The 57671-nt window shown below is 38.7% G+C and carries 50 protein-coding genes (1 of these 50 running past the window's edge); 20 read left to right on the top strand and 30 right to left on the bottom strand.

From position 1 onward, the window contains the following. The 3 genes from M2408_RS06320 to M2408_RS06310 all read right to left on the bottom strand — a co-directional run. Positions 1 to 682, bottom strand: partial view of a glycosyltransferase family 2 protein gene (locus tag M2408_RS06320; RefSeq protein ID WP_259180281.1) — the 5' portion only. Its footprint begins 128 nt before the window's first position; 682 of the gene's 810 nt are visible here — the first part of the coding sequence; its start codon is at positions 680 to 682; its stop codon lies off the left edge, out of view. A gap of 4 nt (positions 683 to 686) precedes the next feature. Beyond that, complete coding sequence (locus M2408_RS06315) at positions 687 to 1853, bottom strand: glycosyltransferase (protein WP_259180280.1); 1167 nt, start codon at positions 1851 to 1853, stop codon at positions 687 to 689. Between the two features lie 89 nt (positions 1854 to 1942). Continuing rightward, a complete protein-coding gene (locus M2408_RS06310; RefSeq protein WP_259180279.1) occupies positions 1943 to 2764 on the bottom strand; it encodes a glycosyltransferase in 822 nt (273 codons plus the stop codon). A gap of 124 nt (positions 2765 to 2888) precedes the next feature. On the opposite strand from M2408_RS06310, the gene M2408_RS06305 reads away from it, so the two are divergent. Beyond that, positions 2889 to 3890: a glycosyltransferase gene (locus M2408_RS06305; RefSeq protein WP_259180278.1), complete on the top strand. Its 1002-nt coding sequence runs from the start codon at positions 2889 to 2891 to the stop codon at positions 3888 to 3890. A gap of 4 nt (positions 3891 to 3894) precedes the next feature. Then, positions 3895 to 4752, top strand: a complete 858-nt coding sequence (locus M2408_RS06300) for an alpha-1,2-fucosyltransferase (RefSeq protein ID WP_259180277.1) — start codon at positions 3895 to 3897, stop codon at positions 4750 to 4752. Between the two features lie 132 nt (positions 4753 to 4884). Here M2408_RS06300 and M2408_RS06295 read toward each other — a convergent pair whose 3' ends face one another. Further along, positions 4885 to 6318 (bottom strand): MACPF domain-containing protein, encoded by a 1434-nt coding sequence (locus M2408_RS06295; RefSeq protein ID WP_259180276.1) that lies wholly within the window; start codon positions 6316 to 6318, stop codon positions 4885 to 4887. Positions 6319 to 6715: 397 nt separating this feature from the next. On the opposite strand from M2408_RS06295, the gene M2408_RS06290 reads away from it, so the two are divergent. After that, the gene (locus M2408_RS06290) at positions 6716 to 7606 is read left to right on the top strand and encodes a DUF6492 family protein (RefSeq protein ID WP_259180275.1); all 891 of its coding nucleotides are present in this window, start codon (positions 6716 to 6718) and stop codon (positions 7604 to 7606) included. Here M2408_RS06290 and M2408_RS06285 read toward each other — a convergent pair. From M2408_RS06285 to M2408_RS06270, 4 genes are read right to left on the bottom strand one after another with little or no spacing between them, the layout of a single operon-like run. Continuing rightward, positions 7569 to 8657, bottom strand: a complete 1089-nt coding sequence (locus tag M2408_RS06285; RefSeq protein ID WP_259180274.1) for a DegT/DnrJ/EryC1/StrS aminotransferase family protein — start codon at positions 8655 to 8657, stop codon at positions 7569 to 7571. The genes M2408_RS06290 and M2408_RS06285 overlap by 38 nt on opposite strands. Beyond that, entirely contained in the window at positions 8626 to 9024 is a 399-nt protein-coding gene (locus M2408_RS06280) for an FdtA/QdtA family cupin domain-containing protein (RefSeq protein ID WP_259180273.1), read from the bottom strand. Before M2408_RS06280 ends, M2408_RS06285 begins: the two co-directional genes overlap by 32 nt. After that, positions 9003 to 10019 (bottom strand): glycosyl transferase, encoded by a 1017-nt coding sequence (locus M2408_RS06275; RefSeq protein WP_259180272.1) that lies wholly within the window; start codon positions 10017 to 10019, stop codon positions 9003 to 9005. Before M2408_RS06275 ends, M2408_RS06280 begins: the two co-directional genes overlap by 22 nt. After that, on the bottom strand, positions 10016 to 10825 hold the full coding sequence (locus M2408_RS06270) for a methyltransferase, TIGR04325 family (protein ID WP_259180271.1): 810 nt from the start codon (positions 10823 to 10825) through the stop codon (positions 10016 to 10018). The genes M2408_RS06275 and M2408_RS06270 overlap by 4 nt, the downstream gene beginning before the upstream one ends. 133 nt (positions 10826 to 10958) lie before the next feature. Here M2408_RS06270 and M2408_RS06265 point away from each other — a divergent pair, with 133 nt between their 5' ends. Next, positions 10959 to 11450, top strand: a complete 492-nt coding sequence (locus tag M2408_RS06265; protein WP_259180270.1) for a histidine phosphatase family protein — start codon at positions 10959 to 10961, stop codon at positions 11448 to 11450. A 47-nt stretch (positions 11451 to 11497) separates the two neighbouring features. On the opposite strand, the gene M2408_RS06260 is transcribed toward M2408_RS06265, so the two are convergent. From M2408_RS06260 to M2408_RS06235, 6 genes are all read right to left on the bottom strand, one after another. Next, the gene (locus tag M2408_RS06260; RefSeq protein ID WP_259180269.1) at positions 11498 to 11686 is read right to left on the bottom strand and encodes a hypothetical protein; all 189 of its coding nucleotides are present in this window, start codon (positions 11684 to 11686) and stop codon (positions 11498 to 11500) included. A gap of 84 nt (positions 11687 to 11770) precedes the next feature. Then, on the bottom strand, positions 11771 to 14290 hold the full coding sequence (locus M2408_RS06255) for a DUF5686 and carboxypeptidase-like regulatory domain-containing protein (protein WP_259180268.1): 2520 nt from the start codon (positions 14288 to 14290) through the stop codon (positions 11771 to 11773). A gap of 85 nt (positions 14291 to 14375) precedes the next feature. Beyond that, positions 14376 to 15194, bottom strand: a complete 819-nt coding sequence (locus M2408_RS06250; protein WP_259180267.1) for a hypothetical protein — start codon at positions 15192 to 15194, stop codon at positions 14376 to 14378. A gap of 1 nt (position 15195) precedes the next feature. Next, positions 15196 to 17766, bottom strand: coding sequence for a TonB-dependent receptor (locus tag M2408_RS06245; protein ID WP_259180266.1), 2571 nt, complete (start codon positions 17764 to 17766; stop codon positions 15196 to 15198). An 18-nt stretch (positions 17767 to 17784) separates the two neighbouring features. After that, positions 17785 to 18798: a FecR family protein gene (locus M2408_RS06240; RefSeq protein WP_259180265.1), complete on the bottom strand. Its 1014-nt coding sequence runs from the start codon at positions 18796 to 18798 to the stop codon at positions 17785 to 17787. 2 nt (positions 18799 to 18800) lie between these two features. Continuing rightward, positions 18801 to 19415 carry an RNA polymerase sigma factor gene (locus M2408_RS06235; RefSeq protein ID WP_259180264.1) on the bottom strand — a complete coding sequence of 205 codons (615 nt, stop codon included), beginning with the start codon at positions 19413 to 19415 and terminating at the stop codon, positions 18801 to 18803. 186 nt (positions 19416 to 19601) lie between these two features. On the opposite strand from M2408_RS06235, the gene M2408_RS06230 reads away from it, so the two are divergent. From M2408_RS06230 to M2408_RS06215, 4 genes are all read left to right on the top strand, one after another. Further along, entirely contained in the window at positions 19602 to 20444 is an 843-nt protein-coding gene (locus M2408_RS06230) for a hypothetical protein (protein ID WP_259180263.1), read from the top strand. A 160-nt stretch (positions 20445 to 20604) separates the two neighbouring features. Then, a complete protein-coding gene (locus M2408_RS06225; protein ID WP_259180262.1) occupies positions 20605 to 21327 on the top strand; it encodes a hypothetical protein in 723 nt (240 codons plus the stop codon). Between the two features lie 70 nt (positions 21328 to 21397). Next, on the top strand, positions 21398 to 23398 hold the full coding sequence (locus tag M2408_RS06220) for a thioredoxin domain-containing protein (RefSeq protein ID WP_259180261.1): 2001 nt from the start codon (positions 21398 to 21400) through the stop codon (positions 23396 to 23398). A gap of 37 nt (positions 23399 to 23435) precedes the next feature. Beyond that, positions 23436 to 23933: a peptidylprolyl isomerase gene (locus tag M2408_RS06215; RefSeq protein WP_104383926.1), complete on the top strand. Its 498-nt coding sequence runs from the start codon at positions 23436 to 23438 to the stop codon at positions 23931 to 23933. A gap of 88 nt (positions 23934 to 24021) precedes the next feature. On the opposite strand, the gene M2408_RS06210 is transcribed toward M2408_RS06215, so the two are convergent. Genes M2408_RS06210 through M2408_RS06200 form a run of 3 tightly spaced genes read right to left on the bottom strand, consistent with a single transcriptional unit; the run spans position 24022 to position 26387 of the window. Next, positions 24022 to 25065: a hypothetical protein gene (locus M2408_RS06210; protein WP_259180260.1), complete on the bottom strand. Its 1044-nt coding sequence runs from the start codon at positions 25063 to 25065 to the stop codon at positions 24022 to 24024. Positions 25066 to 25078: 13 nt separating this feature from the next. Then, the gene (locus M2408_RS06205; RefSeq protein WP_259180259.1) at positions 25079 to 26101 is read right to left on the bottom strand and encodes a hypothetical protein; all 1023 of its coding nucleotides are present in this window, start codon (positions 26099 to 26101) and stop codon (positions 25079 to 25081) included. A gap of 7 nt (positions 26102 to 26108) precedes the next feature. Next, a complete protein-coding gene (locus M2408_RS06200) occupies positions 26109 to 26387 on the bottom strand; it encodes a hypothetical protein (RefSeq protein ID WP_120260111.1) in 279 nt (92 codons plus the stop codon). A gap of 382 nt (positions 26388 to 26769) precedes the next feature. Here M2408_RS06200 and M2408_RS06195 point away from each other — a divergent pair, with 382 nt between their 5' ends. Both M2408_RS06195 and M2408_RS06190 read left to right on the top strand, forming a co-directional pair. Beyond that, positions 26770 to 27459 (top strand): SMUG2 DNA glycosylase family protein, encoded by a 690-nt coding sequence (locus M2408_RS06195; protein WP_259180258.1) that lies wholly within the window; start codon positions 26770 to 26772, stop codon positions 27457 to 27459. Between the two features lie 577 nt (positions 27460 to 28036). Next, positions 28037 to 28777 carry a hypothetical protein gene (locus M2408_RS06190; RefSeq protein ID WP_259180257.1) on the top strand — a complete coding sequence of 247 codons (741 nt, stop codon included), beginning with the start codon at positions 28037 to 28039 and terminating at the stop codon, positions 28775 to 28777. Positions 28778 to 28901: 124 nt separating this feature from the next. Here the strand turns inward: M2408_RS06190 and M2408_RS06185 are convergent, their stop codons facing one another. From M2408_RS06185 to mnmD, 6 genes are all read right to left on the bottom strand, one after another. Then, a complete protein-coding gene (locus tag M2408_RS06185; RefSeq protein ID WP_259180256.1) occupies positions 28902 to 30047 on the bottom strand; it encodes a metallophosphoesterase in 1146 nt (381 codons plus the stop codon). An 11-nt stretch (positions 30048 to 30058) separates the two neighbouring features. Further along, positions 30059 to 31510 (bottom strand): RagB/SusD family nutrient uptake outer membrane protein, encoded by a 1452-nt coding sequence (locus M2408_RS06180; protein WP_259180255.1) that lies wholly within the window; start codon positions 31508 to 31510, stop codon positions 30059 to 30061. Between the two features lie 112 nt (positions 31511 to 31622). Further along, entirely contained in the window at positions 31623 to 34970 is a 3348-nt protein-coding gene (locus M2408_RS06175) for a TonB-dependent receptor (protein WP_259180254.1), read from the bottom strand. A 135-nt stretch (positions 34971 to 35105) separates the two neighbouring features. Beyond that, positions 35106 to 36299 (bottom strand): FecR family protein, encoded by a 1194-nt coding sequence (locus M2408_RS06170; RefSeq protein WP_259180253.1) that lies wholly within the window; start codon positions 36297 to 36299, stop codon positions 35106 to 35108. Positions 36300 to 36486: 187 nt separating this feature from the next. Next, positions 36487 to 37065 carry an RNA polymerase sigma factor gene (locus M2408_RS06165; RefSeq protein WP_259180252.1) on the bottom strand — a complete coding sequence of 193 codons (579 nt, stop codon included), beginning with the start codon at positions 37063 to 37065 and terminating at the stop codon, positions 36487 to 36489. Between the two features lie 112 nt (positions 37066 to 37177). Next, positions 37178 to 37843, bottom strand: coding sequence for a tRNA (5-methylaminomethyl-2-thiouridine)(34)-methyltransferase MnmD (gene mnmD, locus M2408_RS06160; RefSeq protein WP_259180251.1), 666 nt, complete (start codon positions 37841 to 37843; stop codon positions 37178 to 37180). A gap of 421 nt (positions 37844 to 38264) precedes the next feature. Between mnmD and M2408_RS06155 the strand changes: the two genes are divergently transcribed. After that, complete coding sequence (locus tag M2408_RS06155; RefSeq protein ID WP_259180250.1) at positions 38265 to 39524, top strand: dicarboxylate/amino acid:cation symporter; 1260 nt, start codon at positions 38265 to 38267, stop codon at positions 39522 to 39524. Here the strand turns inward: M2408_RS06155 and M2408_RS06150 are convergent. Beyond that, the gene (locus tag M2408_RS06150) at positions 39521 to 40480 is read right to left on the bottom strand and encodes a lipid A deacylase LpxR family protein (protein ID WP_259180249.1); all 960 of its coding nucleotides are present in this window, start codon (positions 40478 to 40480) and stop codon (positions 39521 to 39523) included. The two genes, M2408_RS06155 and M2408_RS06150, sit on opposite strands and share 4 nt — an antisense overlap. A 405-nt stretch (positions 40481 to 40885) precedes the next feature. Here M2408_RS06150 and M2408_RS06145 point away from each other — a divergent pair, with 405 nt between their 5' ends. The 4 genes from M2408_RS06145 (at position 40886) to M2408_RS06130 (ending at position 46277) form a co-directional block, all read left to right on the top strand. Next, entirely contained in the window at positions 40886 to 41293 is a 408-nt protein-coding gene (locus M2408_RS06145; RefSeq protein WP_120260530.1) for a cytochrome c maturation protein CcmE, read from the top strand. 20 nt (positions 41294 to 41313) lie between these two features. Then, positions 41314 to 43773 (top strand): heme lyase CcmF/NrfE family subunit, encoded by a 2460-nt coding sequence (locus M2408_RS06140; RefSeq protein ID WP_259180248.1) that lies wholly within the window; start codon positions 41314 to 41316, stop codon positions 43771 to 43773. Further along, positions 43773 to 44534, top strand: a complete 762-nt coding sequence (locus M2408_RS06135; protein WP_259180247.1) for a Rossmann-like and DUF2520 domain-containing protein — start codon at positions 43773 to 43775, stop codon at positions 44532 to 44534. The genes M2408_RS06140 and M2408_RS06135 overlap by 1 nt, the downstream gene beginning before the upstream one ends. A gap of 186 nt (positions 44535 to 44720) precedes the next feature. Further along, positions 44721 to 46277 carry an FMN-binding glutamate synthase family protein gene (locus M2408_RS06130; protein WP_259180246.1) on the top strand — a complete coding sequence of 519 codons (1557 nt, stop codon included), beginning with the start codon at positions 44721 to 44723 and terminating at the stop codon, positions 46275 to 46277. Between the two features lie 137 nt (positions 46278 to 46414). On the opposite strand, the gene M2408_RS06125 is transcribed toward M2408_RS06130, so the two are convergent. The 3 genes from M2408_RS06125 to M2408_RS06115 form a co-directional block, all read right to left on the bottom strand. Next, positions 46415 to 46858 (bottom strand): MarR family winged helix-turn-helix transcriptional regulator, encoded by a 444-nt coding sequence (locus M2408_RS06125; protein ID WP_223582003.1) that lies wholly within the window; start codon positions 46856 to 46858, stop codon positions 46415 to 46417. Between the two features lie 287 nt (positions 46859 to 47145). After that, positions 47146 to 47922, bottom strand: a complete 777-nt coding sequence (locus M2408_RS06120; RefSeq protein ID WP_259180245.1) for an amidohydrolase — start codon at positions 47920 to 47922, stop codon at positions 47146 to 47148. An 82-nt stretch (positions 47923 to 48004) separates the two neighbouring features. Continuing rightward, positions 48005 to 48973: a polyprenyl synthetase family protein gene (locus M2408_RS06115; protein WP_259180244.1), complete on the bottom strand. Its 969-nt coding sequence runs from the start codon at positions 48971 to 48973 to the stop codon at positions 48005 to 48007. A gap of 110 nt (positions 48974 to 49083) precedes the next feature. Between M2408_RS06115 and M2408_RS06110 the strand changes: the two genes are divergently transcribed. Beyond that, the gene (locus M2408_RS06110) at positions 49084 to 50253 is read left to right on the top strand and encodes a glycosyltransferase family 4 protein (RefSeq protein ID WP_259180242.1); all 1170 of its coding nucleotides are present in this window, start codon (positions 49084 to 49086) and stop codon (positions 50251 to 50253) included. Positions 50254 to 50264: 11 nt separating this feature from the next. Beyond that, the gene (locus M2408_RS06105) at positions 50265 to 50579 is read left to right on the top strand and encodes an iron-sulfur cluster assembly protein (protein WP_409049482.1); all 315 of its coding nucleotides are present in this window, start codon (positions 50265 to 50267) and stop codon (positions 50577 to 50579) included. Positions 50580 to 50700: 121 nt separating this feature from the next. On the opposite strand, the gene M2408_RS06100 is transcribed toward M2408_RS06105, so the two are convergent. The 3 genes from M2408_RS06100 to M2408_RS06090 form a co-directional block, all read right to left on the bottom strand. Continuing rightward, positions 50701 to 51942, bottom strand: a complete 1242-nt coding sequence (locus tag M2408_RS06100; RefSeq protein ID WP_259180239.1) for a cation:proton antiporter — start codon at positions 51940 to 51942, stop codon at positions 50701 to 50703. Positions 51943 to 51945: 3 nt separating this feature from the next. Beyond that, complete coding sequence (locus tag M2408_RS06095; RefSeq protein ID WP_077438826.1) at positions 51946 to 52425, bottom strand: cation:proton antiporter regulatory subunit; 480 nt, start codon at positions 52423 to 52425, stop codon at positions 51946 to 51948. 174 nt (positions 52426 to 52599) lie between these two features. Next, positions 52600 to 53379, bottom strand: coding sequence for an MBL fold metallo-hydrolase (locus M2408_RS06090; protein WP_259180232.1), 780 nt, complete (start codon positions 53377 to 53379; stop codon positions 52600 to 52602). Between the two features lie 114 nt (positions 53380 to 53493). Here M2408_RS06090 and recJ point away from each other — a divergent pair, with 114 nt between their 5' ends. The 3 genes from recJ to M2408_RS06075 all read left to right on the top strand — a co-directional run bounded on the left by recJ (position 53494) and on the right by M2408_RS06075 (position 57615). After that, positions 53494 to 55194: a single-stranded-DNA-specific exonuclease RecJ gene (gene recJ, locus M2408_RS06085; protein WP_259180229.1), complete on the top strand. Its 1701-nt coding sequence runs from the start codon at positions 53494 to 53496 to the stop codon at positions 55192 to 55194. Positions 55195 to 55346: 152 nt separating this feature from the next. Further along, entirely contained in the window at positions 55347 to 56081 is a 735-nt protein-coding gene (gene lptB / locus M2408_RS06080) for an LPS export ABC transporter ATP-binding protein (RefSeq protein WP_120260132.1), read from the top strand. A 19-nt stretch (positions 56082 to 56100) separates the two neighbouring features. After that, entirely contained in the window at positions 56101 to 57615 is a 1515-nt protein-coding gene (locus M2408_RS06075) for a GH3 auxin-responsive promoter family protein (protein WP_259180226.1), read from the top strand. The last annotated feature ends 56 nt before the right edge of the window (positions 57616 to 57671 follow it).

Raw genomic sequence — 57671 nt, 5'->3', positions numbered from 1 at the left:
GAAATACTATACCCCCAAACTTAAGGAAGCGTTTTTTAATATTATTATTTAAAAGCCTCGCTACAAACTCCTTATCTTCAGGTCCCCAGCCTTTGAAATCCTCATTATATCCATTGACACGAATAGCATCCTCTTTCCAGTAGGCCATATTTGCTCCATGAATTTCCCAGCGTTCATCACCCTGGTTTTTGTAATTTAATTCAAAGTATCTCCATAAAAATGGAAACCTAAAAGCACTAAACAAGTTCGAGACCCCTTTATTAAACCTATTTATTCTTGTATCAAGTTTACTGATTTTCTGCTCCGAAAGTTTTTGATCTAAGTAGATACGGCTCGCCCTTACAACGGATCCTTTCTTAGCAAATCTCCTATGATCCTGAAGAAAATAACGGTGTAAAATTAAATCTCCGTCAATTTGAACGATATAATCTGACGAAGCCTGTGCAATAGCTTTGTTTCTAATTTTTGCCAATCGGAACCCTTTATCTTCATGCCATACATGTATGACAGGGATATCCAATCTACTTCTATAGGAATCTATAATCTCGGTCGTCTCTTTATCAGACCCATCGTCAGCAATAAGCACTTCATCTGGCAAGTCTCGTTGGTTTAAAACACTTTCCAAACATAAGGCTAGTGCATCAGGGCGATTAAAAGTAGAAATTAATAAAGAGATTTTCATTTATTCATAAATTATTAAAAACAGCATTCAACACCTCATACTCTTTCTCTATCGTATGATTATTTTTCATATACACAGAGGCCTGACGCGATTGCTCTTTATAGAAATCATCTTTTTCAAGCAATTGAATGATATTTGACGCAAAAGAGTGTTCATCCAAAGAGACCAAACACCCATTATCAGATTTATTAAACAAACCATCTACACCACGTTGATTTGTTACAACAGGAATACCAAAAGACAAGGCTTCAAGCACCTTTATTTTAATCCCTGTTCCCGACAACATAGGGCAAATACAAACTTTAGCTTGTTCATAATATTGCTGTAGATCATCTACTAATCCAAGTTTTACAACATTATCCATGACTGGAACATGTGCACAAATCTTGCCAATAACATGCAGATTAACATTGTCAAGAAGTGGAAAAACTTTTTCCAAAAACCATTTTATACTCACCACATTGTGCGGATTGTCACTTGCAACATAAATTAAGTCAATCTTCTTCTGTCTATATTCTACCACGTGAAATGGCATAGACACAGGTATTAATCTAACGAATTTTCCTGTAAATTGCTCATAGATGTATTTCTCTTCAATCGAAAACGTCCATATTTCATTAAAAAGAGCCATACTGGATAATTCCTGTCCAAACATTTTTCCTAGGTGTTGATTAGAAAAATCACCTTTTTCCTTGGTCTTATTTTGGAGTGTTAAAAAATCATGTGAATCCAAAATTGTATAGGATCCTATCAAATTCTTTACCAAACTAGCAAATTCAACATAACTAATGATCACGTAGTCATACATCCTTTCCTTTAAAACCTTTTCAAACCTTCTCTGAAATGAAGGAGATACCCGGTCTACTAGTGTTGAAGCAAACAAACTTTTAATTTCCTTCTGTAATTTATCACGAAAAAAATAGCTTATTCTATTTTTTTTTGAGGATTTAAAAGGTAAAATAATAAGATTGATATTTGGAAACTCAGACTTAAAAGCCAATTCTCCTTCGGGAGTCCAATTAATTGAGGAAACAAAGTCAATCTCAAAATTTGTAGTAATGGAATTGAAATAGTTTAATAACTGCTTACATCTAGTCAAGTTACCAGCCTTAGAACTGTTCGGGTTCTCTGGCATGAAATATAATATTCTCTTTTTTCTTAATGCTTGCATTTATCTCGATTAGATATAAAACAATAGCGCAATAAATGCTTCTATTTAGGATTAATACGAGTTATTGGCAGAAAGTGCCACAGTCATTTTTAGTTTTTTGCTTTTTTACCAGTTAGTTTATAAAAAAACTTTCTGAACCATTCATTATAATATTTATCTCTAAATTTCAAGTAGGCTCTTCTAGTCTTTATGAGATCAAGAATATGCCACCCCTGTTCTTTATATAATGTATAGTGCTTAGTATAGATATACAAGTGTGCGTCATCAATAATATTATTCTCTTTATTCAAATCAGAAATAGAAGACTTATTTTTCCTTTTTCTATAAAAAAACAGTTCACGCGGTATCTTTTTTACATGTTGATATCTTCGGGTATATCTTATCCACATCTCCCAGTCTTCCGCGATTCTTAATTTTTCGTCAAATAAACCAATATCTTTAAAGGAACTAGCTCGGATCATAGCAACAATTGGAAAGCAGTTTTCGGTCAGTATAGTAATTGGATCGTATGGCGAAAGAGTATATATACCGCACTCATTATCAAACAACTCGGATTCGGGATACACTAAGTCCATTTTTGCTTCAGCTTGAAATACCGCTATACAACTACTTAAATATTCTTCATGAAGCTTATCATCTCCATCCAAAAAAACTACGAAATATCCTTTTGCAATTGAAAATCCATAATTTCTTGCAGCCGATGGGCCATTATTTTCTTGATTTAGCAAAACTAAACTTGGATACCGGGCCTGATATTCTTTTATTTTTTCTACCGACTGATCCTGAGAGCCATCATTCACAACAATTACCTCAAATTCCTTATAGGTCTGATTATAAACTGAATCTAAAGTTTCTTGAATTGTATCTGCATTATTATAACATGGTATTATAATACTTACTAAATGACTCATTGATTTTTTTTATACTTTTATGGGAATTACAGAATCGTACTTCAATATTTTTAATAAGTAACTACACTTACTTTATTCTGTAAATATAAAACATTTAAACAAGAACTTGATTATTTCCTTGTCGATGAATCCAAAAATTCCAACAGTCACTGTGCTCATGGCAGCCTATAATTCCGAGCGTTATATTTCACAGGCAATTAAGAGTATACTCAATCAGACATATGCTAATTTTGAGCTCCTAATTATTGATGATGGATCAACAGATGGTACTATAGAACAAATAAGCACCTTCGATGATAATAGAATCAAGTTACTTCAAAATGAGAACAATCAAGGCGTTGTATACACTAGGAATCGTGCGATAGAGGAGGCCAAAGGTGAATTTATTGCCATTATGGACAGTGATGATATTGCTACACCCAACCGTCTTGAGACCTTATTGAATAAGTTCAACAAACAACCTCAATTAGCGCTTATTGGCTCACATGCATCTATTATTGATTCCAATGGTCATCTCACGGGGCAGCAGATTAAAGTAGAAACCGATCCACAACTGCTTCGATATCGCCTATTTTTTGGAAATAGCTTTGCTCATTCTTCTGTTATGATACGAACAAGCGTCTTTAGAGAATTTGGCGGATATCGGCTTCCTCTTGCGGAAGACTATGACCTTTTTCTTAGAATTTCAACAAAATATCCTGTATTGAATCTAGATGAAGCTCTATTGTTATATCGTGAACACCCTATGGGTATTTCAAAAAAATTTGCGGTTGAATTGGACAATCAGTTAATACTTATTAAAGAACATATTCTTTTCCATCTAAATCTACCTTCAGACAAAAAATATCAAAAAATATTAACCCCGCCGTTTATATGGAACAATATTGATATAAAAGATTATAAAGAGTTCTACACAACTTTATTTAATCATATTGGAGCAGCAGAAAAACCAACACTTGAAGTTCAGAAGTTTATATTTGAAAAATGGTATGAAGTCATTATAAAAAAAGCTGGAAAACAAACATTTTTACTTTTTTTCACTTCACCTTTCTTTGGATGGAAATATATTACAGCTAAACAACTGCGACGGGCATTGAAGAATACAATCAAAAATCTTTTTAAATAAAAAAATGAAAATAGTCAAATTTTTGGGAGGCCTTGGTAATCAGCTATTTCAATATGCCTTCTTTTTAGCTTTAGAGCAAAAATTCAAAAATGTAAAAGCTGATTTAGTTGATTTCGAAGATTATAAATTACATAATGGTTTCGAACTGGAGACAATATTTAACATTAAACTCCCCGAGATAAGTTCATTTGAACGAAATATTTATACACGATATAATGGAAGCTGGCTCTGGCGTAAACTAAGAAGAGTATACAATACTAAAAATGCTTATCTTGAAGAATCACCGCAATTTACCTACTCAGCGAAAATTTTTGAGGATAATAAAAGTCATTACTATTGGGGATATTGGCAACATATTAATTACATTAATCAAGTAGCTCCAATGCTTCGTCAGCATCTTAAATTTCCTCCCTTAGAGGATGCTGAGAACCTCCATTTACAGCATTTAATTCAACAGCAGAACGCAGTGTCAGTACATGTTCGCCGAGGAGATTATTTACAAGAGCCGTTATTTAAAGATATCTGCACTGAAGAATATTATCAAAGAAGCATACAATATATGCTTGAAACACAAGAATCACCGCTATTTATTGTATTTTCCAATGATATTAGCTGGTGTAAGGCGCAGTTTAATGATCTAAATGCGATTTTTGTTGAGCACAATACTGAAAGCAATAGTTTTAAAGATATGCAATTAATGTCGCAGTGCAAACATCACATTATTGCCAATAGTAGTTTCAGTTGGTGGGGTGCTTGGTTAAACGAAAATCCTGAAAAAATCATCATATCTCCAAAAAGATGGATTAATGATGGCACGATAGATACTACAGGACTAATTCTCAAATCATTTATAAAATTTTAAATATAAAATCATTGTGGCTAAAGTTGCAATGTAATTGAGATACATGTACAATACAACTTTAGCCACAATATATGTATTAGCATTGGGCTAATGCTTCTATTTTATCAAATAGACAAAAACATGCAATTTAAACTATCCCTTTGGATATGCATAAAAAGCTATTTTTGTAGATTTCATAGGGGTAGTAAACTGTTTCGTTGTTGAAAGAAAATGGATATTGGAAGATCTGCAATGCAAATAAACAGGAACTGTACCAGGTTGTTGGGTTTTAAATCCATAAAACCTTAATCCTTGATTTTTGTAAATTTTATTTGGCATATAAGAAACGTTAATCTCTGAGATATCTTCTGAAGACCAAATCCAATCTTGCTCAGCTTCATTCCAATATTCATGTATTGGAATAGCCAATGGTGTGCCTGCTGAAGGAACTTTGAATTGTTCTCCCTCCAGAGACCAATACGCACTTCCTCTCTTTATATCTGTAAAAAATAGGTATCCGGTTGCGGATGAACTATAATACTGATATACAGGCAATCTATCATAAGAAATAACAACTTTATTCTGCGCTAGGTAATTGTCAATATAAACCTTTAGTTGTTGACGTTTTGTGGCATCAGCAACGAGATCGTAAAGAGGAATAATACCATTTGGAACTATATCCATTAACTCTGCATTCTCATCGGTTAAACCTGAAGCCCATGCGGATGTATTAAATGTAAATCCAGGGTTTAAGTTAGTGTTATATGACAAATTCGTTGATAATGCACCTGCAGAGCTACCGCCTACAGTTCTTACATAGGCACTTTCATTAAAATTAGTTTTTGCTTCATTAATATCATAACTGCCCTCAGTTTGAGTTCCAAAGATCTTAAAGAAACTAAATTTAGCTCCCGCTGTTGCAGCTTCTGCTCTATTTGAGTTATAAGTTTCTGCTCTATAGATAATATCCATGCGGCCACCCAATTTAATATCGGTTAGCACATGGGTACCATACAAACTCACCAATCCTGCTGGACTTAATGTGTTTAGATGTTGTAAAAATCCTTGATGAAGATAATTTCTCATAAGAGCTATGTCATTTATTATTTTAACACGTCTTTTTATAGCGATTGCACTGTAAGAACCATAGATATATTTAGAGGACCACTTATCTATTGAATTAAAATGAAGATCAATATTTCCCTTAAATAGAAAGTTGACTCCGCCACTCACAACTACTTTGCCTGTGATTTTCCTTGAAAATTCTAATGCATCCTGACCTGCTTCATAAAAAGACGTAGCTGTTTCTGCTCCAGAGTGGTCAACATAAGTGGTATTTTCACTTTTCATACGTGCAACATCAATAATCGGAAATGTGGCTGAATTAGAATGGGCATAATCACCCAATATATTGTAACCATAACCAAGCAAATCCCATTGACCATCGCCTGCAGCAAATGGCTGTAAAACTTGTGATTTACTTTGTTTTTTCTCACTAAGATCAAAATCTGATTCTATTGCCTCTTTTTTACATCCCACAAAAAAGACTGTTACAATAATAAAACTAAATAGGTTAATTACTTTCATATAAAATATTTTAATTTATGCAAAAATATAAAAAAAACACATACATTAACCTGATTTTTTAAACACAAAACAATAAACATTCAATTTTAATTAAAAAAAAACTAAAAATTAGTTGTAATAAGCAAATATGATTGTACTTACACGCAGATTTAATAAAATGTTAATGAAATTTTCACAAACAGCAAATCACTAATTAAGAACGCTTCTTAAATAAAGAGTTCATGTTTTAAATAATTTAATATTTTATTTTATATAAATTCAAGAGTATTTTTTCTTTATTTGTTGCTTTTTGAGAGATATAAATTATATATTCGCATTGATGGTATTTGATTCCAAAAGAAAAAACTACGATGTAGTCATCTGCGTCGGCCCGCAGCATATCGAAATTGCGAAAGTCGTGATCAATCAGGTTAAGCGTTTTTTTCAGGCACAGCAAATCTATGTCATAACAAGCCCTTACTATTTCGAAAAATTTCAGTTACTCAGTTTAACCAACTTAGTTCTCGTTAACGAAAATGAATTATTATACAGATTCAATTTTGAATCTGTCGCTGACTTCCTAAAACAAAAAATAAATAATGGAGATAGAGCCGGCTGGTACTTCCAGCAATTCTTAAAATTGGAAATTTCCAAAATTATTCAAAGTGACTATTATCTGATATGGGACGCAGATACCATCCCATTAAAACCAATCGATTTCTTTGATAAAGAAGATAAAGTCCTTATCCACAAGAGTGAAGAAAATCACAATCCTTATTTTGAAACTTTAGAACATATACTTGGTGTAACAAAAACAGTCAATTACTCTTTTATCTCCGAACATTTTATGGTTAAAACAGCGGCTATTAGAATTATGTTGGAGGAACTAAGTAAAAATGCCAATGGTATGTATTGGCCATATTATATTCTTGAAAGTATACAAAAAAAAGATCTCTCATTATCAGGATTCTCGGAATATGAAACTTACGGTAATTTCCTTAATTCAACCTACCCGGACGATTTTCGCTTACGAACCTCTCCTTCGGAATTATTAAATACAACTAGAAATGGCAGCATGATTTTAGGCACTCTACCAAATACAAAAAACCTCCATTTTTTAGAGGTCCTAGGTTTACATTATGCGACATTCGAAATATGGCAAGATATTAATCCTAAACAGATTAAAGCTAACAAAAGACGTGTTGCCTTATTTTTTTTCTTTGAAAAAATTCCGTTGATAAGATCTCTGAATAAATTAATTATAAAAAACTTTAGGAAAACTTATTCATTACCTCAACCACCCTATTAATATCCTCTTCTGTATGGCCATAGGAAATAGGGAGGCTAAGTATAGTTCGATGAATTTCTTCTGAGATTGGATAGCTTGCTCCGGATAAAATCTCGTTCATAGCTTTCTGTTGGTGAGGAGCTATTGGATAATGGATTTCTGTTCCAATGTTGCTATCTAGTAAATACTTTTTGAGCCGATCTCGTTCAGGGTGACGTACCGCAAAAATATGGTAAACGTCCTCAAAACCCGCCTGCAAAGTTGGAAGGATAAAATCAGTCTTTAATTCACGTCGGTAAATTGCAGCTAGCTTTTGCTTATGAGCAGTAATGTTGTCTAAATATTTCAACTTTACAGATAGGAAAGCCGCCTGTAACTCATCAAGTCGGGAGTTGTAGCCCACTTCATCAAAGACATATTTAGCTGAAGAACCATAATTCCGTAAGGTACGAATGGATTTATTTAATTCCTGACCTTTACAAGTGATAGCTCCCGCATCTCCCAAGGCACCTAAATTCTTTGTCGGATAAAAGCTGAATGCACCAAAATTACCAAATGAACCTGCCTTTTGGCCTTTATAAATAGCACCATGTGCTTGTGCGCAATCCTCGATAACTTTTAAATCATGTTGATATGCAAGCTGTAGAATTGGATCCATGTCACACATTTTTCCATAAAGATGGACAACAAGGATCGCTCTCGTTCGCGAAGTAATAGATGCCTCAATTTTTTCGGGATCAATATTGTACGTATTTATATCGGGCTCTACGAGAACAGGTTTTAGTCCAACTTGCATAATAGCGAGTATCGACGCAATGTAAGTATTAGCAGGTACAATCACTTCATCTCCTGGCTTAAAGCCAAAATAACGTAATGACAGCACAAGTGCATCTAAGCCTGAAGCCACCCCAATACAATGGTCAACACCACAGTATCTTGCAAATGATTGCTCAAATTGCTCAACTTCTTTTCCCAAAATATACCAGCCTCCATACAATACCCTTTGGAAAACGTTGGTATATTCATCCATAAATTCCTTATTAACTTGCTGTAGGCTCTCGTAAGCGATCATGTATAAAATAAGGTTCGTAAATATAATCTGTTAAATCAAAATATTCGGACGCAAGAACCATAAGAATGGCATCTTCGGTAAAGTCAAACATCTGATGCCAGTCCTTGGGTTCCAAAATCAGACATTGATCTGGCGAATGCAGTTCAAAAATGCATTCATTAACCCCATCCTGGTTATAGATCGCACAACTTCCTTTCAAGCAAATTGCCGCTTGTATTGTTTGATGATGTCGATGTCCTCCACGGGTAGATCCATCTACGCCATAGATATAAAATATCCGCTTCACATCGAAAGGTATTACTTTTTCGATCACCGTTAGATGCCCCCGATCATCGGTGAATGTTTTTAGATCAATTTGGTAAGCCATTGTCTTTTAAAATAATTGATGTGATAAAATTCCCTAAACTTCCCTGTAAAATAGAGTTTGACCATCCGTCGAATGGATTTTCGGATCCTAGGAATGGTTATATTTTCGTGAGCCAAAGTTCTGACACCTTTCTTCTTTAGCTCATTGTTCGCTTCAACCAATGCCTGCATATAAGGTCTGTACATAAAAGTGAGTGCATTTTCGTTTAAATCATAAAGACCATCTGGCAATGGGATAAAACTATTGGCTTCTGCAATTCTAAAAGCATGATAATGATAAAATATAACTGGAAAGGAAAATCGGCAAATTAATTTTTGTCCCCATACCATCCCATCTTTATACCCAAAGTTATATTGTTGCATATTCCAAGGGGCTACTCCGCCTCCTCGATGCTCCAGTGCATGTACACACTCAAATCGTGTAGTCCAGTCATCAAGATATTTCTGGTCGCCAAACTTACCATCTTCCATACGGCAATAACACCATTCCAGACATGCATCCCGCCACCATTCCAAAACTTCCATTCCCTCCGTGGTATTTTTAAAGCATACAAATTGTACACAATAGATACCACTGGTCGCAGATTGATCATATCTTTCAGTATAGTGATGTGGTGTAATTAATACCGATTTATCTCCCATTTCTTCGAATAGAACCTGAGGATTACCAAAAAACAATAGGTCTGCATCGATATATGTACAAGATTTCAAACCATAAGTTTTAATTGCATAGCGTATAACGGAAGGGGTGCAGGTCCAACAATACTCATTTTCCTTACGACTAGGTTTTATGGCCAACAATTCCGCATCCTCAAATTGAACAAGAGGTATAATAGTGGCTCTCTCCAAATTAAGGCTTTTCAGCACCGAAAAACAGTTGTCATCAAATGCGAATATATAGAGATGAAAATCTCGGGTCCGCTTCTCTAACGATCTATACATCGCCAAACCACGCGTTAAATATTTTGAATTAAATAAGGTGCAAAAGTTATTCATCGTATTATTTTTTTTAAAAAAAATCCTTTGTCGTATCCTTCCACTTTTCCATCGATCAGCATATCTTGCTCACCGATTACATAGGAAGTAAATTCTGTCTGAATCTCGTAATCGCCAAAATGGTTCAAAAACTTGGTTTCGTTAAAAAACCAAGCAGGATAGGATGCGTCATAAATAAAAGGCGGAACACGCTGTAGTGTCAATCGGTCTGGCCCTTCCACTGTAAATGCCGTTCGATCAAAAAGAATGTACTCAACTGATAATCCAGCGAGATAGGACAAAAACTCATGCGGTTTTTCTAGATATTGAACAACACTAGACAGAAGGACTACATGAGCAACTCCATCTGCCAGGCTACTTTCAATAGTCTTATAGAATTTTAGTTCGTCGTTCTCAAACTCTTCTTTCCCAATGACAACATATGATTCTTGCTCCACGATATGCCATTCTAAGGATCGTAAAGGTGTCAGAAACTCACGCACTTGGTAATAGGTTGTACCCAAAGAACCACCGAAATCAATTACTTTCAATTTCATATCGTTCTTCATAGTGATATAGAGCAGGCTCGAAATTATAGCAAAAGGGTACTCTTTTTTCTCAAAAAGTACCGAATCTCTTTCATAAACGGCCAATCCATCCCGAATCGCTAGCATCGACTGGCGAGTTTTATCCAAAATCAAATTCTTTTCATACCCATCAGTCAATCGCTTAACCTCATCCCAATCTGCATAGCGCCCAAACCAGCCATATTCTGGCGCGTTTTTTTCTTTTTTTTTCTTATATTTTAAAAAGAGCTTTTTTATCATTTAACATATTATTTTTTGGTAACCAGAGAACTCATATCATACTATTTTGTTATTATATAGAGGAATCTTCATTCTTTTTATAATGAAATACACCTACATTGCGTTTTATAGTATAGCATCAAAAATTTTAATCATGGACAACAGTAAAAAACTTTATATCATCCGACACGCCAAAGCCGAAACTATTCCCGGGATAAACGACTTTGATCGTGCATTGACATCCGAGGGCATACAACATGCAAAACAGGTTGCAGAAAAGCTAGCTGCTAAACTGACGCTCAATGAAAATAGTATCGTTATTAGTTCTCCCGCCAATAGAGCCTTACAAACCGCCCGAGTTTTTTTGGATGTTATGGAAGCTCCCTCATTTGATATTCAAATTGAAGAGTCCATTTACGAATGCACCTACAAGCACTTGCTTTCGGTCATCAATACCATCCCAGATCATATCGATCATGTCTTACTTTTTGGGCACAACCCCACATTAACTGACATGGTTGAATACCTGACACGGAAGTCAGCTTACCTACGCACTTCATCATTTGCGGAGATTAAACTCGATACTGGCTTTACTTTTCAGATGCTTAGCGGCAATTGTGCCGATCTGGTACAGATCGTAGATTAAAATTCAATTCAAAGAACAAATTTGTCTACTGACAATTGATCGTCTTATCACTTCGCTGTAGTCGATTTCATTGCCTTATCAATCACCAAAGGCAATGTTATCAAATCCAGATCATGTGAATAAACCACAAACTTCTCTACCCAACAGGGATCGAATTTTTCTTTAAATTCCTTCAAACCTTTGGGTTGACGGAAGTATGTATTATTCTCATAAAGGAAGTTGATAAGACGTTCCACAAGTCTTGCTCTACTGTTGTTTCTTACTGCTATTTATGTAATGACACCATTTCTTGTAAATAGTCCCAATACATTTTTTTTTATTTAAAAATCGACACCAATTTTCGCCCGTACTCCCCAAGAGGATACCCCCGGATTGTCCAGATAGGTAAAACGACGCACCAGATCCACACGCAGGATCTTGAAGATATTACTCAGCCCGACGCTACCCTCCACATAAGCCCCACGATTGAGCGAAAATAACTGCGGTTCGCTGGGATGCTTAGGAGTTGTATCAAAGTCTTTGGTATAGCGATTGGATGCATCTACTTTACCGTATAGCACTTTTACTGAAGCGATTTCACGAAGATCCAACTTCTTAAGGAGTGGGATCTTATTCAGGAAAAAACCGTTGAAAGAATGCTGTAACAACAGCGATGTATATTTATCACTCATAAATTCCATGGAATTCATCAAATTATACGAGTTCAACTGATAGGAATAAGTCTGGTTTGCGCGGTGGATAATCATGAGCGGATAGGGAACTTTGCCAAACTGTACACCAGACTCAAACACAGCATCCGTAAAACCAAATTGTGACGCGTAAAATCGCTTATTCGCGTTAAAGATAAAACGTTGATAATTGTAATCACCGCCCAAAATGCCCTTCACCCCGATCTGTGCCGCCAATGTAAAAACAGGTTTTCCTGTATTAATGATACGTCTATAGCGTTTTCCCTGATAGATTTTTTCCTCAGGAGCCCAACGTAGCTCCCCCGTAAAAGCTGAGGTCCACAACTCGTTGTCATGACTCCGTCTGAATGCGCTATGGTCAAACTTGAGAATCCCCGCAGGACTTAAAATCTGATTGAAGAAACCCAGTTTAAACGAAAGATGGTTTTCAAATTCCTGAAAGTATTCCACCTGTCTCCGTTGCAGATAAAACATCTTATCATTTTCGCCCCGTCTAAAAGAAAGCAGAAAATTATCATTGTCAATAAAATTAAGATCCTGCCCCGGGACCTGAACTTCTTTATTCACTTTTACACTGAGCAGCTTAACCGGAAACTTATACACGGATTGCTTATTAAAAGAATAGGTTGCACCCAGATTATATTTCCATTGCCTATCTCTGGTACCGTATGCTGCATACCCTTCCAATAGCAAGGTTTTACTAAATGCATCAGTTGTATTGCCCCCAAACTTAAACCGGCTTCCCTCTATTGGATTAAAACTGTAAAATGAAGGAACAGATCCAATCTCAATCACACCACGACCATAGTAGCCCGACATGATAAAAGATCCTAAAGCCATCAGGTTTTTAAAAGACCTTGATTGTTTTAAACTGTCAATATTCGTAAAAGCCTGCTGTTCCAATTTACTTAGCTTTTCAGGTCTTGCCTGTTCCCAATTGACAGCATTGGGGTTGTCAGCTCCCCGACCGGTTACGCCCTTTACATTCAATGCTAGCTGTAGAGAATCCAGCACAGAACGATTGGTTACTTTCTCACCAAACAATCCCATACCATCCTTAAAAATCCCTAGATCTATCCGAAGCACACCTCTACTGAGAAAAAAACGATGCGCCTTATCTTCCGTATAATTTAACTCAATATTCAGACCTCGTACCCAATTGATATTCGTTGCTTCATTGATCGACAGTTCAGCCTGGTCCAACGCATAGGTACCGTCCAATCGAATATAGATGTATCCCGAAAACAATGCATCCTCCTTATTCCATGGCTCCACCCTAATTTTAACATGCCATGGTTTTTCATCTTTTAAAGTATCGACCAGATAATATTTATAAAAGGAAGGACCCAGTGTCGCGATGGGACTTAAAAAGCGTCTATTTCCTATCGACACATCCGTATCATAGATATTTGTTTCCCCATAGATCTTATCCAGGTATTCATCAATACCATCTTCATCCAGATATTGGTCTACACGTGATTGGTTCTCCCCCAATAATACAAATGTATTTCCCTTGGCCTTATCCAATTGGCGCTGTCCGATTTTTTCGTCCATAAATATCGGCACCAATGATCTCCCTGGATATTTCAAGGTATCTATACCCTGTTTTAAAAATCCAAAACGTTTCAATAAACGGGACTTATCTACTTTTTGATTCTGAATAGCGAGCGACATGGAAAGCTTCTCGTATTCTCGATAGTTGCCAACAGCTGCATTCAAAGCATTGTTTTCATCACGCCTTTCGATCACTTTACGGATCAAATCCACCGTTGGATTATGTTTATTTGAGTATTTTTTTCTCTTGGGTGCAAGTACTACAACCTCATCCAAGCTTTGCTGCTCATCTTCCAATCGTATGATAAGTACTTTTTTTCCCTGTGCAACACTCATCGGGAATAGCTGCTTTTTGTAGCCGACAGCACTGAATACCAACGTCCAGTTATCAGGCATAGAAGGCAATGAAAACTGCCCATCTTTGTTTGTACCAACAGATTTTGTGGTATTGGAAAGCTTTACTGTTACACCTTGGATTGGTTTTTCGGTTGTAGCATCCAGGACAATACCTGTCAGTGAAGCTTCTTGTCCATATATTCGAGAAGTAAAGAACACTAAAATCAATAAAAAACGATATCGCATAAAAAAACCTTGCATCTAAATTCAGTAAGATGACAAGGTTTATCTAAAAAAGTCCTAATAAGAATATTATCTTAATCGTATTGTATATTGTTTTATATAATTATTTGCTGTTTCTAATATCTTTCATCGGGATTGTCCTATAAACTCCGTCCATAACATAGAAAAAGCCAAGCGTATTACCCGAAACGTTTCCTTCCACATTCGCAGGAACCGCAGACAATAAGCCCTTCCATTCCGTCTCCTGAAAGAGGTTGTAAAGGAATCGTGCATAGCGTGGTGACACAGAAAGCTTAAATACCATCAGACTATCCTTTTTTGACATCTCGTAATTATAAGTACGTCCAAGCAATGTATTGAGTACATTAGGAGCACCCAAGCGGTAACTATAACTAAAAGGCAACCGGAAGGTAGAGATATCTTCATTTGAAAAATCTTTCTGGGGCACAATCAACCATTTATTGGAAGTTTTCATACCAAATAGATGTTTGCTGACTTTAACCTCCCAACTGTTATTTATGCCTCTCTTTTCAACTGGCAAAAACGCCTTTTCAATAGGGACAGTTGGCACCAATTGGTCCTGTGCTTCATACACTTTACCGTTCAATGCTATCCGTAACTGAAAGATATTTCCGACCGTATCCTTCAAGTTAAATAGCTTACCCATATAGAGACCTTCTCCCAATTCTTCGAATTCGATTGTATTTGGTCCGTTAGCGATCTGGACAGTAGCACCTGTAACCCCGACAGTCATCCCATTTGAATGCAATCCATCTAATTTTTTCAATTGGATATACTGCTCTTTATACATCGTATTGATTCCACCTTCGACTATCATATCATAGGACTGCCCAGTATCCACCACTGACTTCTTGCAAGAAAGTAGCAGGCAAAAACCGATAAAAATCAAAAATATTCTCATACTAAAATCTCATTGCGTAACTGATCGATGGTACCCGTCCAGAGAACGAGTTTTTTTTGATAGCCAAGTTCCCATTGCCATCTTCCGAAAAACTATAATAAAGCGGATTCCGCTGATCAAAAACATTGTATAAGCCAAAATTCAATGTATGTCGTGTACCCCGTTGCCGTTGCTTTCTGGTTTCCAGATCTACCGAACAATTCAGATCCAATCGACTAAATGTGGGCATACGCTGAGAATTACGGCTGGAATAAACCGGTACATAAATCCCTTCATATTCCATAAATCCAATTGGATAAGTCAAAGGTCTACCTGTATGAATCGTATAGAAAGTATTAAAATGAACACTGCTTCCCAAGTCATAAGACAAATTACTCTTAAGCACATGCGGGATGTCAAAGTTAGCCACATACTCCCTCCCTTTGTTGATACCATTTATCTTGCGGAAAGACCTTGACCAACTATAGAGTACACTAGCCGACAGATCTCCAAAGCGCTGGTTGATTGATAATTCCAATCCATAAGCCCGACCATTTCCCTGTCGCAATTGCGTTTCGATAAAAGGATTGAGAATGAGCTGCGCGTGATCAATCAACTCGACCTGATTTCCCATTTTCTTCCAATAGCCCTCCAGCCCAATATTGCCTTTATACATTAATCTATTGACCCGAAAAGAAAGTACATCTGCATACTGGGGTTTTATATTTGGCCCCGCGGGTATCCATGCCTCCAACGAGGAAAAGGCAAGCTCATCATTTTGCAAGAGTTGCAAGTATTGGTAACTCCGACTATAACCCAACCGTAATGCATAATCTGCCCCCAATTTATATTGTAGTGAGAGACGAGGTTCTAAACCATAATACGATTTCTTTTTTTCGGCATCATTTGCCAATGGTTTGGACTGACCAACACCGAGTAGATAATAACGTCCAAAAGACGTATTAAAGAAAGCATTTACCCTGGTCCCGATAATAACGCGAAACGCAGAATCTACTTTCCAGTTGAAAGAAATATAACCCGCATAATCATAGGCCTGCGCCCTAAAGATATTATCTTCGTTATTGCCATTTATAGGAGATATCTCCCCTGGTTTAAAACGATGCAGTGTCCCCTGAAGTCCAAAATCCAAGGTGCGATCTAAACCCATAAAATAGGTGAAATCCGACTTTAAACTGAAATCTCGTATTCGAGTCAGCCAGATTTGATTATCCGGGGATTCCTGTTTACTGATATCCAATTTATTATGGTAATCGCTGAATATCGCGGAGAGGTTCAGAAACAATCGCGAACTATGCACATGGTTCCAACGTAAGGTTGAGGTCCAATTGCCCCAGCGATTTGTGTTTTTATTCGGTGCGGTAACTTTGTCCTGGCCATAATACCCCGATAAATAGATACGATTTCTATTGTCAAGTGTATAGTTCAATTTGATATTATAGTCACTATAGTTACCTTTTACGTTAAACAGGCGGTAATCCGTATTCAATACATTGGATAGACTGGTCCTTGCAGTAGCAATAAAGGCACCTTTACCTTTTTTAATAAAGGGTCCCTCTGCTCCCAGTCGTGTAACAAGCAAACTGGCTCCCCCAAAAACATGAAAATTATTAGCATCACCATCCCTCGTGCTCATATCCATAATAGAGGAAAGACGGCCACCTAAATTTGCAGGAAGTGCATCTTTATACACTTGCGTATTTTTTAAGATATCTGAATTAAAAACAGAGGTTAAACCAAATAAATGTGAAGGATTATAGACCACCGCCTCATCAAGAAGAATCAAGTTCTGATCCTTGCCACTCCCGCGAACAAATAAATTACTTCCTCCTTCCGTCAATCCGTTGATACCATTTTGCATTTGTAATACCTTCATAATATCGGCCTCACCTTTATAAAATGCATTTCTGCGCGCTCGAGGCCAGTTAATTTTATCAGTAAAATGACCGGTATATTGGACCATCAACGAAGAATCTATATCCACCACAACTTCATTTAGGCTCAAACCAGCAGGTGCAAGCTTAATAAGTACATAGCCATCCTCCAGTTGGGAGTTCAATCGAACAGCACGGGTCTTATAACCCAAATAGCTCACAAAACAACTATAATCTCCTTGCGGAAGCGTAAGTGAATAAAATCCATATTTATTGCTCAAGCTGCTTTTATTCTTCTCAGGGATCATTAAGGTAGCACCGATCAAACTCTCCCCACTTAAACTATCAACAACGCGTCCTTTGATGGTAAAATCCTTATCTTCCTTATAGAAAATCAATGCCCGATTGATCATTGTAAAACTGATTCTAGAATCCTTCAGCAAATAATGTAGTATTTCTTCCAGACTGGATTTATTGAAATTTCTGCCATAGATGATATTTTTATTGAAAATCTGCTCATCGTACGACATCGACAGACCATAGTTTCGATGAATCTCTGTCAAAATCTGAATAATCTCTTTATTTTGAGTGTCAATGGAGACCTGGATATCAGCAAGATTATTTTGCCCCAGTGATTTCGAACCAGTCAAAACAAGCAGCCCAAAAAAAAGGAGAAAACGATACAGAACAATACCCTTCATATCAATAATCCCCGGCCGCTATTCGTAGATACTATATCCTTTTTTACTCGCTTTCCATTTCACATTTAAAGTCTTGGAAAGAATCTGCACAATTTCATTGAGCGACTGCCCATCAAAATACATGCTCAATTTCCGTGATTTCAGATCCTCACCAACCACAACGATATTCGACTGAAAACGCTTTCCAAGATCCAGACAGATATTGTCCAGACGTTCGTTGGAATAGCTGAGTTTCTGCGCAACTTTATCATCATTGTCCAGAGGACTAAGATCTAGCTTGGACAGAGAGGCTGTCTCATGTTTAAAGAATCCTTTTTCATTCTTTTGCAGAATCAGTTCTTTTGCTGAAGGTCCTTTTCCACTGCTCAAGGCCACAATCCCCTCTTTCACCAACACTTCCACATCTTTGGCGACCAAATTGATTTCAAAGGCAGTTCCTATATCGCGTACATAATTATTGGCTAGATCAACTACAAAGGGTGATGTACGCTCATGCTTCACATCAAAAAAAGCTTTTCCTTTTTTTAGTTTAACAATACGTTGCTTATCAAACGTTCGTTTATTGAAGACAGCTTCAGCATCCGCATGTAGTACCATGACAGAACTATCGGGCAATACGATACGTTCCTGCGTGGCTGCTCCATACAACCTAACTTCATAGCCCATCCAACGGTCGAAGTTCAGGTAGCTAGCAAACCCAATCAATAGCAACACTGCCGCTGCAACGAGTTTCATCCAGGGTTTCCAGATCGTTTTTATAGGAGTAAGTTTCTGTTGCTCTTTATCTGTGGTCTTTTTATCCAACTGTTGTTTAAATCTTTCCCATTGATTATTGGCATCCACTTTTTTATACTGCTCCAATACTATAAGATCACTGGATATCATGCTGACTTCATCGTATAGCTTACGATTCTCCAGATCCTCAGAAAGCCAACGTTCAAGCAACAGCCTTTCCTCTGCAGAAATAACCTCTTCCAATTCTTTCTGGATCAGGTCATAAGGAATAAATCTTGAAGTATTGTTTTCTTCCATATCTATAAGATAATAAACTGAACAAAAAGTCCTAATGAAAAAAATAAAAAGCCAATTAAGAGCAACAGATAAGTTCTTTGTTTGGCCAATGCGACCCGAATTTTATCATAAGCGATGGTCAAATGATTTTTAACGGTTTTGATGGAAATCCCCAATTGATCGGCAATTTCCTGCTGCTTCATCTTATCATACTTACTCATCAGAACGATTTTTCGGCACTGTGGCGGTAGACTCTCCAGTATACTCTCGATCATCAGTAGTTTAGATTCATATAGTGCAGCAAGATCAGCTTGATCTCCATCGTCTGTCAGATCCAGATCCTTGATATAATCATTATTTCGATCCAGCAGACGTTGATTCTTTTTGAGGTGGGTAAGGGAAAGATTGATGACACTGCGCGATAGATAAGCTCCCAGTGATTGATTAATAGCCAGCTTGCCCGCATTTTCCCATAACATCATAAACACATCGTTTGTCAACTCTTCGGCGATCGCTTCATCTCTCACATACCGAAAGGACAATGTATACAATTTACGGAAATAGGCTTTATAAATAGTTTCAAAAGCATCTCTGTCTTTATGAACTATCTTTTTGAGCAGGTCAACGTCGTTTGACATAGGACTTCGGTAAAGCTAATAATAATCGCATGTAAAAGTAATCAAATTCCCTGGGGATTTCATCCAATCTATCTAATTTACAATGAATAAAGTCCAATCAATAGTTTAACGTAAAAAAAACACAAAACGCCACATAATAAATAAGTTTCAATTATATTTTTTTTATTTTTACAGAAAATCAAGTTTATGTTAAAAAAATATTTCTTTGCAAGTTGCATTGCTTTTGTTTTATTTTCTTGTGCCAAAGACAATTATCCTGAAACACCAGAGGTAATTACACCAGAAGAAAAAGAAGAAGAATCTCTTACAACTAGATTAACCAAAAATATTGATGTATGGATTGACAACCGTGTGATTAATGTATTTGAGGAAGGTCAAATTCGTGTATACGATAAAGAAGAACATAAAGATCATTTCACATTTTTCTTATGGGATAAAGAGGTTGTTGATTCAATTGTTTGGCATATAGATGACGTTTTACATTACAGTTCTGGAGTGAATCCTTTTCGTTCTATGACAGGGGTTACTTTCAACAAACCGGGCGATTACAAATTCGATTTGTTGCTTTACAAAAACAATAAAGTGGTCAAACAAGCGGGACTAACCATCAGAGCCGTTCCAGGCAAAGATTTTTTTAATGTCAATTGGGAAAATCCACCAGCCAGTAACATTGTAGGACAGTCTTATTCCTACAAAAAAGGCTATCGGATAGACCAAACTTATGTGAAAGGACAATATCCATATAGTCATGTAAGACTCTATTATGGTGATCAATTTCCAAAGCAAACTCCGCAAAAAGAAAAACAGTATTTAATGGAGGTGGTACAAGCGACTTTTGGCACTCCCACTCTTACTTCTGTAGAAAATAAAAAAATGGAACTTGATGAGAAGTATAATAAGCTTTTCAAAAATAAGTTGAATTACACTCCAGTAGCTGTTTGGGAAAACAACACCTCTTCGATTGCCTTAGTAGAGTCTCCAAAGAATGTTATTGAAAGTTACTTAATTGTCGCAGAACCCAAATATTAAAAAATATGCTTAAGTCTCCTTCTTTCAGTGAAGAGTTAAAGCTGCTTGATAATACATTCTCAATTAAACAAAAGATACAAATTCGCCCTCTAAAAAATATTTTAACTTTTAAAATTGACTTAGCTGTAAGAATCAGTAACTCATATTCAATTTAACACTAATGAAATCAATTTTTCTAATGACCGTAATTGGTCTTCTATTTATTTCTTGTCAAAAAGATCAAGCGCAAATCGTTCCTGAGGATAAAACAAGACAGGACATGACCTTAAATGACAGTATATCTTTTACTATCGATGGTGTAAAATATGGAGCAAATGATCGTTATTCTTTTGGGGCAAGAAATAGACAAATAAACATCAAACCCTTTGCAACAAAAATCCCTAATAGAAACCACGCTTATGAAACAGGTGGCAACTGGTGGTACGGCGAGAGAGACTCTCTATTAGTCGAGTATAATTTTGGATTTTCAGGAAACACAGTTGTCAACATTGGATTCTTAAATAAATACAGTGTTTTAGAACTTCGGGAAACCACGCGTGCTTGGGAACCAAAAAAAGAATTTAAATTACAATTAGGACCTCAAAAATTCATGACTGACTATGGTCGTGAAAACAAAACATCTGGCGTATTTTTAAAAACCTCTATTCCAGAAAAATCTCTATCCTCATTTATTCCGATTGGGTCGATAGCAAAACCTTCTCCGTTAGACAATCACATTCAAGATGACTCACAGTTCAATGTTTTAAAATTTGAGAAATTAGAAGGTGGGCTCTACCTCCTCGAGGCTGAATTTGAATTAAATACATATGATCAGAACAATAATAAATTCCGTCTAAAAAATGGCTATTTAAGATTGGTAAGTCGGTTTAGATTTAATGATTAATACAAAATATTAGAACCAAATTTACGGGAGGAAAAGTAAAACCCCTCCCTTTTTTCACTACCTTCGTCTTATGGCGAATCAACTGCAGTTTGAAAACTCCCCTTATCTTAAGCAGCATGCACACAATCCCGTGGATTGGATGCCATGGGGAGCCGAAGCCTTAAAAAAGGCGAAAGACGAAAATAAACTTATCATTGTTAGCATAGGTTATTCGGCCTGCCATTGGTGTCATGTGATGGAACGGGAAAGCTTTGAAAACTCGGCTATTGCTCAGACCATGAACAAATTTTTCGTGTCCATCAAAATCGACCGAGAAGAACGCCCAGATATTGATCAAGTCTATATGCTCGCCGTCCAACTGATGACCAATGCCGGTGGGTGGCCTTTGAACTGTATCTGTCTACCTGATGGCCGCCCGATTTATGGCGGTACCTATTTCAAACCGCACGATTGGCAGAATATCCTGTTGCAGATCGCGCAAATGTGGGAAGAGAAGCCTGAAGTCGCTTTGGATTATGCCAATAAATTAACCAGTGGCATCCAACGAGCGGAGAAACTTCCCATCAACCCCATTCCCGAACAATACACAACCAAAGATCTCGAAGAAATCATCGGCCCTTGGAGCGAAACCTTCGATGAGAAAGAAGGCGGTTATACAAGGGCTCCTAAATTTCCACTCCCCAACAACTGGTCTTTCTTTTTAAAATATGCTGTACTCACTGGCGATCAAGCCACATTGGATCATGTGCATTTTACCCTAAAAAAAATTGGTTCAGGAGGAATCTATGACCAGATTGGTGGTGGTTTTGCACGCTATTCAGTAGATCACTATTGGCATATCCCTCATTTTGAAAAAATGCTGTACGACAACGGCCAACTGCTTTCACTTTATGCCGAAGCATATCAACAAAATAAGGATCCATTCTATAAAAGAATAATCGAAGAAACTGCTGTCTGGATTGAGCGTGAAATGCTTGCACCCAATCATGGTTTTTACAGTGCATTGGACGCCGATAGTGAAGGAATCGAAGGGAAATACTACTCTTTTTCAAAAGCTGAATTCGACGAAATTCTGGGTGAAGACGCTGCGTTGTTCAATCAATATTTTAATATCACCGAAAGTGGCAACTGGGAAGAAGAGCGTACAAATGTTCCCATTTGCGCCATTAATGCAGACCAGCTGGCTACGAAGGTCAATATGTCAGCTGACGAATGGGCAGATTTTTTAAAAATTTCTAAGCAAAAACTTTTTGATTACCGGGAGCAACGTGTTCGACCGGGACTCGATCATAAACAATTGACTACCTGGAATGCCCTCTTATTGAAAGGAATAATAGACGCTTACCGCAGCCTTGGCACAAAGCATCTATTGGATCTCGCGCTAAATAATGCCGCGTTTATTTGTACGGAACTCATTCGGGATGACAATTATTTATTGCATCAACCACAGGATGAAAATCGTGCAATAGCAGGTTTTTTAGATGACTATGCATTTACAATAGAGGCCTTTATAGCCCTCTATGAAGCTACATTTGACGTAAAATGGTTGACCATTGCCCGACAACTGGCAGACAGGGCTATTGCATTATTTTATGATGTGGAACAAAAAACATTTTACTATACTTCGGCTGAAGCCGAAGAACTGATCGCTCGAAAAAGTGAGATCATGGACAATGTGATCCCTTCCTCTTCCTCAACAATGGTTCGTCAATTGAAGCGCTTAGGTTTGCTTTTTGATAATGAAAATTATACCGCAATAGCTGATCAATTACTAGCCAATGTATTTCCGCAAATCAAGACTTATGGTTCCGCCTATTCAAATTGGGCAATATTATTGCTAGAAGAGATATATGGGATCAATGAAATCGCGTTGACGGGCGAGGATGCACTAGCTTTTCGCATGGAACTGGATCAACATTATATCCCCAACAAAATTGTGCTCGGCGGCATGGAAGAAAATCTTCCATTATTAGAGAACAGAATCGGAAAGAAAACAAAAGCATATCTTTGCAAAAATAAGACATGTAGTCTTCCGCAAGATTCCATAACAGCGTTAATAAATTATATTTAATAAACGGTAGCCTCAGGCTCCCAAAAATCAAAATCAGATGGCTATAAAAGCAAACGACGTCGTAGCATTGACGTACAGACTTCACACAGTAGAAAACGGTGAAAAAGTTTTCGTTGAAGAAACAACTGCAGAACAACCTTTAGACTTCTTATATGGTGTAGGTATGATGTTGCCTAAATTTGAAGAAAACATCGCAGACTTAAATGTAGGTGACAAAATTTCTTTCGAATTGGTACCAGAAGATGCTTACGGTGAAAAAGACGAAAGAGCATTCGCGCAATTGCCAGTAGATATGTTCAAAGAAACAGGTTTACCTCCAGTAGGTGAAGTATTGCCTTTGCAAGATAACCAAGGAAACCAATTCCGTGCTGTAGTTGCAGAAGTAACTCCAGAAATTGTTATTGCAGACTTAAACCACCCAATGGCTGGTAAAACATTGAATTTCGATATCGAAATCTTAACTGTACGCCCTGCTACTGAAGAAGAATTGTCTCACGGACACTCTCATGGTGTAGATGGCACGCAAGGTCACTAATCTGGGATAAAAAAATAAACAAGAAAAGGGCGTCAATTGACGCCCTTTTCTTGTTTAAAATTCGACTAAGTAGAATAATAATATTATACTATTTAAATTTACCAAATGATTTAGATATAGTATGACTCCCAGAATTTGTAGAAGCTATAGGAAAAACCAAACCGCTATTGGTTTTTTCTGGGTAATATAGCACGAAGTTGCCATCGTCTTGTAAAAGGTAATATCCGTATTTTACATTACCAAAATATGGATCACTATTAGGCACAAAAATCGTATTTGCCCCCCAGAAGACATCACTATACTGACCAGCTGCATTTTGCTTATAGACAACTAAATTCCCGTCATTTTGGATATAAAGAGCAAATTTATCGTTTGAAGAAGGATTTTTCACATAAACATTTGATGCCCACATTACGGTATTCGTACCGCTTCTATAGATCACTAAATTTCCGTCTGATTGTAAAACTAGTACATAATTTCCTGTTGGGGAGCTAATGGATGAATTACCACTAGAAGTTAGTAATGGAACCTGTGCATTCGAATATTTTTTATATTGGTTAGCAACATTACCTATATCTCCAACGACGGAACCGTTTTTCTGATAGTTATTTTTCCAAACGTTTGGCATAGGAAAAGGAAATGGAAGTGATACCTCATCTTTATTAACAAAACCAATATTGGTAGGTTTCGACAATGAACTAGTGTTATCATAATATCCCGTAAGTACCGCTTGAATAGAGCCTTTGGCTAGATCAATTTCATTTGTATTTATGTTAGCAACAAATTTATTCAATGTTGCCCAGGGTCCAATAAAACTAGATTCAAATATTCCAGTCGAATTTAACACGATTTCTTTATAACCATCCTGATATACCAATGAAAATTTCAAGCTAGGGCTTTCATATTTATTACTCTCGTAAAGAGGAATTCTATGTAGCACGATATCAAAACTTAAGGTATTGATTCCCTTTGAAAAATCAATAATTGCGTTTCCCTGATAATTTGGATTAACTTGTACTTGATTGACCCTTACTGTTCTCATTCCGGGCGCTTGCCCATAAACGGCAGAACAAATAAATATTATTACCATCAATAGAAACAGTCTCACTATTCCTAATATACTATTTTTCATACTAAAAGATCTTTTATAAAATTTTTCCAAAATTTTTCGACGGAGAGTTATTTGAATTTGTTGCCGCTATAATATTATATGCTCCATAAAATTTAGTTGAAGGATAATAAAGCACAAAATTTCCATCGTTTTGCATTACCCAAAAACCATATTTCACGTTCGATAAATTACCATCATTGTTAGGGACAAACGTATTATTAGTTGCCCAAAAAACTATACTGTATTGACCTGCTGAATCTTGTTTATAAATAACCAAATTGCCATCGTTTTGAAAAAACAGTTTAAACCTATCATTGGCAGAAGGGTTTTTCACATAAACATTAGACGCCCACATTACTGTATTTGTACCATTTTTGTAGATAACTAAATTTCCATCCGACTGTAAAACCAAACCATAACTATCACTAGAAGAACTAATAGAGTTTTTTCCTACTGATGACAATAAAGGCTCTGAAGAATTAGAGTAATGTCTAAAAGAACTAGGCACATCGTTCAAGTGGTCAACAATGCCTTTTCCCGATGATAATTTTCCCCAAGCATATGGCATATATTTATCCAATAACTGAGGGACATCGAGACGATCAATAAACGTATATTCTCTCGTGCTATATTTAACATAGCTTACATTATTCTTATCAATCCATCTTATCGAAATTTTCCCGTAAGATAATATCTCTGATCTATTACCTAACGATAAATTCCCCTCTATATGCTTATTTTCGTAGAAACCAGTTCCATTAAACGACGAAGATGTTATATCTTGTGAAGCAATTATCGATTGTCCCCATGGTGTGCTATATACAATTTCTACTCTAATATTAACAGATTCATATTGATTAGTTCTAGGATCAAGCCCCCTACTCAACGAAAACTCAAAGGGAAGCTTATTGCTGGTATTTGTAAAATCTAAAATAACTTTATTTTGATAAGTATCTTTTGCAATGAAATTTACAAAATTTACCATTGGACTAAAATACTGTGCAAAACCTAAGTGAACCATAAAGAAAAATGTCACTAAAAAAAACATTCTTTTCATGTTCATGTTATTTTTTTAGTAAATTATAAAAATGTTCCACATGAGACCTTTTTTCAACGATCTCGGAGTCTCTCAATGTAAATATGCTATCCTTTCCATTGTAGATGACATTTTCAACAGGTCTTTCCCAAGTTTCCGACAAGAATTTTCTCAACTCAAACACCTTATCTTCCTCTTCTTTTGAAATTTCAGTTTTAGAATTTTCCTCGTTCGATACTGAATCACTTTTCTTACAACCAAATAACACGCAAGAAAAAACACAAAATACAATAATTTTCGTTCTCATAAAATAATACTATATATTTAAAATTTATGCAAACATACATAATCTAAAACTATAATAAAACAGAAATATTCTTTAAATGAAAAAATAATTCCAGAAAAAAAACTACAATAATAAACCAATTGAAAATAAATAAAATATAAAATACATATATCTAGAAAGATATAAAAAGCATAAAACAATCCAACAATAAAGATATTTTATCCAATTAAGATAGAGAGCCAAGATTCGCTAATCAGATTATTTACCTCAAATCCGACAACATTGATTTCAAAAGATCTTAAAACTATCAACTTAGCAGTAAATTCAAAAACGTATGATATTAATCTGTTTATTGCAGCATCTTCTCTTAAATTAATCGTATCTTTCTGCTAAAACATCCATTATGGTCACATTTGCCGAAAAAGTAATTACATTCAACAAACAGCTTGACTATCATGGGGATCTTCCGCACGATTTTAATGTCGTCAACCCCTACCTCAACAATCCCGAGACACCGATTGTCATGCAGCAATTCTACAATAAGTATTATAATGACAATCTCAAACGTAAATTTATCATTGGGATCAATCCCAGCAGACATGGTGCAGGCGTAACCGGGGTTCCTTTCACTGACACCAAACGACTGTACAGTGCATGTGGCATAAAAATGCAATCTGCCCATACGCATGAAATCTCCTCGGTCTTTATGTATGATATGATTGAAGCTTATGGCGGCCCTGAAACCTTTTATAACCAATTTTATATCAACTCCCCTTTCCCGCTAGCCATCGTTAGACATACGAAAGCTGACAACTGGATTAATGCGAACTATTATGACGATAAACAGCTTTTTGAAATGGTAAAGCCATTTATGGTTGAATCCCTAAAACAACATATCAACATGGGACTCCAAACGGAGGAAGTATTTGTTCTAGGAAAAAAAAATGCCACCTTTTTGGCCAAAATCAATCAGAAAGAGAAACTATTCAGGAAAATGACCATTTTGGATCACCCGCGTTATATCCAACAATATAAATCAAAAGACAAACAATTGTACATTGACAATTATATCCGACTATTAAGCGGCTTGTAAAATGTTAATAAGTATGTTAATTCACTAAACATCAATTATATTTATGTTGATAAGTCATGTCACTTATTAGAATCTATCTAGCCTATCCAACTATTCCTCAATTATAAATCAGGCAAGCAACTTCTATGATACGTCATCAGAATATCTTCCACAACGGAGTCCGTGTTCTGTACGTTATTTAACTCTCCTCCGAGGATCATTCGGGGCAACTTCGTGTATTATTCGTGCCTACAAGCAGGTAAAAGCGTTTTCAGACAACCATGCTACCGCCTTATCTCCGAGTTTAACTCGGACTCACCACGGACGCATGACGCTCTCACCACGGATACACCCTAGCCCTGACACGGAGATGCATCAGAAGAGATACGGAACGATAGCGAAGCAGAGATGCCGCTTCCTTACCAAATTTCTCAAAAATCTGCATTTGAAAGGTTTATCAAAAAATCTACTGCAAATTTCATAATGGTAATGTACTAGCAATTATCATTTTGACAAGGTCATTTACCTACCAGTTTTCATTTTTTTAAAAATAAATAATTATTTGTTTTTCAGCAACTTAATTACTTAAATTCAACCTATGGCTATATTAGAAAACGGTAGTTTGAAGGGCTTGGTTGGGAACCTTGTCTTTCGAAAATCAAATGAAAAAACAATTGTGCAAACGGGACCCGGCCGTAAAACTAAACAAACGAAGGCTACAAAAGCCGCCGCTATAGATTTTGGACACGTTAGTACTGCAGGATCCCGTATCAGAAATATAATGGGAGAAATACACCTGAATATGCACGACAGTATCATGCACAACCGACTGATCAATCATTTAAAGAGAGTGACCCGGGCAAACAGAGCTCCTGTGGGCGAAAAGACAATCCGTGGCGGAAAGATTGACCGTCTAATCAATTTCCAGTTCGTCGAAAAATGCCACATGCACGATTACATGCATTTCGACCCAGAAATAAAATTGTTGGACACAAAGCAAGTCGCCATACAGTTCCCAAAGTTTGACATGCAGAATGACATTCATCGCCCAAAATACTGCAATCTCATGAAAATAAATTTGATGATCGCCGTATTCAATTTTAACAAGCAGCAATATATCCGCTGGCATAAACACGAGATTCCTATAAACTTACAGATACCTTCAAAAGATGTTGAGTTGGAAGAATTACTATTTGATGTGAACTATCAAGACGCTGAGACGGTACTTATTGGAATGAATATCGAATACTATGAAAGATTCAGCGACAATTATACGCTGCTAAATAATAAAGATTTTCATCCAGCAGCGATAGTCGGTGCATTTATTATTGATCCCTAAATGATCGATCATTCGTATACAATCACTTTAAATCTAAATGATGTTTCCTTTCTAGTATCGATAATACAGCAAAAGGCTGGAATTTAGTTCCAGCCTTTTATCATTACTGCGATGCCTAAGCGATCTAATTTACTGCTTTATTCTTGGTAATGTCATCGTAGATTACCATAATTTTACCTCCCTCGATTAGCAGCCCCCGGCTACCTCCTTTCAGTCGGTTGGATTCGTTACTGACATTCACACCGTACACTTTCCCTTCATAAAAACTACTTACTTCAGGGAAAATGGTATGCCCTACAAAAATCTGCTTAGCGCCATATATTTTCATCATGCCATTCAAATCCTCTTCCCCCAACGGATGATATTTTTCCTCCTTTACCACCATACCACGATACCATAATGGGCCTTCGCTGCCAAAAAGAAATGATGCTGATTCCGACTGTTGCCGCTCTTCTTTCGTGTGGAACAGATAACGGCGAACAGAATCATTGACCGCAGGAATAGTCCATTTCGGATCCAACATTGCCGTACTCAGCCCCGCATGGACAAAAAGATAATCACCTATTTTCTCCATGGTATTCTTGCTCTGTAGCCATCGTCCCAATTCCGTCTCTGATGACCAAAAATCACGGTAGGGCCTGCCGATGGAATCCGCTAACACCTTATATTTATCCTGCGTATATTTATAATTTCCACGCATCAACATTTCCTCATGATTGCCCAGCAAAAAATGAACCTGCCCTCCAGCCTTAACTGCTTCATGTTCCAATTTATAGATCAGCCAAAAAATAGGCAGGACATCTTTTCCCCGGTCAAATACATCTCCTATAACGACTAGCTGATTCTTTCCAAAAGCCCATTCATAGTTCGCGTCAACTATCTTTTGCGCCTTTAAAATAGCATAAAAAGAGGCAAAGTCACCATGCGGATCGGAAAGCACCATGATCTTGTCACTAGGACGATAAGCCTCTTTGGGAACTGTTATAGGATGACGTGAAACCTCAAAATGATACTGACCATCTTCTGTGGACACCGAGAAAGGTTCTTTAAGTGAATTATCGACTTGTATCTTTCCATCAACTACGCGTACAGATTTGGTATTTCCCGCTTCGTAGAAGAAATAAGGGCCATCATGTTGCCCCAACAGTTGTTGGGTCTGTGCATGCAACTGCTGAAAACTAAACAATATAAAAAGTAAAAAGTACCATGTACTGATCCAGTTTGGATCAGTACATAGGTGTTTAAGATTATATTTCCGATTGTTTTGCATCGTGACGTATTTTAATAGCCGGTATTTTGAACAATATTGGGATTGACGTCGATCTCTCTTCTCGGCACAGCCATCCGCGTTTTGAAGTATGTTCGGTCAAATGACTTTGTCTCAGGTCGCAATAGGGGCGAAACGTGCGCCTTACCTTTGCGTTCTATCCTTAGGTTATTACGCATTGCGTCAAATAAACGATGACCTTCACCAACGAGCTCACGACGACGTTCTTCCATCACACGGTTCAGGTCCACCGTTCCACTTACCGACTTGGCCGGATTGGCGCGCTTGACAATGACATTTAAATAATTAAGTGCATTGCTATTATCGCCCAATTTCACCGCTGCCTCAGCTGCAATAAGGTATGCTTCCGATAACCGAAGAACGGGAATATCAGCAAATTCAGGATTTTCATTCTCTGCCGTATTACCTGGGTATTTATTCAAATAGTAATAATCAACCTGCTTACTGGTATATTTGGTAATCACTTTCTGACGCACATCATTCGGATCATCTTTAAGCAAATTCATATAATCATCTGAAAGAATAATATCATTGTAGCCCAAGCGCCATAACAGGTTTCCGATCCCTTCTTTTGAATCACTGGCCTCCACTTTGGTATTAGACAACTGAAACAATATTTCGCTTGTAAAGTCCTTCGACCACACCGTCGCATATTCCTCGTTTTTCCACAATTGGTATTGCCCTTTTTTTGAACTTGCGGCGGCTTCGGCATTTTTGATCAATGCAGCTGCCATTGAAAAGGCCTTTGCATTTTCTCCTGTATACAGGTAAGCACGTGCCAATACTTGCTCTGCAGCAAATCTGTTCAACTTACCATCATTTCTTGCTGTACTCAACAAGCTGTCAGCACCTTCAAGATCGGTGATAATCTGTGCATAAACCTCCTTAACGGTATTTCGTGCAGGTTTGCTTGTAGACACATGCTTCTCCGTCTCAATAGGCACCCCTAAAGAAGCGCCTTGATTTACCGCGTATGGCGCTCCAAATACTTTAACCAAGTCAAAATGGGCCATCGCACGCATGGTTAATGCCTGTCCTTTGATGTCTTTGAGCACATCGGTCATTTGGTCGGCTGGCACACTATTTACATAGGCCAGTACTCCGTTGGCATTACGGATCACACGATAAGGTTGATACCAAAGTGAAGATGGTGTATTATCCTTATTAAAGTCAAAAAGATAATAACCTGCAGCACGCTTTGTGTCACCATTGGCGAGCATATCTTCACCAGTGACATCTCCATAATAAGTCATGCGCGCACCATAATATTCATAGCCACGCATAATATCGTAAATACCATTTAATGCGTAACTCGCCTCATTTACCGATTTAATGGCCTCCGAACTTTCGGTTGAGGTGCTTGGCTGTGCTGTCTCCAGCCATTTGTTGCCACAGCCTGTAAGTAATGTACAGGACAATAACGCTATTGATACTATATTCTTCATCTCTATTTTATTTTTTCCCATCATACTGATGGGCGATTACCATGATCATATTTTAAAATTCCCTTTATCTGAAAAATGAAATTATAATTATGAACGAATCAGTGCTTGCTCCTTAAAATTTAACATCCAAACCGAAGGTTACTGTCTTCAATTTAGGGGATTCAAAATATACCACTCCATCCACAGGCACCTCAGGGTCGTAGTTTTTATAAGCCGCAAAGGTCAGTAAGTTCATACCGGAACAGAAAGCCCGGATATTACTCACTTTTAGTCTACGGGAGATATGCTGTGGAATAGAAACCCCGAAAGTCAGGTTTTTCAAACGGATATGGTCAGTAGAATGTACACGCCGTGTATTGGCTACACTGCTCATATCGTATTTATTGCCGACCATAAACATCTCGATATCGGTTTCGTCACCCGGTTTTTGCCATCTCCGCTCGTAATATTTTGGAATATTGTCATAACCTGTTTTACCACCCAATTCCGTTTTCTGCGCACCACTGTCATAGGAATTTCCACCTAGGGAATAAGTCCATGTGAAATTCAGATCCAAGAATTTATAACGGAATGTATTGGTAAAACCACCCACAAGCTTGGGATCCGCGCTCTTATACAATATCCGCGTTGCAGCAGTATAATCCTCAGTTGTCTCTCTTGAACCTGGATTCGCAGGATCATTGATATAATATTGTGGAACACCAGTTTCTTTATTGATCCCTGCAAATTCGATTAAATAATAGCTATACCATGGTTGCCCAATGCGGTGAATCTGTGTTCCATCCCGCAGTTCCGAACTACCATCAGATAAGGCAATCGTTTTATTACGGTTCATTCCAAAGTTTAAGCTCGATGTCCATTTAAATGCACCATTTCGTAGAATATCTGCATTCAGGTCGAGCTCAATACCCGAATTGCGAATCGTCCCAATATTGCTCAGATAAGATGAGAATCCCGTTGTATAAGATGTAGGAACATCATTCAACAAATCCGATGACTGACGCTGGTACCATTCAAAGGTAAGCCCCAGTCTTTCAAACAAACGTAAATCTAAGCCTATATTGAGGTTATTCTGTTTTTCCCATTTCAGACCCGGATTTCCAATCTGGATTTCCCGTATACCCGGGTTATTCCTATACGGAAAGCCAAAACCTGTCAAATCCATATAAGTATAGTAGCTGGATGGCAAAGTACCATTGGTACCATAAGAAACACGGATTTTACCATCACTGATCACATCATTTAAAGATGCCATAAAGTCTTCTTTTGTAAACTTCCAAGCTCCCGACAACGACCAGAATGTTCCCCAGCGGTTGCTGCGGTGGATACGTGAGCTACCATCCATACGAATACTACCTCCTAAAAAGTACTTGTCATCAAAATTATAGTTCGCACGTGACAGGTAAGACAACAAACGCCACTCACTATTGGATCCCGAAGCATCGGTCAAAACCGAACCGTTGGACAACACAGTTTTATCCACAGTCGGAAAATTGTCCTTGGCACCGCTCAATCCTTCTTTACGATAAGTATTCACTTCGTAGCCACCCAAAATATCCAAATGATGTTTCTCCGCCAATGTTTTAGTGTAGGTTAGGCTATTGCGCCATACCATTTGTTTATAGTCAGAAAAACTTGTGGTCAAGGAACCGTTTGTCTTTTCTCCATCCGAGGTACGAGGATCCGACCAAGAGTTGTAACGCGTTGTTGTATGATCCAGGCTAAAAGTTGTATTAAAAACTAGCCCATCAATAAATTTATAGTTGGCAAAAACCGTATTGAATGAACGGTCACCTTTTTCCCGTCGGAAATTGTACAAGGAAGAAGCCTTGGGATTACGTGGACCATTAGAAAAGAAATCCAGGAAGAAAGATCCATCTTCGTTATAAACCGGTTCTGATGCGGTAATCTTATGACGTGAAGAATAGATTGGCGAGGTATAACCTCCCCCTTCGGAATTGACATCCTGTGTAATATTGGAATACAAAATATTAGCTCCCAACTCCATCTTTTCACTCATTTTGTACTTGACGTTCAGTCTTCCAGTGAGACGCTCGAAGCCCGACTGATAGGATAATCCCGTCTGATTGGTATACCCCATGGATGTATAATAGGAAAGCTTGCTATCTCCACCTGAAGCAGATATATCTGCATTTCTGAAAGGCGAGTTACGACGAAACAGTTCTTTTTTCCAATCGGCCCAGCCACTTGTCGGAATAGGTGCATATTTATCAATATTCGCCTGCGCATAATCTTCAATCTGGGTCTCATCCGTTAGCTTATCTAAATAGCGAGCTCTATTGCGTAGTCCCTCCAAAAGCATCTCACGTCGTTGTGGTCCATCCATCACTTCGCGAAAATCTGTTGCCTGACTGGACAGCCCATAATCTCCCTTCACTGAAAACACGGGTTTGCCGGCTTTACCGGACTTGGTGGTAATTAAGATCACACCACCCGCAGCACGTGAACCGTAAAGGGAAGCTGCCGCCGCATCTTTAATGACAGTAATTTGTTCGATATCGGAGCTATTTATGGTCGACATGACATCCAATCCAGCATTATTCGACTCACTTGAAGCAATATTTTCGGACATTACGGGTACGCCATCAATGACAAACAAAGGTTTGTTTGAGGCGTTAATGGAACCCATACCACGGATACGGATATCGGTTGCTCCTCCAGGTTGTCCCGATAAGGAGTTCACCTGAACACCGGGTGCATTGCCCTGTAACATCGTTGAGAAGTTTACTGCCGGAACATCCGCCATGCGGTCGGTCCGAATCGTCGAAGCCGATCCCGTATAATCTGCTTTCTTAAAAGTTCCATAGCCTGTGACTACTACTTCCTCCAGATTGGATTGGCTAAACTGCAGGCTCACGTTGAGCGTTTCCCCACTCACTTCAACCTCTTTGCGATCGTAACCTAAAAAACTGAAAACTAACGTCGCTCCGCGGTTGGCAGCAATCGAATAATTTCCGTTTTGATCTGTACCTACAGTCGTTTTTGTACCCTTTACGGTAACACTTACACCTGACAGGGCCTTACCCTGCTGATCGGTGACCTGACCATGAATGTTCTTTTGCAGTTCAAGCGTGTTGTCTTTCGCCGTGCTATGCGAGCGATCAATCGCCAAATCAGTCTTTCCAGCCTTAACAACGATTGATTTTCCCTCCTTAAAATAGGTTAAACCATGTGGAGTAAGAAGCTCTGTCAAAGCACGGTCCAAAGGAACGTTATTGAAATCAACCGTAATAACAGGTGTATTATTTACGATTTCTGATTTGCACAGAACAGTATATCCGGTCTGCTTTTTGATTTCACGAAATACGTTGACGATCGAACTATTCTTCTTTTTAATATTTACTGTCTGGGCAAAACTTCCAGCATGGAGCTGCCCCAGTGTAAATAAAAGAAGTATAATAATCATTTTCATAATAATGAGGTATTTATACTTTTTCATTACATTTGATTGGTTTGTTAGTTTAATAAACAGTTAAGCGCGTTTTCATAAAATTTCGGACCAAAATGTGCTGGGGAAGTACCACCTTCCTCAGCTTTTTGATAGACGAAATAGGATATAGGTCATTTTTGGCTCTTATTTCATCAATCGGACCCTCCTTCCTTCGATTTGAATCTTAATTTTATCATCAGTCATCTTTATGATTTTTAACACTTTATCAAAATTATCAAGTCGTGAAACCGACCCCCATAGCTTCATCTTGGCTACACTTGGGTCAACCTCAATATCAATATCATACCAACGTGCTACCTGAGCCAGTGCCGTGCCCAGGGGTTCGTTATTGAACATAAATTCGTCATTCTTCCAGGCAATACTTTCATCCACAGGCACCTGTTGTACAGAAAGTTCTTCCCCTTGTACCGAAGCTTGCTCCCCCGGCTGAAGTAGCTTTGTCTTTCCTGCCGGAACGGAGACTTTTACTTTACCCTCCAGCAGAGAAACTTTGGACTCCTTCTCTTTCGGAAAAGAGTAGACATTGAAATGAGTTCCCAACACTTCGACTTTTTCCTTTGCTGTAACAACAATGAATGGCTTTCCAGCCACCTTGGCTACTTCAAAATAAGCTTCCCCATCCAGTTCGACAACGCGTTGTCCATCCATAAATTTATTGGGGTAGCGTAGGCGTGTATCAGCATTGAGCCAAACCTTGGTCCCATCTGCAAGGGCGATCTGATATTGTCCACCACGGGGAGTTGACAAGATCATCATGCGTTTTTCATCTTTTGCAGTCGCCAGGGCTACTGAGCCGTCTGTATAGGTAATCTCATCGCCCATCACAATCCCCATCTGCTGTTGATCAAGTCCGATATCGGTACCATCCGCAAGCTGAAGGGTGGCTCTATTTCCACCGGGAAGAAGATTTTCTGCTAATTTAACAGCATCAACAGGAGTAGCTGGATCCGACGTATTTATCCCATCTCGTTTATTTATTTGCCATATTCCCAAGCCAACAACAGCAATAAAACAAGCCGCGGCAGCATACCAACCATACAGCTTCCATCGGTGTTTAGGCTGCTGATTGCCCTGGATCTCGATTTTATCCATAATATTCGATAGAATCCTTTGTTCTTGCGTCTGATCTGACGTCGAAAATTCTTCATAAGCCTGTAATTCCTCGCGCAAATTTGCCGGATCTTCCAATTTCTTAGCCAAGTCCTGTAATTCCGGATATTTTTCAAACAGCATGCTTAATTCGGCATGCTCATCAGGGAGAATCTCCCCTTTTAGGTAAGCTTGAAGTAATTGAATAATATGATCTATCGTATACATGATGTTCTTTTCATTTGCTTGTTGACGATAGAAACACGAAGCATAGGATTATCTTACAGAAAAAAATATAAAAAGAATTAAAAGGCTGTTTATCAGATAAATATTTTTCAAAAAAACATTAAAACTCATATTGCATAAGCAATATATTCTGTTAAACATTGATTTCCTGTTTTCTACTTGCTGTCTGTTATTTACTGACAAAGGATAGGAATGCAAGGAGTGTTAAAGCATCCTTTGCCCCCAAAAGCCCTCTAATAGTACTCACTGCGCGGGAGCGGTTCGTATATACAGCGGCTGGACTCATCTGCAGCTGGTCTGCAATTTCTTCTACAGTCTTGTCCTCCAGATAAGTTAGGTTAAAGACTTCTTTTTGCTTTTCAGGCAATTTTTCAACTTCATTAAAGATGGCATGTACCAGCTCCGCATGAATCATCTTTGAAAAAGCATCACGGTCATCCGTAAGTAGATCCTCATAATTGGATAAAGATTCCTGAATACCTTTTGTGCGTTTGTCCCGAATAGCGTTGAGGCTGGCATGTTTTGCCGTAATATAAATAAAAGCCCTCAGACTTTCCATGGAATGAAAATCGGATCGACGGGACCATACCTTGACAAAAACATCCGCTACGATCTCTTCAGCGACATCGACCTCTTTCAGGTAACGCAAAACAAAGAAAAGCAACTGCTTATAATACTTATGATAAATAGCCACAAACCCTGTCTGGTTGTCTTCCTTCAAACTGTCTATCAACTGTGAATCTGTCATGAGGTAGTGGAAAGTGAACTATTAGGTTAGCCTTAATATCAAAGCTAAATTAGAAAACACTTTTTAGATTATCAAACAGTTAACAATAATTTAAAATGGAACAACAGGCTGTTTAAAGTTTTGTCGCACGCAGCATTTCTCTTTTTCCAGGTGCACCAGGAGCCTTCTCAATGGAAAAGCCCAAAGATTTCATACTGCGTTTGAGATTACCTGTAATGGCATAAGTAACAAAAACGCCTCCAGGTTTAACGAATTGCGCGACATGCGCCAATGCCACATCGCTCCACATTTCGGGCTGATGTATGGCTGCAAAAGCATCAAAATACACCACATCGAATCTTTTTTCGGATTGGAAATCCATCAATAAAGTATGGGCAATGGTGAGTTGTAAGCGTTCGTGAATTTGCACCGGCTGCTGCAATGCGGCTTCATAGTTATCCAGATAAGCCGACCAGATAGTTGCATCTACGTTCTCATCATAGCCTGTCTCAGCAATGGTCGCCAGTGGCAATGGAAAACCTTCGATTCCGACATAGTCTACCTGAAACGACTTGTCCCCAATATGTTCTGCTGTTTGCAGAAAGTTCAGTCCGGTACCAAATCCCACTTCCAAAATAGCAACCTCTGAAGCTCCCGTTTGTTGTACAAAATGATCCAAACCAGTTTTGATAAATACATGTTTACTTTCCTGAACGGCACCATGCTTAGAATGGTAACATTCACCTATCTCCGCATTGTACAATGTTTTGGAACCATCTGCGGTTGTTACAAAATCCATTTTTGTCATTATATTTTTGATAAAGTAAATATACCATACGCATCACCCGATCCAACAGGCGGTACAGCAGATCGTCATAAAAGCAGTGAAGCCAGTGACGTAAGCTACGCTCACATTCCCCTGGGGTCTCCCTGCCACAGTGATGGTCTTCTGTAGATATATCTGCCCAAAGATAAAAAGCGGACCCAAATAAATCCCAAATAATCTTTATCCAGAGGTTGTGGAGTGAAACCATTACGATTTAACTCAAACCGAGGGAACCGAACGATTGAATTCACAGATACGTTAAAATACCAAATAAATGAGTACATGAGTTCATTTATGTCAACACGACCAACACGTATAATTAATTTAAATGGATAAAAATAATAGATAAAAAGATTATTTTAGCGTCATAAACGCTAAACAATCACAGAACCTAATGGAATACTCTGCAAAAACTTTTATACAGAACTATGGCAGCATCCTGCTGCTGCTTCTTGGCATCGGTATCGGAAGTTTAATTGGGGTCTTTTTTCCACATTTTGTGAACAACCTGAAGCCAATTGGGGATATCTTCCTAAATCTGCTCTTTGTAAGCGTAATACCGCTGGTCTTTTTTGCCATAGCTTCGTCTGTAGCCAATATTGAAGGGGACAGCGTATTGGGTCGTATTATCGGCATGATGTCACTCGTATTTGTAATCGGCATTGTGGTTGCAGGTGTAACAAGCGTTATTTTCCTTTACCTATTTCCTGTTAGTTCCGACCTTCCTATCGAACAAGCAAAGGAAATCATTGACACCGCCACACAGGACTCTTGGGGTGAAAAGATGGTTCGATTCCTGACTGTTAGTGAATTTTCCAGTCTATTGTCCCGGCAGAATATGCTGGCCTTTGTTATATTTTCATTTTTAGTGGGGATTGCGACACGTAAATCTGGATCCGCAGCTGATATGTTCCGAAAATTTATCAACTCAGGCAATGCTGTCATGGGCAATTTACTGGTCATGGTCATGAAGCTCGCACCCATCGGACTGGGTGCCTATTTTGCCTATCAGGTTGGAACACTTGGCCCACAGCTCTTCGGCTTTTACGCCAAACCCATTGGTCTATATTATATCTTTGGCCTATTCTATTTCTTTACAGTATTTAGTTTATTCGCATTTCTTGCTTTTGGTATCAAAGGAGTCAAACGCTACTGGCAAAACAATATTCTCCCCTCACTGACAGCACTGAGTAGCTGCAGCAGTCTGGCCACCATGCCGGCCAACTTACTGGCTGCAAAACAAATCGGCATACCCGATACTGTCGCAAGCGTCGTCATCCCTTTGGGCACAACGCTACATAAACATGGCTCAGCCATTGCTTGTATTTTTAAAATTTATGTCGCGCTGCTCTTGAGTGGAAAGGAATTTTTTGATCCAACCAACCTGGTCATGGCCGTAGGGATCACCTTATTGGTCAGCATCGTGGCCGGCGGTATTCCTAATGGGGGATATATCGGTGAAATGCTGATCATATCGGTTTATCAGATGCCCACAGAAGTCATTCCCTCCATTATGATTATTGCGACATTGGTAGACCCACTAGCCACTATGCTCAATGCAACCGGCGATACCGTTGCTGCCATGTTGACCACCAGGCTAATCGGACAAAAACTCTCAGACCCGATCACAGAACAAACGGTTAGCAGTGGTTAAAACCGATATGCAAAGAATAACTGTCCGTATTGATGCCGGTGAAACACCGACTTTAGTTCCTTGGAATTGAAAATATAATTAATACCATAATTGACCTTGTGATTGGACCAACTGAAACCTATGCGGTGACTTATCATCCAAGGTTCGATCCGATATAATCCGCCTATAGGATCATCTTTCCCCAGCCCTCCCTGTATCGTTGAATTATAAAAGATCCGGGCCAAACTAGGTTGATAAACAAAGTACCATTCTTTGTCATCGTCACTTCTAGCCTCTGTCAAATGGCCATGTGTAAAGGTCGATGCATGGTAGGATTTAAGTTTACCTGCACGGATTGGAATTCCAACCTCCATATTGGTATTGTTCATCCCCAGAGCACCCTGCCCCATTATCCCGAGATCAAATACTCCCGCTTGATCCCGGTAAATTCCTTTCAAATATTTCGCCTGTAGATCTACACCAAAGGCATTGCGCAATGCGGTATCCCAGCCTGTAGCCTCATACATTCCAAACAGATGGTGGATAAACTTTTGCGCATCTTCGCCATAAGACCGGGAACCGATCTGCCCCAATTCGACTTTAAGTTCAACCACTTGATCGCCTTTCAAAAAACGAGTTCCCGATGCGCTCAAATAAAGGTATCCTGCGAAAGGTCTGTCATATTTCTTATTCTGTCTACGATAGTCTATTATACTGATACCATTGTAGATACGCTGTCCAACTTCGAAGTCCAATACGGTATTCGAAATCCCGGAAGCCTCTCCTGGTGGTAGTGCGATACGGTAATTGACATTGATACCATTGGTATAATATCGATCCTGGCCAATCAATAGATAAACATCATTGTCATTTTGAAGAGAAACCTCTTGGTTGCGCAACCTCACCTGCCCAAAAACCAAAAAAAATGGAAATACAACTCCATATAAGAGCAGTAAAGACCGCAAAGCAACACTCATATTAACAGGCAATTGTAAAATTCATGCGATATAAACTGCAACAAAATATTAAATCTCAACTTAAATTATTCAAAAGCATCCAAATATACCTCATTTTTTCAGCGACAACAACCTATTTAGAACAAATATAAATAATGTCGAAAAGTTGCATTATTCCTTTCTTCGCAAATCTATTTGTAATTTTGCATTCGATTAAGTGTCAGCTTTTGTCTGAATGAATGCCTATAAGGGATTCATTGTTATCGATACACAAGCTTTTACTGGGAACAAGAATATCTCCAAAGGTTGGCACAATAGCATAAACAAATCATACGAATGAAACCGTCATCAGTTTTAGTTAGTTCAGATTATCGTTCGAACAATTGCTCTTGATAGTTTCATTATCGATAAAAACAAATAATACTAATGAAAAAAAGTTCCATCATTCTAATCGCTATTATTGCAGTGGCTATTGCCATGATACTTGTCATCTATACGGATTCAAGTACCTACTCGACATTTACCGAGGCAAAAGAAAAGAAAACAGAACTATATGTGGTCGGCCAGCTCAACAAAGACAAGGTACTTCACTATGACCCGAAAACAGATGCCAACAAATTCAGCTTTTTCATGTACGACAATGAAGGTACAGAATGTGAAGTTGTATTCAGAGGCGCAAAACCTCAGGACATTGAGCGTTCAGAACAAATTGTATTGACGGGAAAAATGGACGGGAATGTGTTTAGAGCAAGTAAAATATTGATGAAATGTCCATCGAAATATAACGATAAATCGGTCGTGACTGAAATCAATGCCACAGCTTTCAATAATTAATTTGTAAAATCAATTTTTCAATGGACGTTAATTACGTTGGTGAGCACCTGCTACCTGGGCAGATCGGACAATTCTTTATTGTTCTTTCCTTTGGTGCCGCACTTTTATCTTGTATCGCTTATTTTTTCGCGACTAAAAACCCTGAAGAGACTTCATGGAAAAAGATCGCACGCATTGGATTCTGGATTAATGCCGTTTCTGTTGTCGCTATCGGTGCAACCTTATTTTATATCATCTATAATCATTTATTTGAGTACAACTATGCTTGGGCGCACTCATCCAAGACATTGCCTACTTATTATATCATTTCCAGCTTTTGGGAAGGACAAGAAGGTAGTTTCTGGCTATGGATGTTCTGGCAGGCTGTATTAGGGACCATATTGCTCTTTAAAGCAAAGAGCTGGGAAAATTCTGTAATGACTTTTGTGATGTTATGTCAAGCTTTTTTGGCATCCATGATCGTCGGTGTGGAAATCTTCGGATTACGTATCGGTAGTTCTCCATTTATCCTTTTGCGTGATGCAATGGATATTCCGATCTTAAAACAAGCCAATTATCTATCATTGATTACTGACGGTAATGGCTTAAATCCACTTTTACAAAATTATTGGATGGTGATCCACCCACCGACCTTATTCCTTGGTTTTGCTTCCATGATTGTTCCTTTTGCTTATGCGACTGGAGCCCTATGGACCAAACGCTACAAGGAATGGATCAGTGCCGCACTTCCATGGGCGCTATTTGCGGTTATGATTCTTGGAGCTGGGATTATTATGGGTTCATTTTGGGCATACGAAGCACTTAACTTTGGAGGCTTCTGGGCTTGGGATCCTGTGGAAAATGCGTCTATTATTCCTTGGTTCACCCTGATCGCCGCAGTTCACGTGATGATCGCCTATAAAAATTCGGGGCATTCTTATTTCACCGCAACATTCCTAGCTATGATCAGCTTTGTCCTGGTGATCTATGCCTCCTACCTAACACGTAGTGGCGTCTTAGGCGAGACTTCGGTACACTCCTTCACCGATTTAGGTATGAGTGGGCAGTTGATTTTGTTCAATGTGGCATTTTTAGTAATTATGGTCGTCTTTCTTGTCGTTAAGAAAAAAGAGATGCCCATTACCGAAAAAGACGAAGAGATTTATTCGAGAGAGTTCTGGTTGTTTATTGGGGCTTTGGTCCTGACTGTTGCCTGTGCACAGATCATTGCTTCCACTTCTATTCCGGTATTTAACAAAATCTTCGGCACCAAGGTGGCGCCACCATTAGAACCCATTCAACATTATAATAAATGGCAATCCGGATTCGCTGTTATTGTCATGATCATGACCGGCTTTACCCAGTTTTTAAAATACAAACGCAGCGATAGCCGTAAGTTCTTGGCTTCTACTGTAGCGTCTCTCGCTGTAGCCATTATCCTGACAGCAATTATTTCATATTTTACCAAAACATATACCAACCTGATCTATATCCTGATCACCTTTGCCAGCATCTTCTGTATTCTGGCGAATATCCGTGTATTGGGTGATGCAGTCAAAGGTAAATGGAAATTGGCGGGTTCTTCCGTCGCTCATATCGGTTTTGGACTATTACTTATCGGAGCTATGGTCGCTGCAGCGACAAACGAGGTTATCTCTGTCAACAATACGGGCTATATCGCTGTATCTGGTTTTGACAAAGTCGAAAAGCCGGGAGAGAACCTATTCCTAACCGAAGGAGAACCTGTACAAATGGGCGAATATAAAATCACCTATATCGGTGATAGCATTGTTGCGCCAAATACCTATTACAAAATCAAATACGAACGCGTTGATGAGGAAACAGGTAAAGTAAAAGAAGAATTTGTACTACAACCTTTCGCACAAAACAATGCCAAAATGGGTGGTTTGATCGGTACTCCGGCAACCAAACATTACATTACGCATGACGTATATACGTTGATTACAGCTGCAGCAGCGGAGAGCCAGGCACAGCATTCAAAAACAGCGAACGAAGAGAAAACAGGCTTTGAGGATTACGAAGAACCTGCAACCTATCAAGTCAATATCGGTGACACCTTACGTTACCGCAATGGATACTATGTGATTGAAGGCCTCAATAAAGAGGCGCAGCTGGAGAAAATCCCAAAAGGTCCTAACGACGTTATGGTCGGATTAAAAATAAAAGTGGTTGCAGCGGATAATAAACAATACGAAGTACAACCCATTTACTTGATTAAAGATGGTGGAATCTATGATTTCAATAAAGATGTCACTGATCAGGGCCTTAAATTTAGGTTTACAGGTATCAAACCGGACAAAGATAAGTTGGAAATCATGGTCTATCAAAAGCCGTTACCTGAGAAAAAGTGGGTAGTCTTTAAAGCGATCAAATTTCCATACATCAACTTCTTTTGGTGTGGAACGATTATCATGACCATCGGTTTTATCATGTCCATTGTCAGAAGAAATAAAGAAGAGAAACGAAAATTAGCGAAATAATGAACATTGTCATTTTAGGAAGCGGAAATGCCGCAACACATTTTGGACAAGCGTTTCAGGAGCTAGGACACCGGATCGTTCAGATCTATAGTAAAACAAAGGCCAATGCGGATGCATTGGCCTTTGCGCTTCATTGTCCCAGCACAGATCAGCTCAGCCAACTGCAGCGCGATGCTGATCTTTATCTTATCGCTGTGTCAGACCAGGCTATTCCTACTCTTGTAGAAACGATACCACAGGATCTCAACGGGATTGTAGTACATTGTTCTGGAGCGACTGACCTAAATGTCCTGGAGCGATTTAAGAATGCTGGTGTTATCTATCCACCACAATCGCTATCGAAAAACAAAATTATTGATTTTTCGGCAATTCCATTTTGTGTGGAAGGCAACAATGAGGGCAATACAACGGTTTTACTTCAACTTGCACATACCTTTTCAACCCGTAGTATCTATTGCAATTCAAAGCAACGACTAGCAATCCATCTGTCTTCCGTCATGGTCAATAACTTCTCGAATATCCTTTATCAGTTTGCCCATGAGCTATTGGAAGAGCATAATCTTTCCTTTGACCTGGTCAGACCGATCATTTTAGAAACGGCAGAAAAAGTTCAAAATCATGTTCCAATAACAGTTCAGACAGGTCCAGCGATCCGGGGCGATGAAGCGACACAGCAAAAACATTTGAAATTTATTAGCAATAAACCAGATTTACAGCAAATCTATCAACTTTTATCGCGTCAGATTACTAAAAGAAAATAGTTTGTTAGAAACAGTTATAAACTTATCAAAACTTATTCTAGCATAGTAATTATATCCATTTACTTGGGGAACTTTAGTACATTTGCTGTGTCCAAAAGCGCATTTTGGAATGCTAATTGAGCAGTAATATATTCAATTGGACTAAACATTAAAATAGCGAATTAAAACTAAACAATCGTATTTTCTATGGAAGTTAGAAAACTCATTATTTCAATAATGGTTGTGATTAATTTAATCATTGTATCATTTGGCTTAATATTTACATCAAGCTGGTTTTGGTTATTGATCTTTCCATTCCCATTATTATTGATCGCCTTATACCATAGTTTCCAAACCAAACATGCGATTTTGCGAAACTACCCTCTTGTTGGATACTTTCGTTATATCTTCGAATCGATCCGTCCTGAATTGAGACAGTACTTTTGGGAATCTGATATGGATGGTCGTCCATTCAACAGAAGACAACGTTCTATTGTTTATCAACGGGCAAAAAATCAACGTGAGACTGTCGCATTTGGTATGCAAACTGATCCACAAGCGGTCGGTAACGAATGGGCTGCACATTCTGTTTTCCCCTGTCATATCGAAAATCACGATTTACGTACGACTGTTGGAAACGAATCCTGTAAAAAGCCCTATAGCTTAAGCGTCTTCAATATCTCAGCGATGAGTTATGGTGCTTTGAGTAAAACGGCTATCACTGCACTAAACAAAGGTGCCGCTTTACAAAATTTTGCGCACAACACCGGAGAGGGTGGTATCAGTGACTATCACAATAACGGTGGTGATCTGATCTGGCAGGTTGGTACAGGTTATTTCGGATGTCGTAATTCGGAAGGCAAGTTTGACGCTGAGCTATTCCGTGAAAAATCAAACCGCGAAAACGTCAAAATGATTGAGCTTAAGCTTTCACAGGGGGCAAAACCTGGTCACGGGGGTATCTTACCAGCGGCAAAAAATACGCCTGAGGTTGCGGCAATACGCCACGTCATCCCTGGGACTGATGTCATGTCACCTCCTGCACATAGCGCATTCTCTTCACCAACAGAAATGATGCGTTTCATCCAGCATATGCGGGAACTATCCGGAGGAAAGCCGATCGGATTTAAAATATGTATTGGTGACAAACATGAGTTTATGGACATCTGTCATGCCATGCAGAATACACAGATCTTCCCAGATTTTATCTCGGTCGATGGTTCTGAAGGTGGTACAGGTGCTGCACCCTTGGAATTTACAGACAACTTGGGGATGCCGCTTTACGATGCATTAGCTTTTGTAACTAAAACGTTGATAGCATTTGGTCTGAAGAAACACATCAAAGTGATTGTGTCAAGCCGTATTGTTACTGGGTTTGATATCCTAAAAGTTATTGCTCTAGGTGCTGACGCATGCTATAGTGCACGTGGAATGATGTTCGCCTTAGGTTGTATTCAGGCCTTAAAATGTAATGAAGACGTTTGTCCAGTAGGTGTTGCAACGCAACAACCGCACCTGTACAAAGGACTAGATGTTAATGACAAATATGTACGTGTAGCCCAATTCCATCGCAATACATTGCGCGCTACTGTTGAGATTATGGAGGCCTGTGGTTTCAAAACCTTATCTGACGTATCCGCAGATAAATTCTACCGCAAAGTAGATGCGATACGGACGTTAAGCTTCCAAGAAATCTATTTTGGTACAGAAGGAAAATTGGTCAATAGTCATACCGATTTTGAAAGCAAACTTTTCGAAGACTAGTCATTCGATACATATCCTATACAGGAAGCCCTCAGTCGTTGTTAACGCTGAGGGCTTCTTGTTTTTTCTTTCCCCTATTGGGCCTTTCGGCTCAGATAATTTCATAATTAATGTGATCATTAATTGAGATGCCAATACTATTTCAGATTGAACAGCACACGATGTAAAGTTGTATGAGATAAAGCAATCTGATCATCGGTCAGTCCACCTAAAGCCTGTTCAATCGTATTCGTGGCTTGCTTCATCCCTTCGTCTTTCATCTTCCGGCCAATTTTGGTTAAATAGATCAAATTAGATCGTCTATCATTTTTGTCATTGACACGGATCACCAGATTAAGTCTTTCCAGATTATTGATCAGGCGCGTTACACTCGGTTTATCCCGGAATGTCCGGATAGCCAATTCCTGCTGGGTCAGTCCCTCTTCTACCCACAGATTGTACATAATGCTCCATTGCTCCGAAGTAATACTTAATCCCGCTTCCCTGAGATTACGCTGTAATCTCCTCATAACCGCAATTGAGTATTTCCCGGTCAGGAAATTATAAAAATACTCTTGCGATACTAAATCTTGGTCTAACATATAAATAATGGTTATGGTTGTTTACGCAACTTATGTTGCTAATAAATATTATGCTCAAATCAAAACAAAGAAAACTAAACTTATTTTGGCTAATATTTAGCCTAAATTACGTTTTTCTACAGTTGTGTCAAACAAATTTTATCAACATGCAATAAATAGATGTTAATAAATCATCATAAACGATTTACAGTAGACTGAATTTAGCAATAAAAAAGGAGACAAACAAAATAAATTGCTTGTCTTTATACCTAAATTATAAGAAAGATTAATCCGATTTTAAGAAAGAATTATCCGATTGTAAATGAATCTGAATCTCTTAAGAATGGAAATTTTTCCCGCGCTTCCAAGAGATCATTCGGATTTAATGTAAAGGTATATAGGTCTTCATCTTCGGGCTTATAATAAACGACATCACCCAATGGAGATATACACATTGACCCACCAGAGTAATAGATATCGTTACCGTCATGTCCCACACGGTTCACACCAATGACATAAGATTGGTTTTCAATGGCACGTGCAGGAATCAGTGCTCTCCAGTGCGCCGAACGTTTATCGGGCCAGCTTGCTGTATAAACTAAGATATCGTAGGCCGCATTTTGATTTTTGGACCAAACAGGGAATCGGAGGTCGTAACAGATCATAGGGCAAATTTTCCAACCCTTGATATCCACTAAAATACGTTCGTTGCCCGGTTCAAAATACTCGCTTTCCTTAGACATGCCAAAAAGATGACGTTTGTCGTATTTTACATATTTGCCATCAGGAAACATCCATAAAAAACGGTTGTAGTATTTCCCTTCCTCTTCAATGATTAATGAGCCGGCAATAACACAGTTTAACGAACTTGCCATTTCAAACAACCATCTTGTGGTAGGACCGTTGGCGGGTTCAGCACATTTTTCAACGTTATTCGTAAATCCCGTATTAAACATCTCCGGCAAGATAATCAAATCTGTTTTCTCGCGTAATGATGAAAGTCGCAACGCCAGATTATTCAGATTTTTTTCAATATTTTCCCAGAATAAATATGCTTGAAATACCGTGATTTTTAAAGGATCCATGAACGTTATCTAAAATTTATTTAATTATTTAGTACAAAATAGCCATTTATTGGCAAAATACGAATTTTAATAGAATTTCTATCTACTGTTGTCTTACCAAAAGATTGTTTGCTAACAGTAATAACGCTTCTTTACGTTCATTTGGTACATCTAAAGCATCCATTTTTTCAAATGCACGCTGCGTGTATATATCTTTTAATTCATCCGCTGCTTCCCGGACCTGATATTTATCATATAAGGTTAGCATATCTTCAACTTTTGTCGGAACAGCCTCGACAGTTGAACGTAATAAGCGCTGCATCGTAGGAACATCCTCCTCAGCAATAACTTCCATCAGTTTAACCAATAAAAAGGTTTTCTTATTGATCATAATATCACCGCCGACGATTTTCCCAAAAGTATCCGGATCACCATAGGCATCCAATATGTCATCCTGCAATTGGAAGGCCAAACCAACATTTTCCCCAAAATCGTAGATCAATTGTTGTTGTTGTTCGTTCGCTCCGGAAAGAATGGCGCCCAATTGCAATGCTCCCCCCAATAGTACCGATGTTTTCAAACGAATCATTTCCAGATATTCGGGCATAGACAATGACGCACGACTTTCATAGTCCATATCCAATTGTTGGCCCTCACAGACCTCCATGGCTACTTTACTTAAAATCCGTAAAGTTGCGGGCAGATAAACCGGATTACATTTGGAGATTTCCTCATAAGCTTTCACCAATAATCCATCTCCAGAGAGAATGGCAATATTAGCATCCCATTTTTCATGAACAGTAGTTTTTCCTCTTCGTAAAGGAGCTTTATCCATCAGATCGTCATGTATCAAGGAAAAGTTATGAAAAAACTCTACAGCCTTTGCTGCCGGAATAATTTCGTCCATCTCTTGCATGCCGAATAACTCGGCCGCCATCAATGTTAGCACTGGCCTAACCCTCTTGCCACCCAAAGTCAATATATACCGTATGGGATCATATAAATTTGTTGGAGTTTCAGGAAATTGACTTGTCTCTATCGCCTCTATCACGAGCTGTTGTAAGTGTTGCATATATCTTTACGATCGAATCATGCGAATATAGCAATAATCATATAGAAATGGCAATTTTGTACCGCCAAAGCATTCGGGGCAAAATCGTACATTTGTATAAGTCTTTTGTTATGCGCATCCTAATTATCCATACATATTATCAAACAGCAGGTGGAGAAGATACTGTCTTTCAACAGGAATTGTCACTCCTCTCGCAAGATCACCAGGTGCACACCCTGACCTTTCAAAATAAAAAAGGCTGGCGAGGTGCCTTACAGACCTTAGGTTCCATCTGGAATATTTTCGCTGCAAATAGATTAAAAAAAACAATCCGGGAATTCAGACCCGATGTCGTCCATCTCCACAATACACATTATGCCGCTGGACCAATTCTAATACGTAAGATTGCCAAACAAGGTGTTCCGCAGGTGATGACCCTACACAATTTTAGGTTACTCTGCCCCTCAGCAACACTCTATCATCACAATCATCTGTTTCTGGATTCGCTAAAAGAAGAATTTCCCTGGACGGCAGTTAAGGAAAAAGCATTTAATGATTCAGCTATTAAAACATTCCTACTTGCCTTTAACTACTGGTTTCACCGCAAAATAGGTACATGGCACAAGGTCAATCGTTATATTAACCTAAGCAGCTTTGCAAAGTCGATATTTGTTGACTCGACATTAAGAGTACCTGCAGAAAAATTTGAAGTAAAAGCCAATTTTGTTTTCCCTTCAACTTTACCAATAGAAAACCCACAACCATATTTTATTTATGTTGGCAGGCTGTCAGACGAAAAAGGCATATTAAATCTGATTGACTCCGTAAAAGGAACGAATCTGGAGCTCCACATTATTGGCGGGGGTCCTCTTGAGGAGGAGGTAAAAAAAAGGATAGCAAATCATTCCAACATCAACTACCATGGATTTAAACCCCGTTCCGAGATTTTACCACTCGTTGCCGTAGCACAAGCCCTAATCGTCCCCTCTATCTGTTTCGAGGGAATGCCAATCACAATCCTCGAGGCCTACTCTGTGGGAACTCCGGTACTCTGCTCAAACCTTGGGCCTTTACCGGAAATGATTATCCCGAATAAAACCGGACAGACATTTGATCCACACAATAGAAACGAAATTGTCGCTTGCCTAAAGCAATGGAATGCCAAACCAACCGATGAAAAAGATGAGATAAGAAAGACCTGTATGGCCTATTATTTTAGTAATTTTACTCCTGATATAAATGAGAGCAAATTATTAGCGATCTATAAAAACGCTATTGAAGATAAAAAATTAAACAAATGAGTATTATTGTAATGGATAAACTGGGTTTGGCACCTCAAATCCAAGCGACACTGGAAACGATCTACGATCCTGAATTAAAACCAGCAAATATTGTCGATCTAGGACTTGTCTATGAAATTATTACCAAGGAAGATGGCATAGCAAAAATTGTCATGACACTAACGGCTCCGGGCTGTCCAGTTGCAGGAGAAATTATGAATGAAGTACAGGAAAAAGTTGCTGGAATAGAAGGTGTTAAAGAAGCATTGGTGGAATTAACTTTTGATCCTCCTTGGACCAAAGATATGATGTCTGAAGAAGCAAAACTTGAACTTGGATTCCTGTAGACATTCTTTTAGAAAATATGTGATGCCTCCAAAAGACTATTTAGGAGGCATTTTTATGATGATGCTATCTTAAGTATATCGTGCTTGCTAGAGATCAATCCAAAAAAAAATAGCATTAGAATTATCCAGTACTATTATTTTCCAAGTCGCTCAGTTTCTTCAGCGGTTTGGCTGTATTGGTATCACTTCCAAAGAGTAATTTCCATAGATTGCGGGATTCTTTGGTCAAGAGTGGTGACACAATGGAAAGGATCAAAACGTAAACCACAACGAATGATTGGATAACAGGGAGCAAGGCTCCTGCCTTACCTATATTGGCCATGATAATCGAAAACTCTCCGCGTGCAGACAGGGTAAAACCAATGTCAAACGATGTTTTCGGTTTCATCCCAGAAAATTTCGCAGCAAAATAACCTGAGGCGAGATTACCCATCACAGTTACTAAGGCCGCTATTGATGCCCAAAATACAGCTCCTCCTAGCGACATGATATCTATGGATAGTCCGAAGCTAAAGAAAAACATCGCCCCAAAGAAATCTTTATAAGGCAGCACCATTGCTTCAATTTTTTTGATATACTGCGAATCCGCTAGTACCAATCCCGCCATTAATGCACCAATAGCCTCAGCAACATGTATGGTCTCCGAAAATCCGGCAACGATAAAAAGCAGTGCAAAGATGACCAGTATAAATAGTTCAGAAGTTTTTTCCTTTAACAAACGGTCTATGGCAGGTACCAACTTGCGTCCCAAAACCAAAAAGGCTAAGATAAAGCCCAATGCCAATAGGGAAGTCCCGGCAACCGTCCAAAATGAGCTGCTACCCGTTAATATCAATCCTGAAAGAAAGGAAATATGCATGGCAATAAAGAGATCATCAAACATGATCATTCCCATAATGACTTCTGTCTCTGGATTTGCCGTCCGTTTAAGGTCAGTCAGCACCTTAGCCACAATTGCTGTCGAAGAGCTCGTCATAATACCACAAAGGACCATCATCTCCTTAAAAGGCATATCCATCAGCCAGCCAATCAACAGTCCCGAGGTAAAGTTGAGCAGGACATAGATTGTTCCTCCAGTTACGATGGCTTTACCAGATTTAATAAGCCGATTGACTGAAAATTCTAGTCCCAAATAAAACAGGAGAAATAATACCCCCAGCCTGCCCATAAAATCTATAAAGGGTTTGCTTTCGGTAAATGTCAGATCCACCAATCCAATCTGCGGCGCGTGTTGACCCAAAACCATTCCTATAATAATGAAAAAAGGAATAACGGAAAACTTAAGCTTGTTGGCAATCAATCCAACAATAGCAACAAGTCCGACGGCGATTCCAATTTCCAATATTAAGGTATGTGATAGCATAGATTACAGTAAAATTTCCTTTAAAAGTTTGATATTGTTTTTCTTTCCAGCAATGACCAAGGTTGTGCCCGGAGTAATCAGATAAGATGGTCCGGGGTTGATGACCGTTTCATCGTCTCTAATTCCAGCAATAATGGAAGCTCCAGTACGTTGTCGTACCTCTAGTTCACCAATTGTTTTCCCTGCCCCTTCCCATTTGCCCTCTAGCTTATACCATTCGATACGCAAGTCATCCAAAGCCACTTCAATTGTTTCCAATGCCTTGGGCTTATAAGACAAACCACCTATAATACCCGCTATCTGACGTGATTCATCATCATTGAGTGTCATCACACAACGCGATTCATGTTCTTCGTCATCATAACGATACAGCTCCCGTCGACCATCATCATGGATCACAACAACCATATTGTCACCCGCATCGGTTTCAATTTGAAATTTCTTTCCAATTCCTATCAGATCGGACTCTCTTACAATAGACATAATCTTCTATTTAAATAAATACCAATAATAACAGCGCAATGCCGTTTTACCAAAAACAAATTTAACCAAAAATTCAATCTTAAACGAATCCTCATCGTGTGACAGCTGGGGGAATGAACATACAGATTATCCCAAAATACTAAAAAAAGACCAGAAAAACGAGTTTTAGACGTATTACTTTGCCTCTATTAGCTTGTAGCTTCCATCTGGACGTCGCTGACTGCGACCAATGGTGATGCTCTTGGAGTGATAGAATAAAAAGGCCCAACCCTCTGGAGCTCCTTCTGCCCAATAAGCTTGCCGCAATTCTTTGGAGCGTCGACCATCATAATCATATTTAGCTACATAGTTATGAAAAATTTCCTCGGGCTCAGGTAATACATCACCCCCGAAAAAATAATGTTCTCCTCCAGTGTTGATGTGAAATGCTTGGTGATGTAGTGTATGTCCACCATTATGAGAATAACTGATTTCGGTATTTACCTGCCCCTCTCCTTCTACCAATACCAAGTTCCCACTTCGTTGGACAACATCAAAAATTTCTGTACGGTACGAACTCGAAATACCAGAATAAGCATCCTCCCATTCTCCCCTTTGCACAATATATTCAGCTTCTGGAAATGCTATGCGAGGGGAGCCACTTTCCATACTTACCATACCACCGGCATGATCCTTATGCAGATGCGACATTAATACGTATTTCACATCATCTGGCTCATAACCTAATTTGCGGATATTGTTGTGCAACTTCAGCACACCGCGGTTATCGGTATGGCCCAAACCTGTATCACAGATCACAATACCTGATTCTGTTTTGATCAAAAAAGGATGAACATGGATAAACATGGATCCCGGACGATCCGTCGGATCATCCACGGATGGATCAAAGGGAACGAATTTTCTACTTTTATCGACAGAAAAAGAACCTTCATATAGAGAATAAGCCTGCACCATATTTAAAACATTGGGAATATGCACGTTAAGCGACAGGCGGTCAATACCAGGTTTAGGAATTAGGTAAGTCCAGCCTTAAAACGTATATTTACACTTAAAATATTCTGCAAAGATATGCAAAAAAGGTGGGTACTAAAATCTAAAACTGATGTCAAAATAACCAACAAACTGCGCGAGGAATTAAATATCAACGCTGTGTTAGCAGAGTTGCTCGTCAACAGGGGAATTGGAAGTTTTGACGAAGCGAAACAGTTTTTTAGGCCACAATTGTCGGATTTGCACGATCCTTTTTTGATGAAGGATATGGAAAAAGCCATATCTCGAATCATTCAGGCTATCGGCAATAAAGAAAAGATCCTGATCTATGGTGATTACGATGTTGATGGCACTACGGCAGTTGCTGTAGTCTACAGTTTTTTCAGAGAATTCCATAGTCAGCTGGAGTTTTATATTCCGGACCGTTATGCGGAAGGCTATGGTATATCTACGCAGGGCATTGATTATGCCGCTGCCAATGGCTTTTCTCTCATTATTGCATTAGACTGTGGGATAAAAGCCATTGATAAAATTGACTATGCTAATACGAAGGGGATAGACTTTATCATTGGCGACCACCATCTCCCAGGTGAAGAACTTCCGAAGGCTTTCGCTGTCTTAGATCCAAAACGTGTAGATTGTGATTATCCCTACAAGGAACTTTCTGGTTGCGGTATCGGCTTCAAGATCATCCAGGCATTCATACTGACCAACGGAATGGATATCAATGCCTGTTATCAATTTTTAGATCTGGTTGCAGTGAGTATAGCATCAGATATCGTCCCAATCACTGGCGAGAATAGAATCTTAAGCCATTTTGGGTTGATTAAGCTCAATACCAATCCCTGCGTGGGATTAAAAGCATTGATTGACCTATCCAACAATAGAACAAAGATTTTTACGGTCAATGACATCGTGTTCCAGATCGGCCCGCGCATCAATGCAGCCGGCCGCATTGACCACGCCAAGGATGCTGTCAAATTATTAATTTCAAAATCCCTACAGGAAGCGAAAGACTTTAGTTCGAGCATTGATGATCAAAACAATGTTCGTAAGGATTTTGACCTCAAAATAACGGAGGAGGCTCTGGCGCTCATTGAAGAAAATGTAGTTCTCAAGAGCCGAAAATCTACCGTATTATACAAATCAGACTGGCATAAAGGTGTAATCGGTATTGTCGCTTCACGATTGACTGAGAAATATTACCGCCCCACTATTATATTAACGGAAACGAATGGCCATATCGCAGGCTCTTGTCGATCAGTAATCGGATTTGATCTATATGAAGCGTTAAACGAATGTGCTGATCTGCTTGAGCAATTTGGAGGGCACAAATATGCTGCTGGGCTGACCATGTCACTGGATAATGTAAGCTTGTTCCAAGATCGATTTGAAGAAGTCGTGGCTCGTAGGATCAGTCCCGAAATGCTGACACAAGAAATTCAGATCGATGCTAAACTCCATCTGAAGGATATAGACGCTAAATTTTTCCGCATACTCCAACAGTTTGAACCTTTTGGCCCACAAAATGAATCACCAATTTTCTTGAGTAAGAAAGTGAGTTCAGTAGGCCAGGCTTTCCCTGTAGGTACAAATCATTTAAAAATGACAGTTGTCCAAGAAGACTCTCCATCTTTTGATTGCATCGGTTTCGGATTAGCCGAACATATTGATCATATCAATTCGGGGCAGAGTTTTGATATCTGTTATAGCATTGAAGAGAATGTCTGGCGCAATAAGAGAAACTTACAGCTTAACATCAAGGGAATCCGATATTAGCGTTTTAGCATCTAGATACTAGATACTAAGAAGATATTAAATATATTTACCATAGATTTGCATTTAAATGCTCCAACGGTAAATTCACCATTATTTGGCATTTTGCGGAATAAGTAGAGCAGAAACTTATAGTGACAAGATAAATCAAGAAGATGATTTTAAAGGCAGAACATCTCATAAAAAAATATAAACAACGTACTGTTGTCAACAACGTATCCTTTCATGTAGAACAAGGAGAGATTGTAGGTTTATTGGGGCCAAATGGTGCTGGTAAAACGACTTCTTTTTATATGATTGTAGGTCTGATCAAACCCAATGACGGAAAAGTATTTTTAGATGATCAAGAGATCACGCAAGATGCGATGTACCAACGCGCGCAGCGTGGAATAGGTTATTTGGCACAGGAAGCTTCTGTTTTCCGCAAGTTATCCGTAGAAAACAATATCCTCGCTGTATTAGAGATCCACTACCCCAACAAAGAAGAACGTATGGCCAAGTTGGAAGAATTGCTATCCGAATTCAGTCTGCATCGTGTCCGTAAAAACAGAGGTGATCTTTTGTCGGGGGGCGAGCGCCGACGTACAGAAATCGCTCGAGCATTGGCAGCAAATCCATCTTTTATCCTACTGGATGAACCGTTTGCAGGGGTTGACCCTATTGCCGTAGAGGAAATCCAAACGATTGTTGCTAAACTCAAAACGCGTAATATTGGCATCTTAATCACCGACCACAACGTACAGGAAACTTTATCCATTACGGATAGAGCCTACCTTTTGACCGAAGGAAAGATTATGCTTACAGGTACACCTGAAGAAATCGCGGATAATGAACTGGCCCGAAAATTCTATCTTGGTCGTCATTTTGAATTAAGAAGGAAAAAATTTTAAAGCATAACGAGTACCCTCTATGGCCTTATTAAACTCCATTTTTACTTGGTTCATGAAAAAAAGGATTCACCAAATCGAGCTTTTCATGAAATATCCCCACGATGTACAAGAGGAATGGTTCCAAAGTTTAATTTCCACTGCCGAGGCGACGGAATGGGGAAAAAAATACGACTACACAAGCATACTCACCCCCGAAATCTTCAAAGAGCGTGTACCTATACAGGATTATGACGATATCAAAGGCTATGTAGATCGGATGATCAAAGGTGAACAGAATATTCTGTGGCCTTCGGATATCAAATGGTTTGCAAAATCTTCTGGAACAACCTCCGATCGCAGCAAATTTATACCGGTGAGTGAAGAGGCACTAGAAGAATGCCACTTCCAGGGAGGAAAGGACATGTTGACGATATACTGTCACAATAGACCTGAAAACCGTGTTTTCACAGGAAAGTCTGTTGTCATAGGCGGTTCTTCACAGATCAACAACTTTAGCCCAGACTCCTATTATGGAGATCTATCTTCCATCCTGATCCGCAACCTTCCATTTTGGGCGGAATTCAAAAGAACCCCAAACATGGAGGTGACTTTAAATCCCAATTTTGAAGAGAAAATTGAGCAGATCGCGCAAATCACCATCAAAGAAAATGTAACTAGTCTGGCCGGTGTACCAACCTGGAATATTGTGATGGCCAAACGTGTATTGGAAATCACAGGCAAGAACAACCTATTGGAAGTATGGCCAAACCTTGAATTTTATGGCCATGGAGGTGTGAGTTTCAAGCCCTATCGCGAGCAGTTCCACAAACTGATTCCTTCAGATAAGATGTACTATCTAGAAAACTACAATGCCTCAGAAGGGTATTTTGGGTTACAGGATGAATCGGACTCTGAAGATCTTTTGCTCATGTTGGATTATGGGATTTATTACGAATTTCTTCCCACGGAACGTATGCATGAGGAAAACCCGACGACGCTACGTTTGGATCAGGTAGAAATGGGCAAGAACTATGCGCTGATCATTTCCACCAATGCCGGGCTATGGCGTTATAAAATAGGCGATACCATCAAATTTACGTCTTTGTCCCCCTACCGCTTTCAGATATCTGGACGTACAAAACAATATATCAATACATTTGGTGAAGAAGTGATCGTTGACAATGCCGAACAAGCACTTGCCGAAGCAAGCAAATTGACAAATGCGCGTATAAAAGATTATACCGCCGGCCCTGTATATTTTAGGGATGCCGAAGCAGGAGCACACGAATGGGTCATTGAATTTGAACAGCAACCTAACGATTTTAAACGTTTTTGTGAAATATTGGATGCCAAGTTGAGAGAAATCAATTCAGATTACGACGCAAAACGATTCAAGAACATGGCACTTCGCCCGCCAATTGTTCATAATGCACCATCAGATACTTTTTATAAGTGGATGAAGTCTAGAGGTAAATTGGGTGGACAGAATAAAGTCCCTCGATTGAGCAATAATAGAGAATATCTTGACCCGCTTTTAAAGATTTTGCAAGATTGATCCTACGTCTATTCTTGTGGAGATTAGCCAAGATTTTATGATACGATCTTGGCTAA

The organism is Sphingobacterium sp. BIGb0165 (assembly GCF_024810095.1).
GTDB classification, from domain to species: Bacteria; Bacteroidota; Bacteroidia; order Sphingobacteriales; family Sphingobacteriaceae; genus Sphingobacterium; species Sphingobacterium detergens.
This window is presented reverse-complemented; position numbering and strand designations above follow the sequence as displayed.

Bases quoted from the DNA above. Each gene is read 5' to 3' on its own strand.
- M2408_RS06315 (WP_259180280.1), bottom strand. From the start codon at position 1,853: ATGCAAGCATTAAGAAAAAAGAGAATATTATATTTCATGCCAGAGAAC.
- M2408_RS06310 (WP_259180279.1), bottom strand. From the start codon at position 2,764: ATGAGTCATTTAGTAAGTATTATAATACCATGTTATAATAATGCAGAT.
- M2408_RS06305 (WP_259180278.1), top strand. From the start codon at position 2,889: ATGAATCCAAAAATTCCAACAGTCACTGTGCTCATGGCAGCCTATAAT.
- M2408_RS06300 (WP_259180277.1), top strand. From the start codon at position 3,895: ATGAAAATAGTCAAATTTTTGGGAGGCCTTGGTAATCAGCTATTTCAA.
- M2408_RS06295 (WP_259180276.1), bottom strand. From the start codon at position 6,318: ATGAAAGTAATTAACCTATTTAGTTTTATTATTGTAACAGTCTTTTTT.
- M2408_RS06285 (WP_259180274.1), bottom strand. From the start codon at position 8,657: ATGATCGCTTACGAGAGCCTACAGCAAGTTAATAAGGAATTTATGGAT.
- M2408_RS06280 (WP_259180273.1), bottom strand. From the start codon at position 9,024: ATGGCTTACCAAATTGATCTAAAAACATTCACCGATGATCGGGGGCAT.
- M2408_RS06275 (WP_259180272.1), bottom strand. From the start codon at position 10,019: ATGAATAACTTTTGCACCTTATTTAATTCAAAATATTTAACGCGTGGT.
- M2408_RS06270 (WP_259180271.1), bottom strand. From the start codon at position 10,825: ATGATAAAAAAGCTCTTTTTAAAATATAAGAAAAAAAAAGAAAAAAAC.
- M2408_RS06265 (WP_259180270.1), top strand. From the start codon at position 10,959: ATGGACAACAGTAAAAAACTTTATATCATCCGACACGCCAAAGCCGAA.
- M2408_RS06255 (WP_259180268.1), bottom strand. From the start codon at position 14,290: ATGCAAGGTTTTTTTATGCGATATCGTTTTTTATTGATTTTAGTGTTC.
- M2408_RS06250 (WP_259180267.1), bottom strand. From the start codon at position 15,194: ATGAGAATATTTTTGATTTTTATCGGTTTTTGCCTGCTACTTTCTTGC.
- M2408_RS06245 (WP_259180266.1), bottom strand. From the start codon at position 17,766: ATGAAGGGTATTGTTCTGTATCGTTTTCTCCTTTTTTTTGGGCTGCTT.
- M2408_RS06240 (WP_259180265.1), bottom strand. From the start codon at position 18,798: ATGGAAGAAAACAATACTTCAAGATTTATTCCTTATGACCTGATCCAG.
- M2408_RS06235 (WP_259180264.1), bottom strand. From the start codon at position 19,415: ATGTCAAACGACGTTGACCTGCTCAAAAAGATAGTTCATAAAGACAGA.
- M2408_RS06230 (WP_259180263.1), top strand. From the start codon at position 19,602: ATGTTAAAAAAATATTTCTTTGCAAGTTGCATTGCTTTTGTTTTATTT.
- M2408_RS06225 (WP_259180262.1), top strand. From the start codon at position 20,605: ATGAAATCAATTTTTCTAATGACCGTAATTGGTCTTCTATTTATTTCT.
- M2408_RS06220 (WP_259180261.1), top strand. From the start codon at position 21,398: ATGGCGAATCAACTGCAGTTTGAAAACTCCCCTTATCTTAAGCAGCAT.
- M2408_RS06215 (WP_104383926.1), top strand. From the start codon at position 23,436: ATGGCTATAAAAGCAAACGACGTCGTAGCATTGACGTACAGACTTCAC.
- M2408_RS06210 (WP_259180260.1), bottom strand. From the start codon at position 25,065: ATGAAAAATAGTATATTAGGAATAGTGAGACTGTTTCTATTGATGGTA.
- M2408_RS06205 (WP_259180259.1), bottom strand. From the start codon at position 26,101: ATGAAAAGAATGTTTTTTTTAGTGACATTTTTCTTTATGGTTCACTTA.
- M2408_RS06200 (WP_120260111.1), bottom strand. From the start codon at position 26,387: ATGAGAACGAAAATTATTGTATTTTGTGTTTTTTCTTGCGTGTTATTT.
- M2408_RS06195 (WP_259180258.1), top strand. From the start codon at position 26,770: ATGGTCACATTTGCCGAAAAAGTAATTACATTCAACAAACAGCTTGAC.
- M2408_RS06190 (WP_259180257.1), top strand. From the start codon at position 28,037: ATGGCTATATTAGAAAACGGTAGTTTGAAGGGCTTGGTTGGGAACCTT.
- M2408_RS06185 (WP_259180256.1), bottom strand. From the start codon at position 30,047: ATGCAAAACAATCGGAAATATAATCTTAAACACCTATGTACTGATCCA.
- M2408_RS06180 (WP_259180255.1), bottom strand. From the start codon at position 31,510: ATGAAGAATATAGTATCAATAGCGTTATTGTCCTGTACATTACTTACA.
- M2408_RS06175 (WP_259180254.1), bottom strand. From the start codon at position 34,970: ATGAAAAAGTATAAATACCTCATTATTATGAAAATGATTATTATACTT.
- M2408_RS06170 (WP_259180253.1), bottom strand. From the start codon at position 36,299: ATGTATACGATAGATCATATTATTCAATTACTTCAAGCTTACCTAAAA.
- M2408_RS06165 (WP_259180252.1), bottom strand. From the start codon at position 37,065: ATGACAGATTCACAGTTGATAGACAGTTTGAAGGAAGACAACCAGACA.
- mnmD (WP_259180251.1), bottom strand. From the start codon at position 37,843: ATGGATTTTGTAACAACCGCAGATGGTTCCAAAACATTGTACAATGCG.
- M2408_RS06155 (WP_259180250.1), top strand. From the start codon at position 38,265: ATGGAATACTCTGCAAAAACTTTTATACAGAACTATGGCAGCATCCTG.
- M2408_RS06150 (WP_259180249.1), bottom strand. From the start codon at position 40,480: ATGAGTGTTGCTTTGCGGTCTTTACTGCTCTTATATGGAGTTGTATTT.
- M2408_RS06145 (WP_120260530.1), top strand. From the start codon at position 40,886: ATGAAAAAAAGTTCCATCATTCTAATCGCTATTATTGCAGTGGCTATT.
- M2408_RS06140 (WP_259180248.1), top strand. From the start codon at position 41,314: ATGGACGTTAATTACGTTGGTGAGCACCTGCTACCTGGGCAGATCGGA.
- M2408_RS06135 (WP_259180247.1), top strand. From the start codon at position 43,773: ATGAACATTGTCATTTTAGGAAGCGGAAATGCCGCAACACATTTTGGA.
- M2408_RS06130 (WP_259180246.1), top strand. From the start codon at position 44,721: ATGGAAGTTAGAAAACTCATTATTTCAATAATGGTTGTGATTAATTTA.
- M2408_RS06125 (WP_223582003.1), bottom strand. From the start codon at position 46,858: ATGTTAGACCAAGATTTAGTATCGCAAGAGTATTTTTATAATTTCCTG.
- M2408_RS06120 (WP_259180245.1), bottom strand. From the start codon at position 47,922: ATGGATCCTTTAAAAATCACGGTATTTCAAGCATATTTATTCTGGGAA.
- M2408_RS06115 (WP_259180244.1), bottom strand. From the start codon at position 48,973: ATGCAACACTTACAACAGCTCGTGATAGAGGCGATAGAGACAAGTCAA.
- M2408_RS06110 (WP_259180242.1), top strand. From the start codon at position 49,084: ATGCGCATCCTAATTATCCATACATATTATCAAACAGCAGGTGGAGAA.
- M2408_RS06105 (WP_409049482.1), top strand. From the start codon at position 50,265: ATGGATAAACTGGGTTTGGCACCTCAAATCCAAGCGACACTGGAAACG.
- M2408_RS06100 (WP_259180239.1), bottom strand. From the start codon at position 51,942: ATGCTATCACATACCTTAATATTGGAAATTGGAATCGCCGTCGGACTT.
- M2408_RS06095 (WP_077438826.1), bottom strand. From the start codon at position 52,425: ATGTCTATTGTAAGAGAGTCCGATCTGATAGGAATTGGAAAGAAATTT.
- M2408_RS06090 (WP_259180232.1), bottom strand. From the start codon at position 53,379: ATGGTGCAGGCTTATTCTCTATATGAAGGTTCTTTTTCTGTCGATAAA.
- recJ (WP_259180229.1), top strand. From the start codon at position 53,494: ATGCAAAAAAGGTGGGTACTAAAATCTAAAACTGATGTCAAAATAACC.
- lptB (WP_120260132.1), top strand. From the start codon at position 55,347: ATGATTTTAAAGGCAGAACATCTCATAAAAAAATATAAACAACGTACT.
- M2408_RS06075 (WP_259180226.1), top strand. From the start codon at position 56,101: ATGGCCTTATTAAACTCCATTTTTACTTGGTTCATGAAAAAAAGGATT.